The 57,143-nt window shown below is 56.2% G+C and carries 55 protein-coding genes (1 of these 55 cut by a window edge); 17 read left to right on the forward strand and 38 right to left on the reverse strand.

What is annotated here, in order from left to right:
- The 7 genes from murA to mlaF all read right to left on the reverse strand — a co-directional run.
- Positions 1-459, reverse strand: partial view of a UDP-N-acetylglucosamine 1-carboxyvinyltransferase gene (gene murA, locus AAZT04_RS18410; RefSeq protein ID WP_020831849.1) — the beginning only. Its footprint begins 801 nt before the window's first position; 459 of the gene's 1,260 nt are visible here — the first part of the coding sequence; its start codon is at positions 457-459; the stop codon falls past the left edge of the window.
- Positions 460-514: 55 nt separating this feature from the next.
- Entirely contained in the window at positions 515-769 is a 255-nt protein-coding gene (gene ibaG / locus AAZT04_RS18415) for a BolA family iron metabolism protein IbaG (protein ID WP_020831850.1), read from the reverse strand.
- 140 nt (positions 770-909) lie between these two features.
- The gene (mlaB, locus tag AAZT04_RS18420) at positions 910-1,212 is read right to left on the reverse strand and encodes a lipid asymmetry maintenance protein MlaB (protein ID WP_020831851.1); all 303 of its coding nucleotides are present in this window, start codon (positions 1,210-1,212) and stop codon (positions 910-912) included.
- The gene (gene mlaC, locus AAZT04_RS18425) at positions 1,212-1,841 is read right to left on the reverse strand and encodes a phospholipid-binding protein MlaC (protein WP_048759888.1); all 630 of its coding nucleotides are present in this window, start codon (positions 1,839-1,841) and stop codon (positions 1,212-1,214) included. The genes mlaB and mlaC overlap by 1 nt, the downstream gene beginning before the upstream one ends.
- Before the next feature lie 14 nt (positions 1,842-1,855).
- Entirely contained in the window at positions 1,856-2,407 is a 552-nt protein-coding gene (mlaD, locus tag AAZT04_RS18430; RefSeq protein ID WP_041415008.1) for an outer membrane lipid asymmetry maintenance protein MlaD, read from the reverse strand.
- A 4-nt stretch (positions 2,408-2,411) separates the two neighbouring features.
- The gene (gene mlaE, locus AAZT04_RS18435; RefSeq protein WP_020831857.1) at positions 2,412-3,194 is read right to left on the reverse strand and encodes a lipid asymmetry maintenance ABC transporter permease subunit MlaE; all 783 of its coding nucleotides are present in this window, start codon (positions 3,192-3,194) and stop codon (positions 2,412-2,414) included.
- Between the two features lie 4 nt (positions 3,195-3,198).
- Entirely contained in the window at positions 3,199-4,014 is an 816-nt protein-coding gene (gene mlaF / locus AAZT04_RS18440) for a phospholipid ABC transporter ATP-binding protein MlaF (RefSeq protein ID WP_020831858.1), read from the reverse strand.
- Here mlaF and AAZT04_RS18445 point away from each other — a divergent pair.
- The 12 genes from AAZT04_RS18445 to npr all read left to right on the forward strand — a co-directional run bounded on the left by AAZT04_RS18445 (position 4,013) and on the right by npr (position 12,478).
- Entirely contained in the window at positions 4,013-4,297 is a 285-nt protein-coding gene (locus AAZT04_RS18445; protein WP_153263146.1) for a hypothetical protein, read from the forward strand. The two genes, mlaF and AAZT04_RS18445, sit on opposite strands and share 2 nt — an antisense overlap.
- Before the next feature lie 20 nt (positions 4,298-4,317).
- Positions 4,318-5,304, forward strand: coding sequence for a calcium/sodium antiporter (locus AAZT04_RS18450; RefSeq protein ID WP_020831860.1), 987 nt, complete (start codon positions 4,318-4,320; stop codon positions 5,302-5,304).
- 130 nt (positions 5,305-5,434) lie between these two features.
- On the forward strand, positions 5,435-6,421 hold the full coding sequence (gene kdsD, locus AAZT04_RS18455; protein ID WP_020831861.1) for an arabinose-5-phosphate isomerase KdsD: 987 nt from the start codon (positions 5,435-5,437) through the stop codon (positions 6,419-6,421).
- A gap of 17 nt (positions 6,422-6,438) precedes the next feature.
- Positions 6,439-6,993, forward strand: coding sequence for a 3-deoxy-manno-octulosonate-8-phosphatase KdsC (kdsC, locus tag AAZT04_RS18460; protein ID WP_129984015.1), 555 nt, complete (start codon positions 6,439-6,441; stop codon positions 6,991-6,993).
- Complete coding sequence (gene lptC / locus AAZT04_RS18465; protein ID WP_020831863.1) at positions 6,990-7,568, forward strand: LPS export ABC transporter periplasmic protein LptC; 579 nt, start codon at positions 6,990-6,992, stop codon at positions 7,566-7,568. Before kdsC ends, lptC begins: the two co-directional genes overlap by 4 nt.
- Positions 7,537-8,076 (forward strand): lipopolysaccharide ABC transporter substrate-binding protein LptA, encoded by a 540-nt coding sequence (gene lptA / locus AAZT04_RS18470; protein WP_020831865.1) that lies wholly within the window; start codon positions 7,537-7,539, stop codon positions 8,074-8,076. Before lptC ends, lptA begins: the two co-directional genes overlap by 32 nt.
- Positions 8,077-8,082: 6 nt before the next feature.
- Positions 8,083-8,808: an LPS export ABC transporter ATP-binding protein gene (gene lptB / locus AAZT04_RS18475; protein ID WP_020831867.1), complete on the forward strand. Its 726-nt coding sequence runs from the start codon at positions 8,083-8,085 to the stop codon at positions 8,806-8,808.
- A gap of 50 nt (positions 8,809-8,858) precedes the next feature.
- Complete coding sequence (rpoN, locus tag AAZT04_RS18480) at positions 8,859-10,292, forward strand: RNA polymerase factor sigma-54 (protein ID WP_020831868.1); 1,434 nt, start codon at positions 8,859-8,861, stop codon at positions 10,290-10,292.
- 23 nt (positions 10,293-10,315) lie between these two features.
- Entirely contained in the window at positions 10,316-10,603 is a 288-nt protein-coding gene (hpf, locus tag AAZT04_RS18485; RefSeq protein ID WP_004948547.1) for a ribosome hibernation promoting factor, read from the forward strand.
- A gap of 158 nt (positions 10,604-10,761) precedes the next feature.
- Positions 10,762-11,223, forward strand: coding sequence for a PTS IIA-like nitrogen regulatory protein PtsN (gene ptsN, locus AAZT04_RS18490; protein WP_115060613.1), 462 nt, complete (start codon positions 10,762-10,764; stop codon positions 11,221-11,223).
- Positions 11,224-11,354: 131 nt separating this feature from the next.
- Positions 11,355-12,209 carry an RNase adapter RapZ gene (gene rapZ, locus AAZT04_RS18495; RefSeq protein WP_012147065.1) on the forward strand — a complete coding sequence of 285 codons (855 nt, stop codon included), beginning with the start codon at positions 11,355-11,357 and terminating at the stop codon, positions 12,207-12,209.
- Entirely contained in the window at positions 12,206-12,478 is a 273-nt protein-coding gene (gene npr / locus AAZT04_RS18500) for a PTS phosphocarrier protein NPr (RefSeq protein ID WP_020831874.1), read from the forward strand. Before rapZ ends, npr begins: the two co-directional genes overlap by 4 nt.
- A gap of 50 nt (positions 12,479-12,528) precedes the next feature.
- Here npr and AAZT04_RS18505 read toward each other — a convergent pair whose 3' ends face one another.
- The 10 genes from AAZT04_RS18505 to AAZT04_RS18550 all read right to left on the reverse strand — a co-directional run bounded on the left by AAZT04_RS18505 (position 12,529) and on the right by AAZT04_RS18550 (position 21,423).
- Positions 12,529-14,445 carry a BglG family transcription antiterminator gene (locus AAZT04_RS18505; protein ID WP_401527376.1) on the reverse strand — a complete coding sequence of 639 codons (1,917 nt, stop codon included), beginning with the start codon at positions 14,443-14,445 and terminating at the stop codon, positions 12,529-12,531.
- A gap of 51 nt (positions 14,446-14,496) precedes the next feature.
- A complete protein-coding gene (locus AAZT04_RS18510; protein WP_256814144.1) occupies positions 14,497-15,714 on the reverse strand; it encodes a lactonase family protein in 1,218 nt (405 codons plus the stop codon).
- Between the two features lie 151 nt (positions 15,715-15,865).
- Positions 15,866-16,606 carry a 2-dehydro-3-deoxy-phosphogluconate aldolase gene (gene dagF / locus AAZT04_RS18515; RefSeq protein WP_434681264.1) on the reverse strand — a complete coding sequence of 247 codons (741 nt, stop codon included), beginning with the start codon at positions 16,604-16,606 and terminating at the stop codon, positions 15,866-15,868.
- Complete coding sequence (locus tag AAZT04_RS18520) at positions 16,603-17,721, reverse strand: DgaE family pyridoxal phosphate-dependent ammonia lyase (protein ID WP_020831886.1); 1,119 nt, start codon at positions 17,719-17,721, stop codon at positions 16,603-16,605. Before AAZT04_RS18520 ends, dagF begins: the two co-directional genes overlap by 4 nt.
- Positions 17,705-18,844 (reverse strand): amidohydrolase/deacetylase family metallohydrolase, encoded by a 1,140-nt coding sequence (locus AAZT04_RS18525; RefSeq protein ID WP_434681266.1) that lies wholly within the window; start codon positions 18,842-18,844, stop codon positions 17,705-17,707. The genes AAZT04_RS18520 and AAZT04_RS18525 overlap by 17 nt, the downstream gene beginning before the upstream one ends.
- Positions 18,845-18,909: 65 nt before the next feature.
- A complete protein-coding gene (locus tag AAZT04_RS18530) occupies positions 18,910-19,560 on the reverse strand; it encodes a DUF4310 family protein (RefSeq protein ID WP_017894152.1) in 651 nt (216 codons plus the stop codon).
- Positions 19,561-19,571: 11 nt separating this feature from the next.
- A complete protein-coding gene (locus tag AAZT04_RS18535) occupies positions 19,572-20,348 on the reverse strand; it encodes a DUF4311 domain-containing protein (RefSeq protein WP_012147073.1) in 777 nt (258 codons plus the stop codon).
- A gap of 30 nt (positions 20,349-20,378) precedes the next feature.
- Positions 20,379-20,675 carry a DUF4312 family protein gene (locus tag AAZT04_RS18540; protein ID WP_020831890.1) on the reverse strand — a complete coding sequence of 99 codons (297 nt, stop codon included), beginning with the start codon at positions 20,673-20,675 and terminating at the stop codon, positions 20,379-20,381.
- Entirely contained in the window at positions 20,675-21,040 is a 366-nt protein-coding gene (locus tag AAZT04_RS18545) for a glycine-rich SFCGS family protein (protein WP_012147075.1), read from the reverse strand. Before AAZT04_RS18545 ends, AAZT04_RS18540 begins: the two co-directional genes overlap by 1 nt.
- 35 nt (positions 21,041-21,075) lie before the next feature.
- Positions 21,076-21,423, reverse strand: a complete 348-nt coding sequence (locus AAZT04_RS18550) for a glycine dehydrogenase (protein WP_427692789.1) — start codon at positions 21,421-21,423, stop codon at positions 21,076-21,078.
- 425 nt (positions 21,424-21,848) lie between these two features.
- Between AAZT04_RS18550 and rnk the strand changes: the two genes are divergently transcribed.
- On the forward strand, positions 21,849-22,259 hold the full coding sequence (gene rnk / locus AAZT04_RS18555; protein ID WP_020831894.1) for a nucleoside diphosphate kinase regulator: 411 nt from the start codon (positions 21,849-21,851) through the stop codon (positions 22,257-22,259).
- A 39-nt stretch (positions 22,260-22,298) separates the two neighbouring features.
- Here rnk and AAZT04_RS18560 read toward each other — a convergent pair whose 3' ends face one another.
- Positions 22,299-23,087 carry a sulfite exporter TauE/SafE family protein gene (locus AAZT04_RS18560; RefSeq protein ID WP_404780412.1) on the reverse strand — a complete coding sequence of 263 codons (789 nt, stop codon included), beginning with the start codon at positions 23,085-23,087 and terminating at the stop codon, positions 22,299-22,301.
- Between the two features lie 119 nt (positions 23,088-23,206).
- Here AAZT04_RS18560 and AAZT04_RS18565 point away from each other — a divergent pair, with 119 nt between their 5' ends.
- Positions 23,207-23,992, forward strand: a complete 786-nt coding sequence (locus AAZT04_RS18565; protein ID WP_427692800.1) for an AraC family transcriptional regulator — start codon at positions 23,207-23,209, stop codon at positions 23,990-23,992.
- Here AAZT04_RS18565 and cybC read toward each other — a convergent pair.
- Together cybC and pmbA are read right to left on the reverse strand one after the other, a co-directional pair.
- A complete protein-coding gene (gene cybC, locus AAZT04_RS18570) occupies positions 23,989-24,375 on the reverse strand; it encodes a cytochrome b562 (RefSeq protein ID WP_020831899.1) in 387 nt (128 codons plus the stop codon). The genes AAZT04_RS18565 and cybC overlap by 4 nt on opposite strands.
- A 192-nt stretch (positions 24,376-24,567) precedes the next feature.
- Positions 24,568-25,908, reverse strand: coding sequence for a metalloprotease PmbA (gene pmbA, locus AAZT04_RS18575; RefSeq protein WP_020831900.1), 1,341 nt, complete (start codon positions 25,906-25,908; stop codon positions 24,568-24,570).
- A 177-nt stretch (positions 25,909-26,085) separates the two neighbouring features.
- Between pmbA and yjgA the strand changes: the two genes are divergently transcribed.
- Positions 26,086-26,634 (forward strand): ribosome biogenesis factor YjgA, encoded by a 549-nt coding sequence (gene yjgA, locus AAZT04_RS18580; RefSeq protein WP_020831901.1) that lies wholly within the window; start codon positions 26,086-26,088, stop codon positions 26,632-26,634.
- Positions 26,635-26,664: 30 nt separating this feature from the next.
- Here the strand turns inward: yjgA and AAZT04_RS18585 are convergent, their stop codons facing one another.
- The 5 genes from AAZT04_RS18585 to aaeX form a co-directional block, all read right to left on the reverse strand.
- Positions 26,665-26,964 carry a barstar family protein gene (locus tag AAZT04_RS18585; protein ID WP_020831902.1) on the reverse strand — a complete coding sequence of 100 codons (300 nt, stop codon included), beginning with the start codon at positions 26,962-26,964 and terminating at the stop codon, positions 26,665-26,667.
- Positions 26,965-26,969: 5 nt separating this feature from the next.
- Positions 26,970-27,419, reverse strand: a complete 450-nt coding sequence (locus tag AAZT04_RS18590; protein WP_020831903.1) for a ribonuclease — start codon at positions 27,417-27,419, stop codon at positions 26,970-26,972.
- Positions 27,420-27,662: 243 nt separating this feature from the next.
- Positions 27,663-29,630 (reverse strand): p-hydroxybenzoic acid efflux pump subunit AaeB, encoded by a 1,968-nt coding sequence (gene aaeB / locus AAZT04_RS18595; protein ID WP_020831904.1) that lies wholly within the window; start codon positions 29,628-29,630, stop codon positions 27,663-27,665.
- Positions 29,630-30,565, reverse strand: coding sequence for a p-hydroxybenzoic acid efflux pump subunit AaeA (aaeA, locus tag AAZT04_RS18600; protein WP_020831905.1), 936 nt, complete (start codon positions 30,563-30,565; stop codon positions 29,630-29,632). Before aaeA ends, aaeB begins: the two co-directional genes overlap by 1 nt.
- 7 nt (positions 30,566-30,572) lie before the next feature.
- Positions 30,573-30,776, reverse strand: coding sequence for a p-hydroxybenzoic acid efflux pump operon protein AaeX (aaeX, locus tag AAZT04_RS18605; RefSeq protein WP_004936952.1), 204 nt, complete (start codon positions 30,774-30,776; stop codon positions 30,573-30,575).
- Positions 30,777-31,215: 439 nt separating this feature from the next.
- On the opposite strand from aaeX, the gene aaeR reads away from it, so the two are divergent.
- A complete protein-coding gene (gene aaeR, locus AAZT04_RS18610; protein WP_041415021.1) occupies positions 31,216-32,127 on the forward strand; it encodes an HTH-type transcriptional activator AaeR in 912 nt (303 codons plus the stop codon).
- On the opposite strand, the gene AAZT04_RS18615 is transcribed toward aaeR, so the two are convergent.
- Complete coding sequence (locus tag AAZT04_RS18615) at positions 32,090-32,467, reverse strand: hypothetical protein (protein ID WP_020831909.1); 378 nt, start codon at positions 32,465-32,467, stop codon at positions 32,090-32,092. The genes aaeR and AAZT04_RS18615 overlap by 38 nt on opposite strands.
- A complete protein-coding gene (locus AAZT04_RS18620; RefSeq protein ID WP_071844532.1) occupies positions 32,464-32,751 on the reverse strand; it encodes a zinc ribbon domain-containing protein in 288 nt (95 codons plus the stop codon). Before AAZT04_RS18620 ends, AAZT04_RS18615 begins: the two co-directional genes overlap by 4 nt.
- A gap of 208 nt (positions 32,752-32,959) precedes the next feature.
- Between AAZT04_RS18620 and AAZT04_RS18625 the strand changes: the two genes are divergently transcribed.
- Complete coding sequence (locus AAZT04_RS18625; RefSeq protein WP_260629268.1) at positions 32,960-33,904, forward strand: nucleoside hydrolase; 945 nt, start codon at positions 32,960-32,962, stop codon at positions 33,902-33,904.
- Positions 33,905-34,072: 168 nt separating this feature from the next.
- On the opposite strand, the gene AAZT04_RS18630 is transcribed toward AAZT04_RS18625, so the two are convergent.
- The 11 genes from AAZT04_RS18630 to mreB form a co-directional block, all read right to left on the reverse strand.
- Entirely contained in the window at positions 34,073-34,546 is a 474-nt protein-coding gene (locus tag AAZT04_RS18630) for a hypothetical protein (RefSeq protein WP_434681275.1), read from the reverse strand.
- 1 nt (position 34,547) lies between these two features.
- On the reverse strand, positions 34,548-43,937 hold the full coding sequence (locus AAZT04_RS18635; RefSeq protein ID WP_434681277.1) for a hemagglutinin repeat-containing protein: 9,390 nt from the start codon (positions 43,935-43,937) through the stop codon (positions 34,548-34,550).
- Positions 43,938-43,963: 26 nt separating this feature from the next.
- Positions 43,964-45,637 carry a ShlB/FhaC/HecB family hemolysin secretion/activation protein gene (locus AAZT04_RS18640; protein WP_262259221.1) on the reverse strand — a complete coding sequence of 558 codons (1,674 nt, stop codon included), beginning with the start codon at positions 45,635-45,637 and terminating at the stop codon, positions 43,964-43,966.
- Positions 45,638-45,924: 287 nt separating this feature from the next.
- On the reverse strand, positions 45,925-47,370 hold the full coding sequence (tldD, locus tag AAZT04_RS18645; protein ID WP_046372542.1) for a metalloprotease TldD: 1,446 nt from the start codon (positions 47,368-47,370) through the stop codon (positions 45,925-45,927).
- Positions 47,371-47,377: 7 nt separating this feature from the next.
- Positions 47,378-48,238 carry a deaminated glutathione amidase gene (nit1, locus tag AAZT04_RS18650; protein WP_020832065.1) on the reverse strand — a complete coding sequence of 287 codons (861 nt, stop codon included), beginning with the start codon at positions 48,236-48,238 and terminating at the stop codon, positions 47,378-47,380.
- Positions 48,235-52,050, reverse strand: coding sequence for an AsmA2 domain-containing protein YhdP (gene yhdP, locus AAZT04_RS18655; protein WP_434681282.1), 3,816 nt, complete (start codon positions 52,048-52,050; stop codon positions 48,235-48,237). The genes nit1 and yhdP overlap by 4 nt, the downstream gene beginning before the upstream one ends.
- Before the next feature lie 105 nt (positions 52,051-52,155).
- On the reverse strand, positions 52,156-53,625 hold the full coding sequence (gene rng / locus AAZT04_RS18660) for a ribonuclease G (protein ID WP_020832068.1): 1,470 nt from the start codon (positions 53,623-53,625) through the stop codon (positions 52,156-52,158).
- 38 nt (positions 53,626-53,663) lie between these two features.
- The gene (locus AAZT04_RS18665) at positions 53,664-54,248 is read right to left on the reverse strand and encodes a Maf family protein (RefSeq protein ID WP_129941626.1); all 585 of its coding nucleotides are present in this window, start codon (positions 54,246-54,248) and stop codon (positions 53,664-53,666) included.
- A gap of 10 nt (positions 54,249-54,258) precedes the next feature.
- The gene (mreD, locus tag AAZT04_RS18670) at positions 54,259-54,747 is read right to left on the reverse strand and encodes a rod shape-determining protein MreD (protein ID WP_012147104.1); all 489 of its coding nucleotides are present in this window, start codon (positions 54,745-54,747) and stop codon (positions 54,259-54,261) included.
- Complete coding sequence (gene mreC, locus AAZT04_RS18675) at positions 54,744-55,745, reverse strand: rod shape-determining protein MreC (RefSeq protein ID WP_041415027.1); 1,002 nt, start codon at positions 55,743-55,745, stop codon at positions 54,744-54,746. Before mreC ends, mreD begins: the two co-directional genes overlap by 4 nt.
- A gap of 94 nt (positions 55,746-55,839) precedes the next feature.
- Entirely contained in the window at positions 55,840-56,883 is a 1,044-nt protein-coding gene (gene mreB / locus AAZT04_RS18680; RefSeq protein WP_012147106.1) for a rod shape-determining protein MreB, read from the reverse strand.
- Positions 56,884-57,143: the final 260 nt, after the last annotated feature.

Here is a 57,143-nt window from a genome sequence, read left to right on the forward strand (position 1 = left end):
GCCCTTCAGGCGGCCATCGACGGAAGCTTTAACATAGCCTTCTTCCAGTTTGATCTCTGCACCGAGCTGTTCCAGACCGGTAATATGCAGATCGACCGGACGCGCACCGATGGCGCAGCCGCCCGGCAGAGAAACCTGACCACGGCCGAAACGGGCAACCAACGGCCCCAACGCCCAGATAGAGGCGCGCATGGTTTTCACCAGATCGTAGGGCGCACAGAATTCGTTCACGCCGCTGGCGTCAACGAATACGGAACCGTTGCGTTCAATCTTGGTGCCTAATTGGCTGAGTAGCTTAATGGTGGTGTCGATGTCCTTCAGCTTCGGGACATTCTGCAACTCGACCGGCTCTTCCGCTAACAATGCGGCGAACAGGATCGGCAGGGCGGCGTTTTTAGCCCCGGAAATAGCCACTTCACCGCTGAGGCGGGTCCGGCCCTGCACACGAAATTTATCCATTTGACTACTCTCTGTTATCTAAACTGACGCTGCCCGCCCCGCTGGGCAAACAGCCTTAAAATCCGTTGAGTTTGCGATCTCGCTGCCACTCTTCAGGGGTGTACGCCTTAATCGACAAGGCGTGAATACGGTTGTCCGCAATGTATTCCATCAACGGCGCATAGACCGCCTGTTGTTTCTTGACGCGGCTCATGGCGGCAAACAGCTCACCGACCACGATCACCTGAAAATGGCTGCCGTCGCCGGTAACATGTGCTTCTTCCAGTGCCAATGCGCGCATCAGCACATCTTTAATCTCGCTATTTTCCATAGTATCCAGTTCTGTATCAAAAGGATCATAATCAGCCTGATATCTTAGTGGAATACGACGTTTTCTTAAACTAAAGAAAAAGCCCCTGTACAACAGGGGCTTTCTGGGGAGAAAACGTCTTCATCCAGTCGAAAATCGGGCTAACCAGCGGTATCGACAGGCATTATTGCTTGCAGATTGTACAGTGCGATCAGCGTTTTCAAGCGATCGCCGGCGCCAGAAATTTTTAATTCAACGCCATGTTGGCGTTGCTGTTCGCGCAGATGCACCAGCAGTGCCAGCCCGGACGAGTCCACCCGCTGCAGTTGCGCAACGTCGATAGCGGTTTTATCCGCCAGCAACGTTTCCCGCTGTTCCCACAGCGGCAACAGGGTTTCCCGATCCAACGCACCGCGCAGGATCAGGGTCTGTTGCTGCGATTCAAAGCTGAGTGCAGCTGACATCAGTTTTTCTGATCCAGAGTAATCGGCTGAGCCGCCGCCGCCTGCAGCTGCTTGGTCAGGCCGTCGATCCCCTGGGTACGCAGCGTAGAAGCCCACTCGTTCTGCTTGGTGGTGATCATGCTGACGCCTTCGGCGATCATGTCATAAGCCTGCCAGTTACCGGTTTTGGTGTTTTTACGCCACTGGAAGTCCAGACGCACCGGCGGACGACCGCCATTGTCGATGATGGTCACGCGGATAGCTACAATGCTGGCGTCGCCCAGCGGCTTCTCTGGCTCAATCTGATAAGTTTGGCCGTGGTACATCGCCAGCGCCTGGCCGTAAGCCTGTTCCAGGTAGGCCTGGAATGCGGTGAAGTAGGCTTCACGCTGCGCCGGCGTCGCTTCTTTGTAAAAACGACCCAGCACCAGCGCACCGGCGTATTTGACCTGCACAAACGGCATCAGCTCCTGATGCACCACGGAACGCAGGTAGTTAGGGTCCTGCTTGATCTTCGGCTGTTCGGTTTTCAGACGGGTGAAGGTCTTCTCAGCCGCGTCTTGCATCAGGCTGTAAGGATTGGTCTGATCGACCGCATTCGCCAGCGGTGCGACCACCAGCAGGGCAACCATAAGTAAACGTTTAAACATGCAGGTTTCCTCTCTTAATGAATAGGGGCAGCGGCTTGTGGAGCTGCACCGGCAGCCGGCTGAGCAGCCGCGTCTCCCGTTTTGGCAGCATCATCCTGACCGCCGCTCTTATACAGGAACTGGCCGATCAGATCTTCCAGAACCATGGCTGATTTGGTGTCCTGAATCGTGCCGCCATCTTTCAAGATGGCCGTGCCCATATCCGGATCTTCAAAACCGACGTTCAGCGCCAGATATTGCTCCCCCAACAGGCCGGAGGTACGGATCGCCAGTGAGCTGGTGTCCGGGATCTGGTCGTATTTATCCTGGATATCCAGGGCTACGCGCGGCGTATAGGTTTTAGGATCGAGCGTAATATCAGCCACTCGACCAATCATCACACCGCCGATTTTCACCGGAGAACGCGCTTTCAAACCACCGATGTTATCGAAGGTCGCGTAGATGCGGTATGTTGGCTCGTTACCGATCGATTTAATGTTCGCCACTTGCAGGCACAAAAACACGATGGCGCACAGCGCGATCAGCATAAATGCCCCAACCCAGATTTCACTCTTCTTCGTTTGCATCGAATCAATTCCCAAACATCAGTGCTGTCAGCACGAAATCCAATCCCAACACCGCCAGTGACGAATGTACCACGGTACGGGTCGTTGCCCGGCTTATCCCTTCAGAGGTGGGTACGGCATCATACCCGTTGAAGATGGCAATCCAGGTCACGGTGATGGCAAATACCACGCTCTTGATCAGGCAGTTGAGCAAGTCTTTTTTCCACTCAACGGCGCCCTGCATGGCCGACCAGAAGAAGCCACTGTCAATGCCCTTCCAGTCTACGCCCACCACCGAGCCGCCCCAGATGCCGATAGCGACAAAAATCATCGTCAGCAAGGGCATGCTGATCAAACCGGCCCAGAAGCGCGGCGCAACGATACGCCGCAGCGGATCGACGGCCATCATTTCCAGGCTGGAGATTTGTTCCGTTGCCTTCATCAGGCCAATTTCGGCCGTCAATGCAGAGCCGGCACGCCCGGCAAACAGCAACGCGGTGACCACCGGGCCCAGTTCACGCAGTAGCGATAACGCCACCATCATGCCCAGGCTGGCTTCTGCGCTGTAAGTGGTCAGTACCAGATAACCCTGCAGCCCCAGCACCATACCGATAAACAACCCGGAAACCACGATGATCAGCAGCGACTGCACGCCAACGCTGTGCAACTGCTTGAGCAACAGTGGCCACTGCCTGCGCGGCTCAGGCCGCCCGACCAGCGCGTTGAACAGCATCAACCCGGCACGCCCAAAGCTGGCGCTGGTGTTGATGCCACGGCGTCCTAACGACGCTAACGCCTGTAATAACATCAGCTTATTTACTCCCTAAACCTAACAGCTCGGCCTGATAATCGCCGGCCGGATAACGGAAGGGTACCGGCCCATCGGCAATACCATCCAGGAACTGGCGCACGCGTGCATCAGGATTGTTCTGTAATTGCTGCGCCGTGCCTTCGGCTATCACCCGATGATCGGCCACAATGTAAGCGTAGTCGGCGATGCTCAGCACTTCCGGCACGTCGTGCGAAACCACGATGCAGGTAATGCCCAGTGCGTGATTCAGCTCATCGATCAACTTCACCAGCACGCCCATGGTGATGGGATCCTGGCCGACGAAAGGTTCGTCGAACATGATCATCTCCGGATCGAGCGCAATCGCTCGCGCCAGTGCGGCACGGCGCGCCATACCGCCGGACAATTCATTGGGCATCAGATCGGCTGCGCCACGCAGTCCAACCGCTTCCAGCTTCATCATCACCGTGCTGCGCAGAATGGGCTCCGGCAAACGGCTATGTTCGCGCAGCGGGTACGCCACGTTTTCGAACACCGTCAGATCGGTGAACAGCGCACCAGACTGAAACAGCATGCTCATTTTCTTGCGCGCTTCATACAGTTGATGGCGAGACAACGCGGGAATGTTATCGCCATCAAACCAGATTTCACCGCTGTCCGGTGCCAGCTGACCGCCAATCAAACGCAGCAGCGTCGTTTTGCCAATGCCGGACGGCCCCATGATCGCCGTGACCTTGCCACGGGGAACCGTCAGGTTGATATCTTCGAATATCAGTCGATCGCCGCGCGTGAACGTCATGTCGCGAACTTCGACCAGATTCTCTGCCTTCTGGTGCATGTTAATTGATCCTTCACGGGTCATTTTTGCCAAATCTACCCACGATGTTAAAGCAACGGGCGCAATGCGTCTCATCTTTACAAAAACTTACCGCCATTTCGCTACCAATGGTGCCATAGGTTTTACTTTTACGCGTCACCCGGTCAAAATTGGCGCCATAACGAAAAAAAACGAAAGTGTTCATATATTAGCCGGGAAAACCCGTTGCTGCGGCTTTAACCTGCGCAACGGAGGGCAAAGCAAGATAGCCGAATTACGGCTTTTAACCAACGAACCGGGATGATACCCAACAAAGGACCCTGCATGTTTCTCGCGATAGCTTTATTAATCGTTGGTTTATTTTTACTGGTATATGGGGCAGACCGCTTAGTTTACGGTGCTGCGGTAATTTCGCGTTCACTCGGTGTGCCACCGCTGATTATCGGTATGACCATCGTCGGCATAGGCACTTCACTGCCGGAGCTGTTCGTGTCGACCACTGCGGCACTGAACGGGCAAATCGATATGGCCGTGGGGAACGTATTAGGTTCCAACATCACGAATATTTTACTGATCCTCGGCGTTGCCGCGCTGATACACCCGCTGGCGGCGCGATCCGAAGTGTTGCGGCGCGAACTGCCGCTGATGTTGGCGGTCACAGTATTGTGCGGTTTCGTGCTGATGGACGGCACGCTGAGCCGTCTGGATGGCGTGCTGCTGTTGGCCGCCGCCGCGGTATTTATTCTGTTGATGTTGAAAATTGCCCGGTTGGCGCAGCGCGAAGGCAGCGACAGCCTGACCGTGGAGCAAATCGCCGAACTGCCGCAGGACAGCAGCAACACCGTGGCGATACTGTGGCTGGTGCTGGCGTTTATCATTCTGCCGCTGTCTTCCAAAATGGTGGTCGATAACGCCACGGTCATCGCGCACTATTTCGGTATGAGTGAGTTGGTGGTCGGCCTGACCGTCATCGCCATCGGCACCAGCTTGCCAGAGTTGGCTACATCCATCGCCGGGGCACTCAAGGGCGAAGATGATATGGCGATTGGCAATATCATCGGCTCCAACATTTTCAACACGGTGATCGTGCTGGGCGTGCCCGCCCTGCTGTCCCCAGGTACCGTCGATGGCGCCGCCTTCCATCGCGATTACTGGGTGATGCTGGCGGTCAGCATTGTGCTCAGCGCCCTGTGCATCGGGCGGAAACATCGCATCGGCCATCTTGCCGGCGCTCTGTTATTATGTGGTTTTATTGCGTATCTTGCGGTGCTGTTTTTTAACCCTTTCGATTCATTTAGCTATACCCAATAGCCTTCGGGAGGCAGGACAGCGGCAAAAGAATGCATCCCTGCGAGCTTAGTCCGCTAAGTGACCAGACCAAACGAAAGCAGCCAACGCCCAGTATCCTGAAGGATGAAGGGTATAACCGACGGGAATGAGTATGTCGAACATTCAGTTGCAACCAGGCTTTGATTTTCAGCAGGCAGGCAAAGAAGTGCTGCAGATTGAGCGTGACGGGCTGGCCCAACTCGATCAATACATTAATGCAGACTTTACCCGTGCCTGCGAGTTGATTGCCGAGTGCAGTGGCAAAGTGGTGGTGATGGGTATGGGTAAATCCGGGCACATTGGCTGCAAAATTGCCGCCACCTTCGCCAGTACCGGAACGCCTTCGTTCTTTGTTCATCCTGCAGAGGCCAGCCATGGCGACCTCGGCATGGTGACAACTCAGGATATCGTGCTCGCCATCTCCAACTCAGGTGAGTCCAACGAAATACAGGCGCTGATCCCGGTGCTGAAGCGTCAGCAAATCCCGTTGATCTGCATGACCAACAACCCGGAAAGTTCGATGGGCAAAGCGGCGGATATTCATCTGTGCATCAAGGTGCCACAGGAGGCCTGCCCACTCGGTCTGGCACCGACCACCAGTACCACCGCTACGCTGGTGATGGGGGATGCGTTGGCCGTCGCACTGTTAAAGGCGCGCGGTTTCACGCCGGAAGATTTTGCGTTATCGCACCCGGGGGGCGCTCTGGGTCGCCGCCTGCTGCTGCGCGTCTGCGACATCATGCACAGCGGTGACGAAATTCCTCACGTCAGCGCCGATGCATCTCTGCGCGACGCGCTGCTGGAGATCACCCGAAAGAACCTGGGTATGACGGTTATCTGCGACGATTTGATGAAAATCGCCGGTATCTTTACCGACGGTGACCTGCGCCGGATATTCGATATGGGCATTAATCTCAACGAGGCGCGGATCGTCGATGTCATGACGCTCGGCGGTGTACGAGTTCGCCCGAACCTGCTGGCGGTGGACGCGCTGAATCTGATGCAGCAACGCCATATCACCGCGCTGCTGGTTGCCGATGGCGACCAATTGCTGGGTGTGGTACATATGCATGACATGCTGCGCGCCGGCGTCGTTTAACTATGGAAGAGAACTCAATGAGTCTGGTTGAAACCTGCTACGGGCCTGTAGAGCAAGACGTCATGGCGCGTGCCGGCAAAATCCGCCTGCTGATTTGTGATGTTGATGGCGTACTGTCAGACGGCCTGATTTTCATGGGCAACAATGGCGAAGAATTAAAAGCGTTCAACGTGCGTGACGGCTACGGCATCCGTTGCCTGAAAACCTCGGATATCGAAGTGGCGATCATTACCGGTCGCTCCGCCAAGCTATTGGAATACCGGGCTAAAACGCTCGGCATCACCCACCTTTATCAGGGGCAATCCGATAAGCTTTTGGCCTTCCGCGAACTGTTGGATACACTGTCGCTGACGGCGGATCAGGTCGCCTATATCGGCGATGATCTGATCGACTGGCCGGTGATGGCGCAGGTTGGCCTGGCGGTCGCGGTGGCAGATGCGCACCCGCTGCTGACGCCACGGGCCCACTATGTTACCCGCATTGACGGCGGTCGCGGTGCGGTACGTGAGCTGTGCGACATTATTCTTTTGGCTCAAAACAAGCTGGAAGACGCCAAAGGGCTATCGATATGAGTAAAACCAAACTTTGGATCACCCTGTTGCTGGCGGTGATCGCCTTGGCGCTGATTGGCTGGAACATGACGGATTTCAGTGATGATACTACGCCGGGGCCGGTGAACAGCCAGGACCCGACTTATCAGAGCCAGCACACGGTCACCATAGTGTACAATCCGACCGGCAAGCTGAGTTACAAGCTGGTGGCCGAAGACGTAAAATACTACACCGCCGATGAATTAAGCTGGTTCACCCAGCCGGTGATGACGCTGTTTGATGAAAACGCGGTGGCCACCTGGTCAGTTCGCGCCGACCGCGCCAAACTGACTAAAGACCGGATGCTGTATCTTTACGGCCACGTCGAGGTGAACAGCCTGACCACCACGTCGCAGCTGGAAAAAATTAAAACAGACAATGCTCAGGTGAACCTGGTGACCCAGGATGTGTCTTCGGATGACGAAGTGACACTTTACGGGACGAACTTCACCTCTAACGGCATGAAAATGCGTGGGAACCTGCGGGCCAAGACCGCTGAGCTGATTGATAAGGTTAAGACCAACTATGAAATTCAAAACCAACAAACCAAGCCGTAATCTGTTAATCGGCAGCTTGATTTTGGCCGCCAGCGCCCCCGCATGGGCGCTGAAGTCCGACTCCAATCAGCCGGTGAGCATCGACTCGCTGAAACAGTCTCTGGACATGCAGAGCAACGTCAGCACCTTTACCGATAACGTGGTGATCAAGCAAGGCACCATCGATATCAAAGCGGACAAAGTCGTGGTCACCCGCCCGGGCGGCGATCAGAACAAAACCTATATTGAAGCTTTCGGCAACCCGGTAACCTTCTATCAGATGCAAGACAGCGGCAAGCCGGTGAAAGGCCACGCTCAGAAGGTGCGTTACGATGTGGCGTCTCAGTTGGTGACCCTAACCGGGAACGCCTACCTGGAACAGCTCGACAGCAACGTCAAGGGCGATCGCATCACCTACCTGGTGCAACAGCAGCAAATGCAGGCGTTTAGCGATAAAGGCAAGCGCGTGACTACGGTTCTGGTACCGTCGCAGTTGCAAGACAAAAACGGGCAAAACAAGAGTAACTAATCACTTATGGCTACACTCATCGCAGAAAACCTGGCGAAAGCCTACAAGGGCCGCAAAGTCGTTGAAGACGTCAGCCTGAAAGTGAAATCCGGCGAGATCGTCGGCCTGCTGGGGCCAAACGGCGCCGGCAAGACCACCACGTTCTACATGGTGGTCGGTATCGTTCAGCGTGACGCCGGACGTATCGTGATTGACGAAGAAGACATCAGCCTGCTGCCGCTGCACGCCCGTGCGCGTCGTGGCATCGGCTATCTGCCGCAGGAAGCCTCGATCTTCCGCCGCCTGAGCGTTTACGACAACCTGATGGCGGTGCTGGAGATCCGTGACGATCTCAGCAGCGAACAGCGGGCGGACCGTGCGGTGGAGCTGATGGAAGAGTTCCATATCTCCCATCTTCGCGACAACCTGGGCCAGGCGCTGTCCGGTGGCGAACGTCGCCGCGTGGAGATCGCCCGTGCGCTGGCGGCTAACCCGAAATTCATCCTGCTGGATGAACCCTTCGCCGGGGTTGACCCGATTTCCGTTATCGACATTAAAAAAATTATCGAGCACTTGCGTGATAGCGGCCTGGGCGTGCTGATCACCGACCACAACGTGCGCGAAACGCTGGACGTGTGTGAACGCGCCTATATCGTCAGCCAGGGCAAACTGATTGCTCACGGCACGCCGGATGCTATTCTGGCCGATGAGCAGGTAAAACGCGTTTATCTGGGCGAAGAATTCCGCCTCTGAGTACCGGCGCGTCCTGATGGGCGACTGTTAACGGAAGTAGACTGAAGAATATGAAGCAAGGTTTGCAACTCAGGTTTAGCCAACAACTGGCCATGACCCCCCAGCTCCAGCAGGCCATACGCCTGCTGCAGTTGTCCACGCTTGAGCTCCAGCAGGAGATACAGCTGGCGTTAGAGAGCAATCCACTGCTTGAACAAACCGATTTGCACGAAGAAATCGACGCGAAAGAGACGACCGAAACCGAAGGTTTGGATACCCGGGAGGCGCTGGAACAAAAGGACATGCCCGAAGAGCTGCCGCTGGACGCCACCTGGGACGAGATCTATACCGCCGGAACTCCGTCAGGAACTCGCACCGATTACAGTGACGACGAACTGCCGGTGTATCAGGGTGAAACCACCCAAACCCTGCAGGATTACCTGATGTGGCAGGTGGATCTGACGCCGTTTTCCGATACCGATGCTGCCATTGCCACCTCGATCGTCGACGCCGTCGATGACACCGGCTATCTCACCGTGCCGCTGGAAGACATTCTGGAGAGCATGGGTGACGAGAATGTGACAATGGACGAAGTCGAGGCGGTATTGAAACGCGTACAGCGGTTTGATCCGGTTGGCGTCGCGGCGCGCGACCTGCGCGATTGTCTACTGGTTCAGCTATCCCAATACGCCCAAGACACGCCTTACCTGGCGGAAGCGCGCCTGATCATCAGCGAACATCTGGACTTGCTGGCTAACCACGACTTTCGCAGCCTGATGCGAACAACGCGCTCAAAAGAAGATACACTGAAAGAAGCGATGTTGCTGATCCAGTCACTCGATCCGCGTCCAGGCCAGTCGATCAACACCGGCGAATCTGAGTACGTGATCCCGGACGTGCTGGTCCGCAAAGTGCAGGATGTGTGGACGGTCGAGCTCAACAGCGACAGCATCCCAAGGCTGAAGATCAATCAGCAGTATGCTGCGCTGGGCAATAGCGCCCGTAACGACAGCGACGGTCAGTACATCCGCAGCAATTTGCAGGAAGCGAAATGGCTGATCAAGAGCCTGGAAAGCCGCAACGACACCCTGCTGAAAGTTTCGCGCTGCATCGTCGAGCAGCAGCAGGCGTTCTTTGAGCAAGGCGCGGAATTTATGAAGCCCATGGTGCTGGCGGATATCGCTCAGGCCGTGGAGATGCATGAATCGACAATCTCACGCGTGACCACGCAAAAGTTTTTGCACAGTCCGCGCGGCATTTTCGAATTGAAATATTTCTTCTCAAGCCACGTGAATACCGACAGCGGGGGCGAAGCTTCCTCTACGGCGATCCGGGCGGTGGTGAAGAAATTGATTGCGGCGGAAAATCCCGCCAAACCGCTCAGCGACAGCAAGCTGGCTACCCTGCTCTCCGATCAGGGGATCATCGTGGCGCGGCGTACCGTCGCCAAGTACCGAGAGTCTTTGTCCATCCCGCCGTCCAACCAACGTAAACAGTTGGTTTGACCTCTATTGAGAAGGAAGACACTATGCAGCTCAACATTACCGGACACCACATCGAAATCACCGAACCCTTGCGTGAGTTCGTGAACACCAAGTTCGCCAAACTCGAACAGTATTTTGACCGCATAAATCAGGTGTATGTCGTGCTTAGTGTGGAAAAAGTGCAGCAGATCGCGGAAGCGACGGTGCACGTGAATGGAGGCGAGTTGCACGCCACCTCGGAAGACGAGAACATGTATGCGGCAATTGATACCCTGATCGACAAACTGGCGCGTCAATTGAACAAACATAAAGACAAACTGAAACAACACTGACATTCTGGGCCGTTTCCGTCAGCGGGTACGGCTCAAACGTAGCCTCGGCCATCGGCGCGTTACCTGTTTGGGTACGCGCCGATAAGCCATCAGGGTTAAACAAGGCGAAAAATCACCTCACAAGCCTGCTTGCTGGTGTGGTTTTAAGTGAAGATGAGATGAACAACGAAACAATGCAGTTAAGCTCGGTATTAAATATCGAGTGCACCAGAAGCTCCGTACATTGCACCAGCAAGAAACGGGCTTTGGAAATTATCAGCGAACTGGCCGCCAAACAGCTCAATCTGCCACCTCAGGTGGTATTTGACGCGGTTCTCACCCGCGAGCGCATGGGCAGCACCGGTATCGGCAACGGTATCGCCATCCCCCATGGCAAACTGGAAGAGGACACACTGCGGGCCGTTGGCGTGTTTATTCGTCTCGACCAACCTATCGCCTTCGACGCCATTGATAACCAGCCGGTCGATCTGCTGTTCGCCCTGCTGGTGCCGGCCGACCAATGTAAAACCCATCTGCATACCCTGTCTCTGGTCGCCAAGCGTCTGGCCGACAAAACAGTATGCCGCCGCCTGCGCGCGGCGCAAAGTGACGAAGAGCTTTACCAAATCATCACCGAGTAACGCCCGGCTGGCGTGACTTCCAGCCCGGATAACGATACTGTTTAGCCATGATGGATTCCGGTTCAGGCCGGAATAATAAAGTTTCTAACGGTGGCGATAAACGCCACTGAGATGCCAGGGGGAGTTGCCACATGGTGCTGATGATTGTCAGCGGCCGTTCCGGTTCAGGGAAATCCGTCGCCTTACGGGCGCTGGAAGACATGGGTTTTTACTGCGTTGATAACCTGCCCGTGGTACTGCTGCCGCAGCTTGCCAATACGCTGGCGGAACGCAACAGCTCCGCGGCGGTAAGCATCGACGTGCGTAACATGCCGGAATCGCCGGAAGTGTTTGAATATGCGATGACCCAACTGCCGGACAGCTTTTCGCCGCAGTTGCTGTTCCTTGATGCCGACCGTAACACACTGATTCGTCGTTACAGTGATACTCGTCGCTTACACCCGCTGTCCAGCAAGAATCTGTCGCTGGAAAGCGCCATCGATGAAGAAAGCGATCTGCTGGAACCACTGCGTTCACGAGCCGATCTGATCATCGACACCTCGGAAATGTCGGTGCATGAACTGGCCGAAATGCTGCGTACCCGTTTACTGGGCAAACGCGAGCGCGAGCTGACCATGGTGTTTGAATCCTTCGGCTTTAAGCACGGTATCCCGATCGACGCCGATTACGTGTTCGACGTACGTTTCCTGCCGAACCCACACTGGGATCCTAAACTTCGCCCGATGACCGGCCTGGATAAACCCGTCGCCTCATTCCTCGATCGCCACACTGAGGTGCACAACTTTATCTACCAGACCCGCAGCTATCTGGAACAGTGGTTGCCGATGCTGGAAACCAACAACCGCAGCTATCTGACGGTGGCCATTGGTTGTACCGGCGGTAAACACCGTTCAGTCTACGTAGCGGAACAGTTGGCCGATTACTTCCGCTCTCGCGGCAAGAACGTGCAGTCACGCCACCGCACGCTGGAAAAACGCAAACAATGACGGTCAAGCAAACGGTTGAAATCAAAAATAAACTGGGTATGCACGCCCGCCCGGCGATGAAGCTGTTCGAGCTGGTGCAGAGTTTTGACGCCGAAGTGATGCTGCGTAACGACAGCGGCACCGAGGCCGAGGCCAGCAGCGTGATTGCGCTGCTGATGCTGGACTCTGCGCAGGGGCGCCATATCGAGGTGGAAGCCACCGGCCCGGATGAGGTGAAAGCGCTGGCCGCGGTGATTGAACTGATTAATTCCGGTTTTGACGAAGACTAAAATACTGGGGCGCTATTGCGCCCTTTTCATTAGACCTAACCCCTCCAGTCCTAGATCCGGCTCAAACAGTCCAGCGCCACCGCCTTGAAGCTATCGAAGTTGTTGCTGCCCAACAGGCGGCTCATTGACCGCTCGCGTACAAAGGTGACAAACAGCTCATAAATAGCCATCGCTTCTTCGTAATCGCTTTTGCTGATCGCCAACAGGAAGATCACGTGGGCGATTTCGCCCTCTCCCCAGACCACACCCTGCGGCGCCAGCAACGTCACCACCACGGTTTTTTTCGCCAACAGGCCCAGCGAGTGCGGCAGTGCGATCCCCTCGCCCAGCAGCGTGGAAACTATCGCCTCGCGCTCTACGACCGACAGATAAAAGTCATCACCCACGTAGCCTTCGCGCTCAAGTTGGCTGCACACTTTCTGGAACAATTGCGCCTGAGTCAGCGGCTCGTTCACCACCATAAAATGGTCGGCGTCGAAAAACTTCTCCAGCATATAGGGCTTGGTGCGATCCACCAGCACCAGCTTACCCAACTGTTCTAGCTGGTATTCGGTCGGGAACGGTGACATCACCACCACCGGTTTGTTCTTTTCACTGACCCGCGCGTTGGAAATGACAAAGTCTTCGTCGATATAATTGAGCACCTCGTAATCGCGTAGCGAAACGATGCGCGTCATCACCAACTGCGGGTATTTGCGTGCGATTTGCGCCTGGATCATCCGGACCGTCGAGTTGCCGGTATCGCAGACCAACATCACCTGCGGATGGCGCTCATAACCGATGTTGTAATGCCGCTCCAGGCCAACGCCAATGTGCAGTACCAAATAGCCGATCTCGTTTTCACTCAGGGTGTAAGGCGTGTATTTTCCCCAGCTCGATACGGCCGCCAGCGTCACGTCGTAGGCCATCGGGTAGTGCTGCTTGATGTTCGCCAACAGCGGGTTGGGGATATTAATCTGGTATTTCACCCGGGTGATCATGGTTTTGATGTGGGTGAGCAGATCGGCCCGCAGCTGTTTGTCCCCCTGCAGGTTGTAGTTATAGTGCGAATTGATATACGACAGGATGTAATCCACCAGCGCTTCTTCATCGTCGGCGTTGATCTCGGTCGGCTGCACCTCCTGCACACGACGCGCGGCGATGTTGACCCGTAGATAAGCCTCCTCCGCCATCGAGACCTCTTTGCCACTGGCTTTGCGTAACTCCCCGGCTAGCCAGGTAGAAGCCTTACGCACCGCGTCATCACCGTCCTCAACGTCAAAATCCGGCAACGGATAGCCGTCGGTAATGCGCCGTAATGCCACCGCACAGTAGAAAATCAGGTACTGTTCACCTTCGTCGGTCAGACGAATAGCATATTGAGACAACAGCGGATGCAGCAGCCCGGCAAAGGTCGCCACCTGCGGTTGCTGCAGGATTTCATTGTTAAGCAATGGGTTTTCGGCATCGGCCAAATGCAGTTGGAATAACAAGTCGGTCAGGCAGGCGCGGATCGCCATCTCCGAGCCGAACAGCTTCATGCCGTAGCGCGGCTTGGTCTCGATGGTCAACTGATAGTGCGCCAGGCGCTCCCTCACCTCAGCCATGTCGTTTTGCAGCGTGCCGCGGCTGACAAACCATTCGTCGGCTAAATCTTCCAGCTTCAGAGAAAAGGCTGAGGTCAAAAAACGAACCAGCAGATAGTGTACCCGCTCCTGTGCGCTGCGTGGTGTGGCGTTTTTTTTACGCTCCTGATGCTGCAGGGCGCTGAACAACCTGGCGTCATCCACCTGCAGGCGATAGCCCGCACCGCGGCTATGCACAAAGTGCGCACCATATTTTTCCAAAATATCGTTCAGCGCGGTGATATCAGCCCGCACGGTTCGGGTGGACACGGCAAAACGCTTCGCCAACTCGTCCTGCGGCAAGGTTTCAGACTGCAAAGCATCGAACAGATAGGCCAAACGCGGGTAGGGAAATCGCACCATTCTCTTTCCGTCAATTAGAGTGCCCGCCAGGAGGATCCGGCGGGCAACAAGTTATTTGGCTAGCGGCAAGAACACCATTTGCGAGGGACTACCGACCGGCGTATAGCCTTCAACAAAGCTGAGTTTGCCACTGGCCTTATCCACGCTGAAACGGGTGACGTTATCGCTGCGTTGATTCATCGCATACAGATAGCGCCCGTCCGGACTCAGCGTTAACGAGCGCGGATAATCCCCGCGCGTCCAGGTTTCCGCCACCGAATGCAGCTCGCCGCCACTGCCAACGCTGAACTGCGCGATGCTGTTATGCAGCCGATTGGCCACGTACAGATTTTTGCCATCCTCGCTCAGCACCAGGCCGGCGGCGAAGTTGGTGCCCTTATAATCGGCTGGCAGCGAAGAGACCACGTGCAACTGTTTCAGAGTACCTTTTTGGTTATCAAAACGGTAGCTGGTCAGCGTGGAAGCCTCTTCGTTCACCAGCAGCAAGGTTTTCCCGTCCGGATGGAACACGAAATGACGCGGCCCGGCGCCGGCGGAGGATGCCGCGATCCACGGCGGATCGTTCGGCGTTAACTGGCCGCTGGCATCGTCAAAGCGCCATTGATAAATACGATCCAGCCCCAGATCGGTGGAGAATACAAACTTGCCGCTCGGATCGCTGGCGATCATATGTGCATGCGGGCCGTTGTGATCGCTGATGGCAAAGCTGCCCTCCACCGCCGCCTCCGGCTTGCCGGCCCCTGCCGGTCCTTGCTGTTGCTGCACCGAACTGGCCGTGCCCAGCTTGCCGTCGCTTTCAACCGGGAAAGCCGCTACGGTGCCGCTGACGTAGTTTGCCACCAACAGATGACGACCGTTTGGCGTCAGGAAGAGATAAACCGGCCCCGCCCCCTGCGCATCAACCTGATTGAGCTGGGTCAGGCTGCCGTCCGTCGGATTGATACGGTAAGCAATAATGCCGCCATGTTGAGTCCCGTTAAAGTCCGCCACTTCGCTGGCGACATACAGCGTCTGGCCTTTGGCATCCACGGTAAGCTGTGCTGGGTTCGGCTGGCTGCTGGCCAGGGTTCTGGCGCTCAGTGCGCCGCTGACCGGATCGACCTGCACCCGGTAAACGCCTTCGCCGTTAGGGTTGTAAGTACCGATATAAGCAAAATGAGATGACGTAGATTTCATTGCATCCTCAGCATGAAGCGCCGGGCTAGCCATCGCCAGCAGCGCCAGAGTGACTGCAGTTCGCAGGGTGGAAGATGTTTGCCAGTTTCGCATAGTTATCCTGATGGTATACCCGTCGTCTTTCAAGCCACAGCGTAGTTAGCTGCAACTTGAAAGCCAGAGGGGAAAGATAGCGGCGCGGTGTGCCCGCGCCTGGGGATACAGAGCCTGCGCCTCCCTGCCTTACGTCATCCGATAATGTGCTTTAACCCACCAGCTTTTTGGTGGTCACCAGCAGGGTTTTCACGTCCTGTGGGCGGGTGTTACCGGTGCTGGAGTCGATGATTGAGCTATAGATGTGCGGGATCACGCGCTTCACGCCGGCAGCCAATGCGATCTCGACGATCGGCTCGAAGTTTTCCAGATCGATACCGCCGGTCGGTTCCAACATAAAGTCATGATCGGCACAGGCTTTGGCGACATACTCGTACTCCTCTCTGCATGCCAGGCCGCCCATCGGGAAATATTTGATTGAGCTACCGCCCATGTCTTTCAACAAGGCGATGGCGGTTTCCACCGGCACAATGCCGTCCGGCGCGGCAGCGCTCAGCGGCCCCGTCGAAATTTTTACCCAGCCAACGCGGCCGGTTGGCGACACCAGACCGTTCACCACGCTGTCATTCTGCCCCAGCAGCGCACGGCTAGCGCCCACGCCGGTAAACACCTGATTGACGTGCTGCGGCTGTACCCGCTGGGAAATCAGGCTGACCATTGCCGATTGTTTAGGATCGCCTGCGCCCAAGCCTACCGACAGCGCATTTTCTATCAGACGCGCATAACGCTGCATGTCCGCAACTGCACTGTCGACGTCCGGGTAGTTCTTGGAAAGCACCCCTACCAGCACATGCCCTTCTGCCGCCGCATAAATCTCCTGCGCGTTGTCTTTCGAACCGGCCAACACGTTGAGGCACACGCGATCGCGATAGTAGTTAGGTTGCAGCTTCATGCTTGTTTCTCCGTGAACAGATTTTTAATACAGGTGAAAACGGTCATCAGCTGTTGCTGATCAACGCTGCGCACGTCCACTTCAATCTTGCCTTCGTTAGCTTTATAGCCACGGAAGTAGATAGCGATCTCGCCGGTTTTCAGCGCCTGCACAATGTCGTAGGTCGACCATCCCAGCACCGCTTCGTCGAACGTGATTTCTGCCCGTGCGATATCACGCCCGGCGCTGTCCCAGACGGTTTTGGCGCTGATACCGGTCAGGGTATTCAGACTGTCGATAAACGGCGTCATTCTTTCCACCATCTGCTGCCCGGTGGTTTTCTCCAGCCGCAGGTAGCTTTCGATCGCCTGCGTCAAGCCGAGGATGCCCTCTTTGCCGACCTTCATCGCCCGGCCGATACCGCCGGTTTGCAGCTTCACCCATTCGACGTACTGTTTCTTGCCAATCACCAGACCGCTGGTCGGGCCTTCGATGGCCTTGGCGCCGCTGTAAACCACCAGGTCGGCTCCCATCTGGTAGTAGCACAGCAGATCTTCTTCCGCCGCGGCATCGACGATCAGCGGCAGGTTATGTTTGCGCGCCACCACCACCGCCTGCTCAACGGAAAGAATGCTTTTCTGCACGCAGTGGTGTGACTTGATATAGAGGATCGCCGCCGTTTGCGGCGTAATGCAGGCCTCGAGCTGCTCGGCGGAACACTCGTTGGCGTAACCGGCTTCAACCACCTTGCCGCCACCCAGCGCCACCATGGTATCGACCGGCGCACCAAAGTTGACGTTATGACCGCGCGGCAACACGATTTCGCGCGGAACGGTAATAGGTGCGGAGTGCAGGTTCACCAACAGGTTGGCGTTGTCTTTGACGATCAGCGCCGCCACTGACTGGGCAATGCCCGCCGAGGCGCAGGAAACCACCACCGCGCTTTCGACATTCAGCAAATTGGCGATGTAAGCGCCGGTTTTGTCGACCAGATCCTTGATTTCGAAGTAGTGGTTCATGCCGTAATCCACGGCATCAATGACGTCCTGGCGCGGCGTAGACACACCGAGTGCAGTCATGCGACCTGAAGTGTTGATCACCTGTTTTAAATTATATTTTTCATAAATCGAAGACATGAGCGGCTTTCCCTTCATCGGTTAATAGGATTTCCCCGGCCACCACGGCGGCCAGCGGAACCAGCAATTGTTGCCCCTCGGCCGACTGCCCTTCTGAATCGGCGAACACCTGTGGCCCCTGGCGGAGCTCGAACAGTGTGAAATCGGCATCGCAGCCCGGTTCTAGTCGCCCCTTATGGGACAGGTGCAGCGCCGAGGCGGCATTTTCCGTAACGCAGGCAATCACCTGCGGCAGCGATAGCCCAACGCTGAAGAATTTGGACATCACCGTCGCCAAGCTGTGTACCGGCCCGGCCATCCGGTTGCGGCAGTAGATATCGGAACTGATGGTATGCGGCAAAATGCCGAGCGCTATCGCCTGACGCGCCACCTCGAAGCTGAAGCTGGCGGTGCCGTGGCCAACATCCAGCAGGACGCCGCGCTTTAGCGCACGCTGGATAGACTCACGCAGCGTGCCCGCCGGCGTCAGAATGCGATTCGGTTTGCCGTTGTAGCAGTGAGTGATAATGTCGCCACGGGTTAGCAGATCGGCTATTTCATCCAGATCCGGCGGGTTATTGCCGATATGAACCATCAACGGCAACAGGTTATTTTCTTGCTGGATCTCTTTGGCCAGCACCAGCGGCCGGATGCCGTTCTGGCCAACGACGCTGCTGCTCATGCGCGCCTTGATGCCGATGACAAAACCGGCGTGTTTGTCGATCGCCCGGCTGACTTTCTGTTTGTCGATGTCTGCCAAATCAGCCAGTTCGTTCTGACGCAGCAGGCCGATGCGCGAAATGTTCAGGAAGGCGAAAACGTTGGTTTTGCTGCTGCGCGTCAGCGTATAAAACGCATCCACGTCGTCGGTGCCGGTGCTGCCGGCATCCACCACCGTGGTGACGCCACAGGCCGTCCCGACCAAGTCCGGTTGGTCATGGTAAATCGGCGAAGAGGGGTAGCAGTGCACGTGGGAGTCGATCCAGCCGGCGCTCAGGCGGCAGTTACCCGCCAGATCCAGTCTTCGATGGGCGTCGACGTCGTCGGCCAATTGACCCACTTCGGCAATCTTGCCGTCTTTGACCGCCAGATCCACCAGCCGATCATCCGCCAGTCTGGCGCCTGTGATTACTAAGTCATACATACCGCATTACTCCTTTTACAGCCTGGGGACGGCACCCGGTACCGCCCCAGCAATCACGTTCGTGATTAGGCGATAGCTACCGGGAAAATGGCCCCTAACAGCATCGCACCGAGGATCGCCCCACCGGTGATCGGCTTATTCCAGATATAGAACAGCAAGGCGCCAAGCAGCGAGCCGATACCGATCGGAATGGAAGCGGTCATCGCCGACAAGATGATCAACGGCCCCAGGAAACGCCCCGAGGAGTTACCGGCGCCCATCATCACGTCTGCCCCGTAGGTGGAGTTGCTCTGATTGATGGTAAATTTACGCGCCAAAATGATCAGGTAGCCAATCGCCAGGCCAATCACCAGGCCGGTCACCAGCGAGGCGGCAAAGTTAGCGACCGGGAAAATGATCCCCGCCCCCAGCAGCAGCGCCGGAACCCCCAGCCCCACGCCGGTCTGGATCGCACCGCCGATGTCCAGGATCCCCACCAGCGAACCTTCAATGATGCGCGCAAACAGGAAGCTGGCCCCGAAGGCCGCCACGGCACCGTAAACGCCAGTGTCCATTCCCGCACGCAGCATGGAAACAAAGGCCACTTCGTTAAACGCGCCGATGCCGTACAGGTAGTACATATGTGTTCCGGCGAACACGCCTGAGGAAAGCAGACCGACAAAAATCGGGAATGACCAGTCGGCATACCAGAAGCCTTTTTGGGTTTGTTCTTCCATTATCCAGCTCCTTATTTACCGCTCAGGGTGTTGTGAATGGCGTCCAACCAACCCGGCACGCCAAGGCTGAAGGACTCGAGGACTTTCATGTCGAAGCCGCGGAAGAACCCGCTCAGCACGAACAGCAGCACGATCACCGCCATCATGATCTTGGTGATTTTGTTCCAGCCGCTCTCTTCCACGCCTTTACCGATCAGGATGCCCAGCACCAGCCCCGGTACGGCGTTGCCCATAATCAGCTGCGCCAGGCCGCCGAAGATGGTGCCCCAGAAGCCGGAACGGCGTCCGGCGTCGATCGCCGCCAGCCAGAAGATCACCGGCATCACGGTATTCACCAGCAGGTTTGCTGCCGGCACCAGCACCTTGATCGCCGTCACCTGCAATGCGGCAGGCACGGCGGAAGCGGTGGTATTCAGGAATGCCACAACCAGCATGCCGATGATGCCGCAGGCGATAGCCATTTTTTTCGGATCGTGCAGCGTTTGCGCCAGGTTGCGGTTTTTGACCATCAACGCAGCCGCGCCCCAGTGTGGAATAATGCGGTGGTCAACGTCCTGCGTGAAGGCCCCTGCTGCCACGGAAGACGCCCAGGCGTTGAAGAAGAAGCCCAGACCGAATGAGAAGTGGGAAGCCGGGTCACCCTCGCAGGAGTTCAACTCGCCCAAGGTGCGGAAAGCTCCCATGCCCTGTGTCGTCGGAGCATGGAACATACGTGCGGCGCCGGCCCCTACGCCAACCCCCACCAGTCCGCCGATAATAAGCGACTTAAATAAGATGATTAAAAACATCAGTATACCCTTTGATTTATGCTAACGTTTTTATTTCGCGACGAAGACAACTTTTTCTGTATTGATCATTGTCACGTTCACGGTTATTTCCAGAGCCACGAAGTAGCTTTTTCTTTCGCGCGGCAGAAAGAAAAACAGAAACTTTTCTTTTGTTATTTTCTCTTCTGCTTTTAATACGCTGACATCCTGCGGTTCAATACGCAGCAGAATATTACCGGTAGATTTTAATACCGCGCCCTGCACATTGGCCAAGGCGGAAGCAAAAGCTTTCGCTTTGCTATCGCCCTTACCCTCCACCTTTACCGACGTTGTATATTGTTCTTTCATTACGGGTTGCCGTGTTTTTTGACGTAGGCTTCAACCAGTCTTTGACCCAGTTCTTCTTTATCCATAAAGCCAAAACCCAATACGGTGCAGCCTTCGTTTATTGCCGTCACGCCCTCATCAATGGAACGCATGCCGTATTTGGCTTTGTATCCGTATTTAGTCTGGGCGGTAATGGCACCAGCGCCGCCGCTGCCGCAGAAAGAAATGCCCAGCTGCGCGCCTTCCGCTTTCATCACGTCACCCAGCTTCATGTCGGCCGCCACACCCGGGATAACGATGGCTTTTCCGCCTGCATTTTCAATGCCCTGACCCACTTTCTGACCTTTACCCAAACGATCGCCAATCACTACGGTAATCTGACCCATGGTATTTTCTCCTGATTAATTTAATTCGGTAACTGCTATTGGTTATTATCTTTTGCCACTTCAAAATGGACGGAAAGCAAATAAGCCTCTTCAATCGGAAGAGTGGTGAATTGGTCGACTACCCGCTCCGCCATTTGCATGGATTCCGCCGAAATCTCGTCAAACAGTGATTTATCGACTTCCGGTAATGGCTCGCCGGTTATTGAGCGCAACACCATGGCGCGAATATGCGACTCCAGCATCTGTTGCTGCACCGCATTGGTATAAATATCTTCGGCGTTTAGCATGGCGGTAATATCAGCCAGCACCCGTGAGGTTATCGCCCCGGCCGTGCTGACATCAGGTTGTACACTATTTTCTCTCGCAGCAGATCCATCATTCACTTTTCAGCACCCCTAGATCCAAACATGATTCCGTAAGTCGCACAGCACATCACCTGAATAAGCCGCCTTCTCTGATGCCTTTACCCTAACCCCGGAGAGATATTCTGTGTACTCTGTTTTTTTCCAGTTGAAAGTGGAAATTCAATGACCGTCAGGGATCCATTTCGCAAAATAAGCATCTGCCAGATAATTCAATTAGATTACAAAAAGATATCGCCACAAAAGGTTTCCAGTTGAGCCAAGGGAGGTGAAAAGCTTCGTGATCGGGATCTCTTTCTTTTCCCGGCTTAACCGCCTACTATCGGTAAGACAATTCGACATCAACAACACCCCCGTACCTCTGGCGCGGGGGTTTTGCTTTTGTGCTGTTTTTCCGAATTTATGGGCGCGTTACCCGACGCCTTTTGATTTGACTGGAGAGTGGAATGACCAAGCCAACCATTACTATTAATGAGCTGGATGCGGAACGCCTGGATGCGCTATTGGAACAACCGGCCTTTGCCAACACCGATGTCGCGGCTGCGCTGAACATCGAGCTGGATCGCGCCGAAATTCTGCCGCCGTCCCAGATCCCGGCCAACGTAGTGACCATGAACAGCCGCGTACGTTTCCGCGATCTGCACACGGCAGAAGAACACGTGCGTACGCTGGTTTACCCGGCTTCGCTGAAGGATAGCCACGAACAGCTGTCGGTGATGGCGCCGCTGGGCGCAGCGCTGCTGGGCATGCACATCGGCAACCAGATTACCTGGCAGTTGCCGAACGGTGAAGAAGCGCGTATCGAAGTGCTGGAACTGTTGTACCAGCCGGAAGCGGCGGGTGAATACCACCGCTAAGCGGTTTTCAGGGCGGTGACCAGCCGCCCTTTCTGTCTCTTACACACCGATGGCGATCAAAACCAGGATCAGCAACAGCACGTAAATTCTGGCATGCAGCCGATCATTGACCTTCGGCAGCCACTTCCTGGCAACCACCGTCCCCACGACACCGCTCGTCACCAACTGCCCGAGCAGGGCCAGATTGACGTAACCCAGATAGTGCGGCCCTGTCATTTCCCTCCAGCCCAAACCGACGTACATCAATGCCCCCACGACGGCGACAGGGATCGACAACGCATTGGCCGAACTGACACAATGCCGCATCTCGAACCCATGGCGACGCAACAGAGGCACCGTCATCACGCTCCCCCCTACGCCGAGCAGGGTCGCGATGACACCAATCAGCGGGCCGCCGATCAACAGAGTCGATGGTGAAAGTGCAGCGCGTACCGGCTTAACCAAAAACCCCGGCCTGAACAGACAATCCGCAATCGTCACCAGGATGTAAATCACAAACAACAAGCGCACCGTGCCGTCCGCCAACAGGCTGGAAGCAAAAGCCCCCAGCACCGCTCCCATCCCGATATAAAAAATGAGCGGAACCAGAGTTTCACGCAGCAGGTTGCCGCTGCGCCATTGAGCAAAAGTGGCGTAACCTGCCGTGAAAATCATCACCGCCGTCGAGGTGGCCACTGCGATATGCATCGCCTGACCAGGCTGTTCCCCCGAGGCGCTCACCAGATGGTAAACCAGTGGCACCACCACAAAACCACCGCCAAAACCGAACACGATGGTCGTCATACCGGTAACAAAGCCGGTCAACAGCACGAAAATAATATCCGCCATAGCCGCAGGCACTCCTGAGTAAAGATGTCGAGCGGCAGCATAAAACACCGGCTTTTGGCTTGCTTCATATCAAAGGCCAACTATCATTGCGTTTCGGCCAACTGTTCAGCGAAGGCTTTATGCGCAATCGACATATTGACGATCTCGACTCGGTGCAAAGGCCCGTGATTGCTATTGGCACCGACTACCCAAGGGGTTACCTGCTGCCTATGCACCAGCATCGGCGCGCTCAATTGCTTTACGGCGCCACCGGGGTAATGCACGTGTTCACCCGTCAGGGGAACTGGATTGTGCCGCCTCAGCATGCGGTGTGGCTGCCCCCACAGATGGCGCATGAAGTAAGAATGGTCGGCGTCACGACCCGCAGCCTGTACATTGAACCTGCCGCGTTGTTGGTTGACCCACCACAGGATTGCCAGGTGGTCAGCGTAACGCCGCTGATGCGCCAACTGTTGATGGCCGCCGTCGATATGCCGCTGAATTACGATGAGCAAGGCCGGGATGGCGCGCTGGTTAGCCTGCTGCTGCATGAGCTGGCCAATCTACCGCCTCTGCCACTGCATATCCCTCTGCCGGCGGACCGGCGGCTGAGTGAACTCTGCCAGCAATTCCTGCAACACCCTGATGCGCACGATTCACCTCAGGCATGGGCTTCGCGGCTGTATATGAGCATCCGCAGTTTCAGCCGCCTGTTTCGCGCTCAGACAGGAATGTCCTTCTCACAATGGCGTCAGCGTGCCTGCGTGGTGTTGGCGCTGGCCCAATTGGCCGAAGGCAGCAGCGTGACGCAGGTGGCTCTGGAACTAGGGTATGAAAGCAGCGCGGCGTTTGCCACCATGTTTCGCCGCGTGCTGGGGCAAGCGCCGTCCTGCTATCTGGCTTCAGAACGGCGCGAAAGAGGTTAGCGGAACTTCTTGTGGTTAGCGTCGCGGGTTTGTTTGAAGCCCTGCGCGACCTGCTTGGCTTCGGCCAGCTTGCCTTGATTGGCCAGCGCCAGCGATTGGTCGATCTGACCGATCAGCGTGTCCAGCCCGTGGTGGAAATCTTTTATCTCCGGGCTATCGGGCGCTTTGTCCTCCAGCTTGGGCGGCGTGCTTTGCTTTGCATCCACTGCGGCGGCGCGCATGTTCTGCAAACTTTGCTTCAAGGTATCCGTGGAGTCAGTGCTCAGCACCGTTTTGTAATTGCCTGCGATGGTATCCATATCGTCGGCCAGATCGGCCGCGACCGCCAGTGAACTGGCGCCCAGCAGCGCCAGCGCCATCAGCGCTTTCAGTTTGTTCGACATGCTTGCTCACCTTCCAGTTATTGTTTTAGTGGTCCCCTTTTAGGGCCGTGCGCCGCCATTGACCACGCCATGACGCAGCACAGCCTAAACATAGGCAAGGGAGCAGAAAACCGAAACCGGAGATTTGTAAGCAAGGTTAAAACAGAGGAAGGGGAAACGGCTGGCAACGGGAGCGGCCAGCCGTGGCGAACATTATTGACCGGCGATTTTCATGTCCGGCAGTAAAACGGAGCCGCACTGAATATTGCTGCGGGTTTCGATGTCGCTGCCCACGCTGACAATATTGCGCAGCATATCCTTGAGGTTGCCGGCGATGGTGATCTCGCTGACCGGATACTGGATCTCGCCGTTTTCCACCCAGAAACCGGCGGCGCCACGCGAGTAGTCACCGGTGATACCGCTAACGCCCTGGCCCATCAGTTCGGTCACCACCAGGCCCGTGCCCAGTTGCTTCAGCATGCCGGCAAAGTCATTACCCTGCCCGGCAATGCGCCAGTTGTGAATACCGCCTGCGTGTCCGGTGCTGTGCATACCGAGCTTGCGGGCTGCATAGCTGGTCAGCAGCCAGGTTTGCAGTACGCCATCTTTAACGATGTCGCGCCGTTGGGTGCGTACACCTTCGCTGTCGAACGGCGTGGAAGCCAGGCCTTTCAGCAGGTGCGGGTGTTCTTCAATGGTCAGCCAGTCCGGCAGGATCTGCTTGCCCAAAGAATCCAACAGGAAGGTGGATTTACGGTAAACGCTGCTGCCGCTGATGGCGCCAACCAAATGCCCGAACAGGCCGGTCGCCACTTCGGAAGCGAACAGCACCGGGGCGGTCATGGTAGACAGCTTGCGCGGTGCCAGACGCGACAGCGTGCGGCGGGCACATTCCTGACCCACCCATTCAGGGCTTTCCAGATCGCCCATCGCACGGCCGATGGTATAGGCGTAGTCGCGCTCCATATCGCCATCCTGCTCGGCAATCACGCAGCTCGACAGCGAGTGCCGGCTGGAACAGTAGCTTTGCAGCATGCCATGACTGTTGCCGAACACCTTGATGCCGTAGTGGCTGTTAAAACTGCCGCCTTCGGTATTGGTGATGCGCTTGTCAGCCGCCAGCGAAGCCTGCTCTGCGCGAGCAGCCAATTCGATACCGCGTTCGGCGTCCAGTTCTGCCGGGTGGAACAGATCCAAGTCCGGTGCATCAAACGCCAACAGGTCCTTTTCCGCCGGGCCGGCGTTCGGATCTACCGAGGTGTAACGGGCAATATCCAGCGCCGCCTGCACGGTGCGGGCAATGGCATCCGGGCTGAGATCGGTGGAAGAAGCGCTGCCTTTGCGTTGCTGGTGATAGACGGTAATGCCCAACGCGCCATCGCTGTTGAACTCAACGTTCTCCACTTCGCCAAAGCGAGTGCTGACGCTGATACCGGTAGATTTGGTCACGGCAACTTCTGCCGCATCAGAACCGGCGCGCGCCAGTTCCAAAGCCTGTGAAACGGCCTGTTCCAGCGCCTTGCGCTGTTCTGCAACTTGAGTGACTACTTTCATCAATCTGCCATACTTAATCAGAAAATCGTTGAGAAAAGTGCCGTGGCGGCGTGGTTGCGCGCGGAGTCACGCGCAAAAATCATGTGATTTATACTTTTGAGTCTAACAGGAACCGCGTGGAATTTCGCATAAAGCCGGCAACCTGTTAGGATTAGCCTCTTTTTAACGGAGCCTACCATGAACAAACAGCCTGAAGACTGGCTCGACGATGTCCCGGAGAACACGGACGAGGACGATGACGAGATTATCTGGGTCAGTAAAAGTGAAATTAAACGTGATGCCGAAGCCCTGAAAGACCTGGGGACCGAACTGGTCGAACTGGGTAAAAACGCGCTGGAACGCATCCCGCTGGACGAAGATTTGCGCGCCGCAGTTGAGCTGGCGCAGAAGATCAAGAAAGAAGGCCGCCGCCGTCAGCTGCAGCTGATTGGCAAAATGCTGCGCGCCCGCGATGTAGAGCCGATCCAAACCGCGCTCGACAAACTGAAGAACCGCCATAACCAACAGGTTTCGCTGTTCCACAAGCTGGAAGCGCTGCGTGACCGTCTGGTAGAAGAAGGTGATGACGCGATCCCGTCGATTCTGGCGCTGTATCCGGAAGCCGACCGCCAGCAGCTGCGCTCACTGGTGCGTAACGCACAGAAAGAGAAAGCCGCTAACAAGCCGCCGAAAGCTTACCGTCAAATTTTCCAATACCTGCGCGATCTGGCCGAAACCGCCGAATAATCGCCGCCGTCACCACGGGATGAACCCGATTCATCCCCGGTGATGTGCAGGTTCACCGCTGCTTTCACGGATATTGAAACGCAGGCTGCCTTCCAGTTCTTCTTCCGCCTCTTCAAACAACAGGATAATCGCACCAAAGCGACGTTTGCTGCGGGCATTGAGATGGGTAAACTCAATCTCGACCGGCAGGCCGATATCCGCCGTCACCACGTCCCACAGCGCGTCAAGATTGGCACCAAAAGCCTCATCCAGTGCAAACTTATGCGCAAAATCGCGGTAAAACGCCGGCAGATCGCTAATCTGATTAAAATCGAACTCTACTTTTGCCATCAAGCTCACTCCACCCGAATGAAGTTTTTATAATGGTCACGCGTGACAAAAATCAGGCCATCACTGGAATACAGCAGGCGATCGGCACCACGCCGGCCGCATTGGTAATTGATATCCGCCTCGCGCCATACCCGGCTGCGGGCCGCAGGCAGTTGTCCTTCACGGTTTGAGAAACGGTCGCCACCAATTGCCTTGCCCGGCAGCACCGAACACAGGTTGCCGTTACGTGCATCCCATCCCTGCTCGCGCGCCTGTTTTTTGGTGATGTAATAGTCCGGCAGCCGCTGATGCTGCTGCAGGTAGCTCACCACCCTTTTCTGCTGCGTCAGTTGGTCAATACTCTGGCCTTCGGCCACCGCCGGTACGTTGGTAATCGCCCGATCGTTACCACGCAGTGCGCTAAAACCGGCTATCACAATGGCGATAACTACCGCCACGAGGATCCGCTTATTCATTGCTGTCCCTGAATTATGGCCGACAAGGGTGCACCGGCACCCATGCTAGTTGGATTTATAGATGAAGAGGATGAAGCAGAGATGACTGGTATGTAACGTTTTCACTTCAGGGAAACCACGCCCCACAACCTGCAACACCCATTCAAGCTAATCATGCCATTGTGCAGCGCGTCTGGCACTCAGTGCAACTCTGAAACAGGCCTCTATCAGGCAAGTATAGCCCCGGCAGGGGCGTTTGGCGTATCAGTCGATCAACGCGTGGCGGTAGCGATGCAGCATGCCGGCCAGGCGTTTTACCGGATCGGTAACGCTGAGCGGTGCGTGATAATCCACCAGCTTTTGCTGATAGTCATTCATTTCGTCCAGCAGCCGATCGTAATAGTAAGCGCGCTTCACGTCGTTCTTGGCCGAAACCACATGATCGGCAGTGTTGCGAATCTGCTTGTGGAACGCCGAAAGTTCTTCGCTAACCGGGATCTCCGCCCGCTGCATGCGCTGATGAGCAATGATCAGGTTCAACGCCAGCCGGTATTTGGCAATGTCGTTCGGGAACATCATCAGCAGTTGGTTAAGCTGCTGATACAGCGCCGGCAGATGGTTTTGCCGACGGCGCGACGCCTTGGTGGTCAGTGCCGATACTGCGCTGCTGACAAACTGGTTCAGTAGCGTGCGGCCGGTGCGCTCACGTGAATTATCGCGGATCAGCAACAGCACCATCAACCCCACGCAGCTACCGAGGAACTGGCCAAGCGCACCGTCGAGAAACTGAGTGACGTTGAACTCCATCGGGTTACTCAACACCAAAATGTTGATGGTCCCCGCCAGCAGGCCAAGCGAACCCAGCCGCCTTTTCTGCACTTCGATACCGATGAAAAACGCCAGCAGCCCGAGGCTGAGGCACAGCAGCAAAATACTTTGCTGAGTCGCCGGCAGGATCACCATAAAGAACAGCGAACCGACCGGGATTGCCGCCAGCATGCCCAGCACAAAATCCATTGCGACCATACGCGGCGCGGGGGTACGCATCGCCAGCGAGGTGATCACCGCAATGATCACCATAAAACCGCTGCCGGAGGTCCAACCGGTCCACAGCCACAACAGGCTGCCGAAGGTCGTCGCCACAAAGGTACGCAGACCGTTGATCATCGCGTGATGGCCTTCCGCCGACGTCGGTTTGATCACCACCTCACTGCTCAGCACACTTTCTTCCACCGCACTGATGCTGCTGTTGGTGTGCACGCCTTTAGCCAATAACAGATAACGCGTGGCCGCCCCGACCCAACTGCTGATGGTCAGCAAGGTTTCGTCGGTGCGGTTGGTGGTCAGCACCTGGCGCAACAGCTTCATGCGCTTGTGAATTTCCTGCGGGGTATCCGCCGGCACCATCAGCAGTTCGCGAATATTCTCTTTCACCGCATCCGGATGATTCAGCAGGATTAAATACGTCTCGCAGGCCTGGGTAATCAGCGTCAGCGACAGCGTATGCAACGCCTGAACACGGCGGTTCACCTTTTGCCAGCGTGAAGACTCCATCATCAGATTGCTGCGCATGCCGTTCAGCGCAGTGGTGCTTTTCACCAGGTTGCTCCAGGCGCGGTCAATGTCTTCTTTCTCGGCATCGCTGATGCACATCTGCATCAAGCGGTACTGATCCACCAACAGTTGATCCACCGCGCGATCGATATCCTGCTTGATCGATCGCGGCGAGAACAACAGATCCGCCAGCACTGCGCTGACGATCCCCAGCACGATCTCGCTGCAGCGCTCAATGGCGAACTGCGGCGCTTCCAGCAGGTGGGATTCGCTGGTGGCGACCGTCACGATAATGATCAGCGCGGTATAACCGGCCAACCCCCAGGCGTAAGAATTCTCGACTTTAATCAGCGAGGACAACCAGGTACAAAAACCGGCCCAGATACAGCACAACAACAGCATCACAACGGGCGCACGCGCCGTAGTGACGATAATCGCCAGGCCGACGAAACACCCGATAAAGGTACCGATGATACGCAGCCAGCCGCGGTGGCGGATAGCGCCGGAGAAGGGTTCGCCACCGGCGGCAAAGGCCGGGCCGGCGGCCACGATGGCGGCGGTCATCGCCGACCAGCGTGGCGTTTCCAGATTGAGGTGGAAGCCGACAAACAGGGCAAACACAATGGCAAAGCTGAGCTTGAAGGCAAATCTCAGCCTGATAAAGGTTGGGTTATTCATTAACCGAACTCACGCAGCCGATGCATCAAACGCACAAAAGGCGAGCCGCTGTCGGTAGCGCGATCGTTCTTGCCGGTGATCACCACGGTAGCCGTGGTACCTGCCGGGTACGGATGCAATTGGTCTTTGTCATCCAGCAGAATTTTCACCGGCACGCGCTGTGCCAGGCGCACCCACTCCAGGTTGCTGTCGATCGACGCCAGCCCTTTGCTGTTCACGGTGCTGCTGCTGTTATTGACGGCGGCGGCCACGCTGTCGACGGTGCCATGCATGATACGGTTACTGCCCAACGGGGTAATTTCCGCACGATCGCCTTTGTTCAGACCATGCAGCTTGGTTTCTTCCAGATAGGCCAAAATATAGAAACTGTTTTTCTTCACCAGCGCCACAGCGACTGAACCGCGGGTAATGTACTCACCGGCATGCACGTTCAGGTTTGTGATCCAGCCATCGGCCGGTGCGCGCACTGTGGTACGTTCCAGGTCCAGCTTCGCCAGTTCACGCGTCGCTACAGCCTTCGCCAACTGATGTTCTACGGTTTGCAGAACGTTATTCGCCTGGTCTATTTCTTCCTGCGACATCGCCTGCACGCCCAAGCGAACACGACGGCCCGCCTCCCTTCTTTTTTCCGCTGCCAAGGTCTGGTAGTAGGCCACGTCGGCGTTAGCTTCCGCCAGAGCCTGCTGGTAGCGCGGCTGGTCGATCACCAACAGCACCTGCCCTTTCTTGACCAACTGGTTATCTACCAGCGGCACGTCGGTCAGCAGCCCGGTAACGTCCGGCGCTATTGCCACCACGTCGGCAGTAAACTTGGCATCACGCGTCCAGGGGGACTCGGTGTAAAACACCCAGGCTTTGAATACGGCGACGATCCCCAGCAGGACCAGAATCAGAGTGATCGCGATTCGGGTTATTTTTATTGAAAAATTTTTCACAGCGACCTCAAACGAAAAGACATGAAATCAGATAGAACAAACAGCAGTACAGCGCGGTATTGAACAGCGCTGGATGCCAGACAAAATCGTAGATCCCGGTAGGCTGCAGCAGGCGGCGCAGCAAGAAAAACAGCGCCAGCGAGACCAGCAATTCAAAAAATACCGGGGGGAACGACAGTCCGAAAATGACCATAACCGGAAGCAAACTCATCAATTTTTCCTTATTACTCACTGCACCGGGCGTAACCCTTTATACCCGTCATCTTTCAAGTTGCAGCGCTGTTATCTGCACTCGCTCACCCCAGTTACTACTAAAGTAAGCGCCTGGGGTAAGCGAGCTGGTCGCCTAGCTGCAACTTGAAAGCTATAGGGTATATTTCATTCACATTCTCTTTACATTTTAGCCGACACGCACCACAAATTCCGCCCCAGACAGGTTGTCCAGGCCACGAACCTGAAAAAAAGGTAAACTCTGGAACGTACATCCGCGATAGGGAATGCGAGGATACCGGAGGGATCGGCCACGGCGTCGGCGCCGATCGCACTCGCGCGTTGATAAGGTCTTTCCACCCGACCCCGTTATATTAGCGTGCTTACTATCAACTCATCAACAATCTGTGATCTAAATCACTTTTAAGCCAGAGTGAATAATGGAACGATTAAAACGGATGTCGGTATTCGCCAAAGTGGTTGAATGCGGGTCATTTACTGCGGCGGCGCGCCAACTCGATATGAGCGTTTCGTCTATCAGCCAGACCGTCTCCAAACTGGAGAATGAGCTGCAGGTTAAACTGCTTAACCGCAGCACCCGCAGCATTGGCCTGACGGAAGCCGGAAAAATCTATTACCAGGGTTGTCGTCGCATGTTGTTGGAAGTGAGCGAGGTGCACGAACAGCTGTACGCGTTTAACAATACGCCGACCGGCACGCTGCGCATTGGCAGCTCGTCCACCATGGCGCAAAACGTGCTGGCGACCATGACTGCCGATATGTTGAAGGAATATCCTGGCCTGACGGTGAACCTGGTGACCGGTATTCCGGCGCCGGACCTGATTGCTGACGGGCTGGACGTGGTGATCCGTACCGGTGCGCTTCAGGACTCCAGCCTGTTCTCCAAACGTCTGGGATCCATGCCGATGGTGGTCTGCGCCGCCAAAAGCTATCTCAGCCAGCACGGTACGCCGCAGAAGCCCAGCGACATGGTCAACTTTTCCTGGCTGGAATACAGCGTGCGGCCGGATAGCGAATTCGAACTGATCGCCCCTGAAGGCATAAGCACGCGTATTGCGCCGCAGGGACGTTTTATCACCAATGATTCACAGACCATGATCCGCTGGCTGAAAGCCGGGGCCGGTATCGCCTATGCGCCGCTGATGTGGGTGATCGAAGAGATCAAACGTGGTGAAATCGAGATCCTGTTTAAAAGCTATCATGCGGATCCTCGCCCGGTGTACGCGGTGTACACCGAGAAAGATAAGCTGCCGCTCAAGGTGCAGGTGTGCATCAACTACCTGAGCGATTACTTCAAGCGCGTGGCGGAAGTTTATCAGGAGTATCGCTGAGCAAAATACGGCGTGCCAACGCGCCAAGCAGCAGCAAGGCCAGCATGCCCAGCCCCCAAACCAGCCAGACAAGGTACCCAGCCCAGGTGATCAACTGCGGGAAATAACTTGCCAGCCAATCCCCCAGTTGCTGCAACAACGGTAACCAGCTTTCCAACAGCGCCTGCGGCACCAGGCTAAGCAACCCCGCCAACGGGGGCGCCAGCTCCGCAGAACCCCTTTGTGCCAGCCCCGTCAACGACGGTAGCCAGGCCAACACGCCAGAAGCTCCCCAGGCCAGCAGCGTCCATAACGTCATGGCCGCCAACAGGACGACCAGACTCCATCCTGATTTGGTCATGGTTGCCCTCCGCTGACCGCCGTACCACATTGCTGGCAGAAACGGCTCCCCGGCGGCAGCGGCGCCGAACACCCGCGGCAGGACGCTGACTCCGTTTCGAAAGGTTGGCCGCAGCGGTGGCAGTAACGGGCACCGGGCCGGTTAGGCGCCTGACATTGCAGGCACTGCGGGCCCTGATCGCCATGCTGGTTATAACGGTTACCATGGTGTCCGCCCCCGTGCCGCGAACGTGAGTGGCCACCACCAAAGCCACCTTGTCCCAAAAGCTTTTTCAACATGCTCATCGCACTTCACCTCTCTGCTGTACGCCAGGACTCAATGTAAACCCTGGAGTAAACTCCAGGGTAAAGCGCTGCGAGAGGGATTTACGTTTAATTACATCCTAAGATCAGCAACGCTTTGATGTGGCTAGCAAAAAGCATCATCTGTCATTACCTGGCCTGCTGCCGGTGCGCTATGCTGCGGAGACCTCTCCCTGCATCAGGAATAAAAATGAAAAAAATCATACTGGACTGCGATCCGGGGCATGACGATGCTATCGCCATGCTGCTGGCCTGGGGCAATCCGCAGATCGAGCTGCTGGCCGTCACCACTGTGGTGGGCAACCAAACGCTGGATAAGGTGACCCGCAACGCGCTGGCTGTTGCACGTATCGCCAATATTACCGGCGTGCCCTTCGCCGCCGGCTGCACACGGCCGCTGGTGCGGCAAATCGAGGTTGCGCCCGATATTCACGGCGAGTCCGGCCTGGACGGCCCGGTTTTACCTGAGCCAACGCTGACGCTGGAAACGCGACACGCGGTAGATTTGATTATCGACACCATCATGGCCCATCCGCCAGGCAGCGTGACGCTGGTCCCCACCGGCGGCCTGACCAATATCGCCATGGCAGTTCGTAAAGAACCACGGATTGCCGAACGGGTGAAGGAAGTGGTGCTGATGGGGGGTGGCTACCACGTGGGGAACTGGAGCGCGGTAGCGGAATTCAATATCAAGATTGATCCGGAAGCCGCGCACATCGTTTTTAATGAGAAATGGCCGCTGACCATGGTCGGGCTGGATCTGACCCATCAGGCGCTCGCCACCCCAGAGGTGTGTGCACGCATTGCCGCCATCCAAACCGGACCAGCCAGGTTTGTCGGCGAATTGCTCGAGTTCTTTGGCAAAATGTACCAGCAGGCGCAGGGGTTCAGTGTACCGCCGGTGCACGATCCCTGTGCGGTGGCCTACGTTATTGCCCCCGATGTGATGACGGTGCGAAAAGTCCCGGTAGATATCGAACTCACCGGCACCCTGACACTGGGCATGACGGTAGCCGATTTCCGCACAGCACCACCGCCCGACTGCCATACGCAGGTAGCAGTAACGCTGGATCAGGATAAATTCTGGGGTTTGGTGGTGGATGCTCTAGAGAGGATTGGGGACGTGAAGATTTAATGAACGGTTAACAAGCCGGGCATTACCGATGCCGAACAGCTGGAGCTCACCGCCGCACCGGGGATGATCCGGTTGCGGCGGCGGGAAGTTGATGTTTTTAGGGCATAAAAGCAATAACCCCGGCCAGTTTAAGTTGGCCGGGATACCTTAATCAGTAGATTTAATAATTTATAGTTTATTCTTATTAATTTCATTCACAGTTACTAAAACAGCTTGAATACTTGAGTCAAGATTATCCTCATCCAACCATGAGACACCCTTTCTTCTTAAATGGAACTTTATTGTTGGAAATAACGTTTCATCATCTAACGATATAATAACATTCAAACAGTCAACATAATTTTCACTCCACTTCTTGATTATTGAATTACAAAAAATAATTGAATATTGCAAATACTTCTCACTTACATAATCCTCTATATGGATAGAATTTACAAAACATTCGAAGGCAATTTCATCCTCGAAAACATCAGGGGTAACAGAGTTACAATAAGAAAGTAGTTTTTTAGATAAAAAACAACCATGTAACTCAACAAAACCTTGTTCAACAATATCATTCAACTCATAAGGAAGATTGAGTTTCTCTATATCTTCCCAACAAATAGATTCAAGTTGATGGAGCATTAAATAGTTAACTAACATCTTATTTCTCTCCCAGGTATTTAGTCATACCTTTGTCTACAGCGCTCTTGAAAGCAGGATCTTTCAACTTATCATTCACACTTTTAGGTGCATCAGGGAATGTTTGCGTAATAGGATCATAATAGTACTTGTTATTACTATTATCTTGGTAATGTATTTGGCCTGCTCTCTTTCCTGGCGCAGGGTTCTCAACATCAATTCTCTCTTTCCCTTTACCCATCCACAATGTTTTACTTGGAACAGTTGGGCCATTTATGCCGAGCATAGCGCCATCTTTATTTAGGGTATAATTAGGCTTACCAGCCTTACTAATTCCTCCAAATGCCGAAGCCGCTGCACTCGCAACAATACCTGCCTGAACCTCATCCAGACCATATTCTTTCTGGAGTGCCTCAGAGACTTTATTTGTAGCAACAACACCTTCCGCCTGCATCTGATGCGCAAAGGTCGCCGTCAGATCGTAGACCATCTTGATCGGGATATCTTCACCCAGGGCACGGTCTATCGACTGCTTCACCGCCAGGCTGTCAGCTAGCACATTACCGTATTTCTGCTGGCAGGTTGTCGGACTAGTTGCACAGTCGCTGATAAGCTGTTTCTGCTGCGCGGTACTCAGTTCCTCATACTTCTTAATCACGCCGCCGCAGTCACCGCCGGAAGCCTGACAGGACTTCATTTCAGCCGACCAAGCGTCTACCTGCTTACTGCTCAGATAGTTATTCTCCGTCGCATTCTTACCGGCCTGCGAAGCCGCTACCGCCCCTGCCGTACTGTCTGAAGCTATCCCCCCTGCCAGTCCTGCGGCCAGTTGGCTCAAAGCACTCACCTCCTGCTTCTCACCTTCTGTCAGGCTGTTTATGTCACGGCCCGGGAACCTTATCTCAACTATCACCCGCGCAGCCAGCTCGCCACCGCCCGCACCCACCGCACCGGCTACCGCAGACTGGTTGTTCAGTTGCGCAGTTATCGCCCCCAGTAACGCATGCGCCATTGCGTTCGCTGCCACGTTATTTTCACCGACCCGCGCCTTGATTTCTCTCGCCAGATACGGTGCCGCTCCGCTCGCCAAAGCGCCGGCCAGATTGTTCCCCGCCAACGCCTGCAGCGCGCCCGTTACCGCCTGCGCGGCCCGTTGCATATCGCTGCCGGTGCCGTATTTCTGCATCTCGGCCTGATATTCCGGCGTTTTACGCAACGCTGTCGCATCCAGCCCCGGATGCTTGTCCTTTGCCTTCTGCAAGCCATTGATATCACCCTGGGTGCGGACAATATCCATCGTCTGCCCGGCGATTTCGCCGATCAGCTGCGCCTGCTTCAGCCGGTTCTGCTCTTTCTCCTTGTCGAAGATCGGCCCGATACTGCCATTGGCGTTATCCGTATCCCGGCTCAACGCATTCACATCTTGCTGCTGGTTGGCCCCATCGCGAATAACCACGCTACCGCCCGACACCGCAGCCTTGGTCGTGCCTTCTGCATGCCCTTTATTGCCCGCACCGGAAAGGGCCGCGCCCGCCAGATTGGTCAGCAGATCTGACCCCACCGGGCCGCCGCTGCTGATGCTGCCCCCTTGATGCTCGGCCTTGAAATCCGCCTGATTATGGATATCACTGAAGCCCAGGGTGCCGGTATCAAGACGGTTTTTCTCTGGCGTGGCAGTACTGGCGATGACCGCGCCGTCCAACTGCGTATGCTGGTTAACCTTAATATCATAGCCGCCCTTGCCGGCAAATATACCGGTTTGCTCCTGCACGCTGTCATAATTGCTGTGCAATTTGTCACGGCTCATACTCAGACTCGCCGAGCCGCCAGCACCGAAGATAGCCACACTGACACCACCACTGACGCTGCTTTGTTTGGCGTCATAGTTGTCGCTATCCTGCTGGCTTTGCATTATCAGGTTACCGCCGGTATCCACCTCCACCCTTTCGCCACTGATTTGTGCCCCTGACAAAAGGGTATCCCGGGTACTGCGCATTGACATCACGCCACCGGTGTCTATCGTCGTCTCAGTCCAAAACGTTCCATCACCATGCTCACTGCCCTGGCTTTTGTTGGCATTGGCGAAGACGCTCAATCCCGTCTGTTTTCCCACGCCAATGCTGACGCCGATATTGCCGCCGCTGCTCTTGTTACTTCCTTCGGTCTTCTGAGTATTGGCTGCGCCCAACAGCAATATGTCACGCTCGGCGGCCAGGGTGGTGTTGCCCGCCACTTTAAACTGACTGCCGACAACGACAATGTCACCGCTGTCAGCAGTATTGCCCTTGCCGGTTGCAGTCACTTGCATATTATTACCGGCACTGAATGTTGAACCGGCGATGCTAGTTTGTTCCTGATGCTGTTTCGACGACGATTTCTGGCCGCCAAGAGAAATACTGATCCCCACCATGCTGCCTTCTTCAGTATCGGTATCGCCGACTTTTGCCAGTCGGCCCGCCTGAGCGGCCTGCACGCCGGATAATGCCGCTTTAGCCCCCTGCAATGCAGCCAGTCGACCGTCGGTCTCCTGCTTTGCCTGTTGAGCCGTTGTCACCGCACTATTAATCGCACTGCCCACCGTACCGGACAGCGCCAGACTCAGGCCACTCTGTTTCTGTTCGAAGGCTTCGTCACGACGACGAATATCCTTACCCGGGTCGATATGGACGCTATCCCCCGTCACCGACAGGTTCTTATCCGCAATCACATCTGCGCCACTGATATGCACCTTGCCGCGCGCTTCGATATCCACGCTGCCGCCGGTCGAACCTATGGTGCTGACGCTCTGGCTTTGGGTAGTGCCATCTTCGTTCAATTGATGACGAGAAGATTTACTGCCGATGGTCACGCCGATGCCGCCGCCGCTGAACACGCCGCTGGTTTTTTTCTCGTTCAGCCGGTAAAGGGATTGCTCCTCGGTGGCGGCAAAAATATCGATGTTATTATCGGCCTTTACTGTGACCTGGCCGTCCCCCACTACCGTCGAGCCCCGTACTGTCAGGTCGTTACCGGCGTTGAGTAAAACGTTGTCGCCACTCAGTACCGCTCCTTTCTCATGGGTCGCGTAGTCCTCCTCCACCGTATGGGTGGTGGTTTTGGACATAAATCCTTTTTTGACCTTAGTCTCTTCGAAGAAGCTGTAGTCACTTTCAGCTACGCTGTCCACCACGATATTACGGTCGGCGTTAACCATCAAATCTCCACTTACCTGTGCCTGCGTACCCTCGAAGATGGCATCCTGGCCAGCATCAACGCGCAAACTGCCGCCAGCGATTTCGGTGACCTGTTGGCGTATGGACTCCTTCACCCGCTGCTGGCCGCCGCCGTGGCTTGCCTGATACTCCCGGTTTTCCACGCTGTTAAGATTTACGTCTCGCTTGCCACTCAGAAGGATGTCGCCGTCGCCCACCAACACCGCCCCCTGCGAGTTCAAATCACGCTCGGCATGTAGCGTCATATTCCCACTACTGGTGATGATGCTGCGATCGGCACCGCTGCTGATGCGCTCGCTATTACTGGTTTTATCAATGGATTCCGTGCGATTGACAAGCAGGTTGATATCACCCGTCGCCTGCAGATTCATCGTGCCATCAGAGGCGATCCTCGCGCCGATAACATCGATATTTTTGTCGGCACGCATGATCAACGCATCTTCTGCGCTGATGACAGCAGTATCGCCAACTTCTGTACGCGACAGGGACAACGTCTGGCCGCCCAGAGTCCCTGTGGCATCCCACTGGCGAGCCTGAGTTTTATTGATAATGCTGCCATCCAGACTTTCAATCGCGACCCGCTTGCCGCTGATGGTCGAGCCGATATTGCTGATATCGCCAATGGCGCTGAGCTGCAAATTGCCGTCGGCGTCGAACAGCCCCTGGTTAAGGTTGCTGATAACCGTTTTACTATTAACGTTGAGCCGTTCACCACCTTGTAGCGAGCTGCCGTCATTACGAATACTGCCGCCGTTCAGGTTAACGATATTGCCGGTGATCACGCTGCCGTTGAGCTGGGCTGCGTCACCTTTGGCCAAATAGAGTTTTGGCGCCAACACCGTCTGGCCGTTAATCGTTACCTTCTCCCACCAGACGATGCTTTTATCCAACTGCGCAACCTGGCCCGGCGTCAGGCTAACGCCAAACTGCAAGTTCAGGCCGCTCTGCGCTTGTGCGGCGTTGTCGATCAACTGCTGCATCTGCGCCAAATCGGAGCCGATACCGTCGAGATAGCGCTTGCCGGTCTGGCTGAGCATGGCGTTGCTGATATAGCGGGTATCGAACGCCGCATCCCCCAGGAACCGATAGTCGTAGTCCGGATTAAGTCGCAGCCGATCGAGGAAGTAGGCCGAACCGATAAACTGTTTTTCATTGGTAAAACGGCGGTCGTTTTCACGCGGAGCGGCACCCGGCTGTTGGCCCAGCATGGCGTAGAGATCGTTGAACAGGCTGTTATCCAACTGCCCCAGGCCGTCCAGTTTCGGGTTTGTGGTGATCAGGTATGGGCTATTGGGATCCGCGCTGACGACAAAACGGCCGCTATCCCCGCCCGGCAGTGGGTAGTCCGCCAAGGCTACGGCGTTATTACCCAGCGAGCCCAGGGCAGCCTGCAGGTTGTCTTTCCACTCCGCTGAACCGAAGGCAACGCTCTGATCCGCCGCAAGATCCTGCTGTTGAACACCGCTGATAGCCTCCGGCTGCTGCAGGCTGTCCAACGTTGGTCGTGCCAGGGTATGGCTCAGGCTGCCGGCGTTCGGTGTCACCATGCTGTTGCTGATATCGTCGGTAAAGCGGACGTTAACGGCACCACCGGCCTGGATCACGCTGCGATAAACAGCGGTGTTTTCGTTCTGGTACTCTGGCTGTCCGGTTAAGCGGTACTGAATGGGGGTATTGACGTTATCACGGATGTAATTGCCGCTCTTTTTGAAGTCAGCCAACGAGCGGTGCTTGTCGAAATCATACTGTGCGATTTCGCCGTCATAACGGTAATTCAGGTATTTATTCTGGCTTCCTGCCTGGGTGCTCTCATTATTCAGCGAGCCACCACTCAGCGAAATATCACCATTGGCCAGCATGTCGCTGGCAATATTGTCAAAACGCGTAATGGTGCCGACAATGTCCTTTCCTGCGGCAATTCGCCCAGCGCCCCCGTTCGCAGTGACGGTTACGCTGGAGGATTCAACCAGGATCTTTTTATCAACGGCAGGCGCTTTAGGCGCTAAATAATAGTAATCATCAACGGAACCGTTGCCATGCCCCATGCTGCCGCCGGTGCGCACCGTTTTGATGTAATAACCGAGCTCGCTTTCAGCCAAATCCCCCAGTTTCATATTGACCAGCGTCTGGCCATTCCACAGCGGATCTTTCGCCGTCGTCTGCTTTTCGGTGCTCACCGACCAGCCATCACGCTGATTGAGCAAATGCGCGGTGTTGATCTGAATATTGCCATTTTCGGTCTCGATGGTGCCGGAGGTGTTGACGATCTCACTGTTGGCATTGCCGGCCGCGTCTTTTTGCATCCACAGGTTGTTGCCCGCCAGGACGTCGCCACGCTGGTTAGTGATACGTTCCGCCAACAGTTGCACATCGCCACCGCCGTACAACATGCCGATGTTGAGCAGATGGTTAGCCGCGCTCAGCAGCAAATTGCCAGCGGTACCGATAAACCCGTTATTATTGATGTCGCCACGGCTCAGCAACTGTACCCAGCCCCCCGACTGCAGACTGGCGGTGCTGTTTTGCGTGATGCCGGCGGCTTCGATCCGCACGTCGCCGCTTCCGCCGCGCAAGGTACCGGCATGGGTCAGTTGGCCAGCGCTACGCACATCGATGCTCTGGCCCTGGAGGGTACCCAGCAGCACAACATCGCCGTCGCTGCTCAGGGTCAGCTTTTTACCTGCCGCCAAAGTGCCATTCTGGGTGAAGGCTTCCTTTAACGTCAGCGTAATATTGCCCAGCGCCACCTGTTGACCGTACTGATTCAGCAGGCTGCTCACCAATGTCGCATCGCCACCGCTGAACAGCTTTCCGTTCTGGTGGTTATCAATCTGCCGCGCGTTAACGCTCATCTGGCTTGTCGCCAATAGCGTGCCGGTATTATCCAGGCTGCCTGTCTGCAGCGTTAAATTGCCGCCCTGCAGGGTTCCCATATTATTCAGAACATCGAGCGTAAACCGGGTATCTCCGATACCGCTCAATGTGCCGCTGTTATCCAACCGGGTGCCCCTGAACGTCAGGCTATTGGCCTGCAGCCAGCCGAGGTTATTCAGCGAAGGCGCTTGAAGATCCAGTGCGCCGCCGACGATCATTTTGCCTGAGTTGATCAACTGGCGATCCAACCGCAATACGCTGCCGCCATCTCCCTGCAGATCCCCAGCGTTGTTTAGCTCTGCCGCCTCTACCCGCAGGGTTTCCAGGCTGCGTACCGTGCCACCAGCCAGGTTATGGAATATGCCACTCAGCTTGGCCTCCAGATTTTTCTGCCCCTGCAGCCTGCCGGTGTTGGTCAGTTCAGCGGCTTTTAACGTCAACTCGCCCGCCTGTACATGGCCCTGATTGTTCAAGGTCTGCGCCGTCAGATCCGTTTTCCCACTGGAGAAGATCTTGCTGCTGGTTTCCGTCTTGAGGCTGTCACTGAGATCCAAATGGATCCCTCCCGTGCCCGCCTGCAACACGCCTTTATGATCCAACTGCTGAGCCGCCAGCCTGATGCTGCCGCCCTGCCATACTCCGTCGTTTTCGACTGTCGCCGCCCCTACCGTCAGTTCCCCTTCGCTGAGCAGCTTGCCGCTTACTGTGTTGTTCAGATCCTTTTGCAACTGCAACGCCAACTGCCGTAGACCAATCAGATTGCCGCTGTTGTTCACCGTGTTGGCCGTGACGGTGGTCGCCGCACCCTGCGCTTCCCCCTGATTGCTGATGCTGTCGGCCGAAAGCTGTAATGCGCCTTCGCTCAATACCTTGCCGTCGTTATTCAGCGTAGCAGCCGTCAGTTTCAGTGGCCCCTGGCTCAGCACTTGCCCACTGTTGTGCAACGTCTGTTCAACCGTTGCCGTCAACCCATTTTCCCCCAGGGTGCTGCCAGTGTTGGCCCAACCTCGTACGCCGATATCAATGTTCTGTCCCTGTAGCTTACCGGCGTTATTCAACCGTTCCCCCTGCAGCGCCAACGCCCCCCCGGCCAGCACTCGCCCTGCCACGCGGTTTTGCAGATCTTTCGCTGTAATCTCCGCCAGCCCCTTGGCCTGTATCAGCCCACTGTTCTCCACGTCTTGCGCCGTGAGCTTCATGCTGTTTGCCGCGAGGGTGCCGGTATTGTTCAACGTTGGAGCCTTTAACGTCAGCGTATTGTCCGCCACCAGCTTGCCCTGGTTGTCCACCTTTTCACTAAAGTTCAGCTCCACCCCGGAGGCGCCGATCTGCCCGCTGTTGACCAGGGTAGTGCCATTCACCGTCAGCCGTTTGCCGGCCAGCAGTTCGCCTTGTTGATCGAGCCGATTTACCTTCAGCGTGAAGCCATTATCGGCCTGCAGATGCCCTCGCTGGCGCAGTGAACCACCGCGCCAGTCAATGTTAAGTGCGTTGATTTGGCCGCTGTTATCGGCCGTCGCAGCGGAAAAGTTCAAATTCCCCAAGGTGTTAAACACACCCGCCAACTGCGCATCCTGCGTAATTTTTAACGCCATGCCCTGTTTGGCCTGGGTGCGGGCGCCTGTGGTGGTCGACAAGTTCTGGCTGTCCATCGTCAGGGCGAGTTCGCTGGAAAGCAGCCCACCCAACCGCACGTCATTAGCCTGAATGACAATATCGCTATCACTCAGCAGCGATGAGCCTGCAACTGTGCTCAGTATGCCGCCGTTGAGGGTGATGCCCTGTTTGCCGCTGGCGCTGCCCGCCAGCAAGAATTCCCCGGCCTGTACGGTTAAGGGGCCATCTGCAGACAGGGAACCTGCCACGTTAAGCTTGTCGCGCACGCGCAGCTCAAGGTGCTGCCTGGCCCCGATGGCCCCCTGGTTATCGACGCTTTTGGCCGTAATCCGCTGAACACCGCCCGCTTGCAACTGCCCCCGGTTATCAAGCCGTTCGCCTATCAGCGTCTGCATGCCCTGTGCCTGTATCCGCCCGCTGTTGTTCAGGCTCTGTGTCTGAATGTGGCTGTCGCGGTTGGCGGCCAGCTGGCCGCTGCTGCTGAGGTTATTGGCTTGCAGGTGCAGATCGCGCCCGGCGGTCAGAACGCCCTGCCAGTCGCCGTCACCGTTAAGCGTCATATTGATGTCACCTTCGGCAGTCAGGCTGCTGTCTTTAACGCTGCTCAGGCTGCCTGCGGTCAACTGCAGTTTGCCATCAGTACTGGCTTTGCCTGCCTGCAATTTGCCTGCGGCGCTAAGCTGCATATCGCCTTTGGCGTTCAACATGGCCTTGTCCAGGGCCAGTTCACCCCGGCTGTTCAGGCTCATTGCCTGGCCGGCCTTATGGTTGCCGCTCAGCGTCATTCCTGCAGCCGTAGCATTCAGGCTCCCGTCTGCCAGCGTATTATTCAGCCGCAGTTGCCCATTGGCATCCAATTGAATATCGCCCTCACGCGCGTTGAGGTTGCCGAGGTTGACCCCAACGCCTTTTTCACTGGAGATCAGGTGGATACGGTTGGCGTACATGCCACCAAGCGCACCAGTATCAATCGCCACCTTGGGCGCGTCGCTACTGCCTGCAATCGCCGTGGCCTTGCCGGTAGCATCTACCCGGTTGGCCCCGAGCGTGATGCTGAGGTCCTTGGCGTGCAGTTGCGCGTTAATCTCGGTTGCGCGGGCGATCAAGGCAAATTTTTCGCTCTTGCCGGCGTCCAGCCCGTTACCCTGAATGGTGATTGCCCCCTGGGTGACTTCCAACGCCTGCAGCTTGCCGTCAGCACCCAGCACCGGCTTGCCGGTCGTCAGCGTCGCGTTGGGGGTATTGATAAAGCCGCAGCCGTCGCAGGTGATGCCATCGGGGTTGGCTACCATCACGCTGGCCTGCTTGCCCGCGACCTCCAGGTAACCGCGCAGCTGTGAGGGGTTCGGTGCCACCACCTCATTGATGATGCCCTGCGCTTCCCCGCCGGCCTGCAGGTTGGGGTTGTTCTGGATCAGCCCGCCAAGCTGGCTCTGATTGAGCTGGCCAGTGGCGTTGTTGAGGATCGTCCCCTCTTTGCCAATGTTGAAATCGTTGTATTTGTTATGCGAAATACCAGCCTGGTTCGGCGTGGCAATATTGATCACCGGCACACCATTGGCGGCCTGATCCACTCGGGTATTGCCTTCGGCTACGTTAATGCCCTCGGCCAGTACAGGCAGCAACGGTTGCCCCGCCAGCAATGTGCACAGGGTATAGCTCAGCAGGCGCTGCGTGGTATTAAGGTTTTGATTATCAATATGTTTCATCCTTGAAACCTTCCTGTGCGTTAGCGTTAAATAACGATATTGACCCGGTAATAGACCGAAACACGATCCGGTTTCATTCCATCCGGGTAAGCCAGTGGCCAGCCGACGGTCAGTTGACTGCTGAAATAGCGGCTACGGCTCCCCAGGCCCAGGGCGCCGCCCCACAGCGTCCCCGAGGCATTGGCATCCAGCGCGTCACGGTGCAGATAGCCGCCGTCCACCGCCACCAGGGCGTTAATACTGCCGACATACGGCAAGGTCACCAGCGCCCGGTTAACTTCATTACGCCAGTAGCCGCCCTTGTCACCGGAAAGATACTGCTCCTTGAAACCACGTACAGAGCTCTCACCACCGATGGTCAGACGTTCGCTGCCGTATAAGCGGTGATTGCTCCACTGGCTGTACAGGCTGGTGAGGTAAGTCCAATCTTGCGCCAGCGGCAGGTAGTAGCTGCCGGAAAGCGAAAGTTTATGAAATTCGGCGCGAGGGGCTTCCTTGATTTTGCCGCTGTCGTTCTCTGCCCCGAGCCACGGCACCCCGCGGCTGTAAGCCGGGTTCAGGGTGGCGAAACCGCCCAACAGCTTTTGGCTGTGGCTAACACCCAGCGTCACGCTGGTCAGTTTGCGGCTGCTGCTTTCCAGCCGGGTGTCATTGAGATAATTGCGATTGATGCGGTGCGTGACCCCCAGCGACAGGCCGGTTTTCATTTCGCCGTCACGGAACAACACCCGCGAAACGCCCAACCGATGGGTCTGGCTGTCACCGCTGGAACGCCAGTCAAAGCCCTGGTTGTTGAGGGTAGCCAGGTAGTCGCTGTAGGAATAGTTGTAATCCAACGTCCAGTAGCCGTAAGGCAAGCTGAGGCCGGCCTGCACGCTGCGCGCATTGTGATCGTTGGCAAAATCGCTGCTACGGGCACCGGCGACAAACCATTGATCCGCCAGCCCCAGCAGGTTATTGCCGGTCAGCGATCCGTTGATCTGACCGGCACCGGTACTTTTTTGCCCGCTGTTGTCGAACCCTGCCCCCAGCGTCAGAGGAAACTCAGGTTTGGCGCTCAGATTGACCACCGAGTAACCCGGCCGGCTACCCGGCAGAATTTCTATCTGTACCGGCTGCTGACGCAGTCGGTTGATCTGTTCCATGCCTTGTTCGATATCACGCAGATTAAGAATATTGCCCTGCAGGCCCGGGAAGGCCATTTTCAGCATGCGATCGTCTCGTTGCTCAAGCAGAACGTTCTCCAGCTTGCCCTCCAGCACCAGCAACCGCAGCTCGCCGCGCGACAGATCCTGTTCGGTCAGGAATGCGCGGCTGGTGATATAGCCACGGTTGATATACCAATCGGAGATCTGCTGCACCAGCGTCTGGACTTGGCCCAGATTCAGACATTGCTGCAGATAAGGCTGCGTGAGTTTACGTTGTGCACTGGCGGGCAGATGAGCCGCGCCTTCCAGCCGGATATGGGTGATGCTAAAACAAGGTCCGCCAGCGTTGGCGTTGGGTGTTGCAGGGGTCGGCAAGGCCGGCGTCAGGCTACGTTGCAGCTCCTGCCGCTGCTGCTGGTTTTGCTCCAGCAATTCGCGCTGCTGTTGTTGAATGGTGTCACGATCTGCCGGGCTAAGCAGGTTAGCGCCCGCCGCGGAGGAAAAGAAAATGCACAGCAAAGCTGTCGAAAGCCGTTGAGTCACTGAATCCATTCAGAAGATCATCCGTGTGTTTTTTCAGCATTTTAACGACGGAAGGAAGAATGTAACAAGCTGTGAATCATTAGCTGGAGAGGCAATTAGGGCAATCGATACAGAAAGCTCTTAGGGAAAACCGCAGAAAATAGCTTCAAATAGTTAAATCTAATTTATTGATTTACTGAGGCTGGGAAAAACAGTGGATCGCTCTTAATTTAAGCAAAGCCAACTCATTGCCGTTAATGCGATGCAGGCCGCAAAATGGCGTTTGATAGGGGCCGGGATCCGGCCCCAGGAGACGGTTACGCGGTACCGCCAACGGTCAGGGTGTCCAGCTTCAGGGTCGGTTGGCCGACGCCCACCGGCAGGCTTTGCCCCTCTTTGCCACATACACCAACGCCTTTATCCAGCGCCAGATCGTTGCCGACCATTGAAATCTGCTGCATCGCCTCGATACCGGAGCCAATCAGCGTAGCGCCTTTCACCGGTTTGGTGATGCGGCCATTTTCAATCAAATAGGCTTCGGTGGTGGAGAACACGAACTTGCCCGAAGTGATGTCCACCTGACCGCCGCCGAAGTTAGGCGCATACAGCCCGTACTCGACGCTGGCGATGATCTCTTCCGGCGTCGACTTACCCGCCAGCATGTAGGTATTGGTCATGCGCGGCATTGGCAGGTGCGCATAAGACTCGCGGCGGCCGTTACCGGTCGGTGCAACGCCCATCAGGCGCGCATTTAGCTTATCCTGCATGTAGCCTTTCAGGATGCCGTTCTCAATCAGCACGTTGTACTGACCCGGTACGCCTTCGTCATCGATAGCCAGTGACCCACGACGCCCTTGCAGAGTACCGTCATCCACTACGGTGCAAAGCTCGGAAGCCACCAGTTGGCCCATCTGACCACTGAACACCGACGTACCGCGACGGTTGAAGTCACCTTCCAGGCCGTGGCCTACCGCCTCATGCAGCAGTACGCCTGGCCAGCCTGCGCCCAACACCACCGGCATATTGCCCGCCGGCGCCGCAACGGCAGACAGGTTGATCAACGCCATGCGCACCGCCTCTTTGGCGTAGGCATCGGCGCGAACGTCACCCTCGACGATTTCCAGGAAATAATCATAGCCAAAACGACCGCCGCCGCCGCTGGAGCCGCGCTCACGCTTGCCGTCTTGTTCCACCAGCACGCTGACGGACAAACGCACCAAGGGGCGCACGTCCGCCGCCAGGGTGCCGTCAGTAGCAGCGACCAGGATCTGCTCATATACGCCGGTGATACTGGCGCTGACTTCCTGTACGCGCTTATCGGTAGCGCGGGCCACCTTATCAACGCGATGCAGCAAGGCGATTTTTTCTTCACGCGGCAGGCTTTGCAGCGGATCAAGCAGCGGGTACAGCGCCTTATGGCTGATTTCGCCCAGGGTATGTACCTGGCCGTTGCCCTTGTCACGTACGATGCTGCGCGCCGCCTGAGCGCTCTGCTGCAAAGCGTTCAGGGTGATCTGATCGGCATAGGCGAAGCCGGTTTTTTCGCCGCTGACGGCGCGCACCCCGACCCCTTGATCGATATTGTAAGAACCATCCTTGATAATGCCGTCTTCAATCACCCATGCTTCATGGTAGCTCGACTGGAAATAGAGATCGGCATAATCGAGGCGGCGTTCTGCCAGTTGCCCCAGGACGGAAAACAGGTCTTGGTGGCTCAACTTATTCGCAGCAAGTAACTGCTCACTGACAAACGTCAGGCTCATAATTTTTTCACTCTTTAATGGAGGAGTTTTTTTCAAACGGCGCCGTCAGCGACATCTGGAATCTGTTGTGTTGCAACACCGGCATCTGCTCACGAATCGTTTTGAGGCCGGTAGTGTCAACCCGCACTTTCAACGCCGAGACCGCATCCGCGTTTTCGGCCAGCACCTTGCCCCAACCGTCTACCGCCAGCGAGTGACCCCAGGTGCGGCGAGTCGGGCCATGGCTGCCGACCTGCGCCGGCGCCAGGATCACACACTGGTTTTCAATCGCCCTTGCGCGCAGCAGTATTTCCCAGTGCGCTTCGCCGGTCACGCGAGTAAAGGCTGCAGGCACGGAAATCAGTTCAGCGCCCTGCGCTCGCAACGCCTGGAACAGCGCCGGGAAGCGCAAATCGTAGCAGATGGTCATGCCAAGCCGACCGACAGGGGTATCCACTACCGTGAGCTGTTGGCCATGTTGATAGGTGTCCGACTCACGATAATGGCCGTGGGAGTCGTTAATGTCCACGTCGAACATGTGCAGTTTGTCGTAACGCGCCCGGATCTCGCCCTGATCGTCAAACAGCAGGCTGCTGGTAGTGATAAGCGCAGGATTTTCGCGGCTGACCAGCGGCATGGAACCGACCAGCAACCACACGCCATAGCGTCGCGCCATTTCACGCACCGCGTTTTGCAACGGCCCGTCGCCCTGTTGCTCCGCATGCTCACGATAGGCCGCAGAGTTGGCGAACAGCAGCGCATTCTCCGGCGTCATTACCAGTTTTACCCCGGCATTGAGCTGCTTAATCTGCTGTTCAATCTGGGCCAGGTTATCACGCACCCGATCGCCACTGCACAACTGTAACAACGCAACGTTAGCATTTCTCATGACGCCTTATCCTCCTTTGGCTTACGCAACACCTCATTGATCTTCGGCTGATCCAGGCTGCCGCCGATATGGTAACGAATCAGCGAAATCTTGTTCCACAGCGGCCCCAGCACTTTGGACGCGGCAAACACCGCAGCACCGACAATCGGGTTAATCACGAATGCCGTCGCCACGCCGACGGTGGCTGAAATTTCCGGCGCCACCACCGCTTCCATATCAATCTGCCGACGCGCCAGGTCAATTTGCCCGCTCATGGCAATATCCGCTGCCAGCCCGTCAACCAAAAGGTTATCGGTATGCATTATGCCATCTTTCAACCACGAGGTGCTGCGGATGGAGTCAAAGTAGAAGCCTTTGCCGAAGGTATCGCTGAAATCGAACTGCAGCTTGCGTAACAGGGCATCGAAGCTCACCAGACGCAACAGCTGGCCGGCACGACCGCCGCCCATGCTGTCGATTTCGCCCTTGCCCATATTGATTTTCAGCGCGCCACTCAAGGTGTTCAACTGCGGTTTCCACGGCTGGCCGCGCCAGTAGAGATCGAAATCGACGTCATAAGGTGCGCCTTTCAGCGGCGTGGTGATGCCGAAGAAAGCCGCAGTTTCATCAATTTTGGCACCCAGCAGTTTACCTTTCAGCGAGCTGCGCTCTTCCTGGGCATTCTGTTTCCACAAACCGCTGGCGGTCATTCGCCCTTTGCCGGTATCGACTAACCCGTGCGTCAGCAGGAGGGTATCCCCCTGATTGGTCAAATCCGCCTCAACCTTGCCGAGGTTCTGCCCCATCACCCAGCACGACTTACAGCGCAGCATCAGCGACGGCCAGTCGCGGAAGGAAACCTTGTCTGCGGCCACCTGCGCAGCTGCGGTCGCCGTCGGAGTGCTCTTAGCCGCGTCAAACTGCGGGTTGTAATAGAGATAATTGATATCGGCGCGCCACGGCCCCCGGTCCGCCACCCGCAAACTGCCGTCAACCTCATCGCCCTTCGCGCTGACCAGCGTGGCCCCCAGCTGCTTCTCTGCCGACAGCGTCAGCTTATGCCACGCCTGACCGCCTAGCAGCAGCTGTGGCGTTTTTAGTGCGACGGTGGTCGGGAAGTTAAATCCGCCCACCTTGCCCATACCGCCACTTTGTTTCAGCGCCGGTGCCATCAGGCCCAGCCATTTCTCACCGTCCAGCGGCGGCAGGTTAAGCGTCAGCGATTTTCTGTTCGGTAACGGTGGGGTTCCACTACCAGCGGTTTGCCAGGCCGCCCGTGCCAGCGTGACCTGCTGTTTGGCGAAGGTCCATTCGCTGTTGAATTTGTTTTGTTTGCCAGCACTGCCGGTCAGCATGAATCCATTCAGGCCACCTTTCACTTTTACGCTCAGCGGCAATGGCTCACCCGCCGGTTTATCTAATGGCGAAGGTAAGTGACTACTTACTTTCTTAAGGTCCGCATCAACGCCAATGTCATAGCTGGCCGCGCCCTGATGAGGCAAGACAATAGCCACTTGGCCTTGCCAAGGGGCGCTGCCGCTCAGTGCATCGCTCACTTCCTGCGGGATGCCAGGGAATTTGCCCGGTTGCCAGTCAGCTTTCAGGCCAACGTTGACCTTGTAATCGTTTTTCCCTTCCTGAGTGTTGAAATCCACCGCCACCGGCTGTCCAAACCAATTGGCAGACAGGGTATCGCTGCTCAGGTTGCCGTTATCAAAACGGAACTTGCCGCTGACCTTTTGCAGCTCACTGTCGATAGGCTTCACCAACAGTGAGTTATTGTTCAGCGCGACTTCACCGGTGGCACGCACCAGCTCGCCGTTCAAGGGAATATCGAGGTGTAAGCGCCCACTGACATTACCACCAATCTGCAGTTCGTCCAGGGCCGAGCCCAATGAATCGTGCAGCGGAGTCTGTTTGAAATAGTCATGGATCTCTCCCCCCTGGCCCGCGACCTCGGCATCCACCAACAAACGCTCTTTCAGGTAGTCCGGAATGACGGCACTGACATTTTTGCCATCGACTTTACCCAATTTGGTTTGCGGAGCATTCATCCACAGCCCCTCATTGGCGAAGTCGAGATCGATAGCCAGATCGGTCAACGCCGGCCAATCCGGTTGGAACTGGAAGGTGGAATGACGCAGCGGGACAAACACCTCAAACTGACCTTCGTTTTTGCGGTACGGGAAATGCTGCGGATCGCCGTTGTAGATCAGCGTGGCGTTATCCACCTGCCCACCCTGGATGGCGCCGCTGAGGTAATCCACCAGATGCTTGCCCATCAGGGGCTCAGGGAAGTAGCGCCAGGCGTCCGCGCCGTCGTACAGACGGATACCTGCCAGAATATTCAGCCACGGGTCGCCTTTGGCCGGCTGCTGATAGCGGAAGTCACCGTTAACCCACAGCGATTTGGCTTTCACATCCAGGTTTTGGCTCGCCAGTTCCCAGCCCTGGTCATTGTTCTGCCAGGTCAGAGCCCCCCGCGCGCTGCTGATTTCCAGAGGTGCCCGGAACATATCGCCGTACGGCAGGGTGCTGTTATTGAGATCAAGCTGCAGACGACCATTTTCCACACCGCCACTCAGTGCGCCGGAGAAGTGATTCACGCCGGGCAACAGTTTCCAGTGCTGCCAGCTAACGTCCTGCCAGAGGGCCTGGAAACGCGTTTTTTCCGGTTGTTTCAGCGGGATATCCAACGCCAGCGCGTTGACCTTGCCTTGCGGCTGCAGATCGTTCCAGCGATCCAACACGTCCGGGCTGAGGAAAGAGAAGGTCGGCAGTAGCGCGGCCAGGCGCTCAAGCTGAATGTCAGTGGCGCGCACGCGCAGCTCTTCGGTTTGCCCTGGCCCCAGGAATTCGGTGTTTTCCGGCAACCACAGCGCAGACAGTTTACCCTGCGGCCAGGCCTGACCGTCGGTGGCCAGGTTCAACTGCGGAACGTCCACCTGCCAGCCGGTACCCTGACGGCTGAGCGTCAGCGCCAGGTTGTCCACGTCGAGCCGGTGAGCTTGAGTCCCCACGTTCCAGTTGGCCGCCCCCTGTTTCAGTAATGCACTGCCGGTGGCGATTTCACCATTTTGGATCTGCAGCCAGGCCGCCAGACTGAAGTCTGCGCTTTCCAGCCCGGTATTGGCACGCAGCCAACGGGTGAACCAGGGCTTCATATCGATATTGTCGGCCTGCATATAGACAGTGCCGGTATTCAATAGCCCTTGGTTATCACGCAGATCCATGCGCAGTTGCACCACACCATGCTGACCGTTCAGCGTCGACAGGCTGATCTGCCCTTCTGCCCGGTGACGATCGCGGCCGTTCAGCCAGGTCAACTGCGGGATTTCGAATTCGGCACGCGCGCCGGCGGGCGTCAGGAATGAGATGCGGCTGTCGCGCAGGTCGAAATGATCCAGCTGATGCAGCAGCAAATCGGTGATTTTACCCGGTTCGATGGTGCTACCCTGGTGCTCATCGCCGCCCAGCGTGGTGTTAAGATCGAACTGGAGTTGGTGAAAGGTAAGATCGCGGAACTGCCAGCGCAAATGCAGCAGCGATTGCCACACGTCCAGCGCCAAGGTCACGCGTTCAATCTTCAGATTGCTTTTGGGCAGCGTGGCGCGCACGTTGCGCATTTCAAGCTGTGGGCCAAAAGTTTCCCAACTGCCCTGGATGAAATCGACCTGTACGGGCACGCCGGAGAGGCTTTCAACCTTTGCCAGCAATTGAGGGCGATAGTTGTTCAGTTCAGGCAGCGCCAGACGCAGCCCGCTGATCAGCAACGCCACGATGACAATCAGAGTGGCGCCTGTAGCTAACAAAATCCCAGGCAGTCGCCTCACGCAGTTCTCCTTGCTTCCGCTGCCTGGCAACGGGAATATCTATGCACGATGGGGCTCAGTATGCTGAGCCCCACTCATGTCTGACTTTAGCCACCAACGGGCGAACTACATCATGACAACGTCAAATTGTTCCTGGCTGTATAAAGGTTCGATTTGTACCTTCACCTGCTTGCCCACAAAGATTTCCACTTCGGCCAGCGCATGGGACTCTTCGCTTTTCAGCGCCTCCCCCACCGCCGCAGAGGCGTAAACCAGGAAACGATCTGAATCATAAGCATGGTGCACGCGCACAATTTCACGCAAAATTTCGTAGCACACGGTTTCCACTGTTTTCACCGTGCCGCGTCCCTGACAGGTAGGACAATCGTTACACAGCACATGTTCAATGCTTTCCCGCGTACGTTTACGCGTCATTTCCACTAAGCCTAGCTGAGAGAAGCCGTTGATCGTGGTTTTTACCCGATCTTTACTCAGCGCCAGCTCCAGCGAATGCAACACCCGGCGACGGTGCTCCTCATTGTTCATGTCAATGAAGTCAATGATGATAATGCCGCCCAAGTTGCGCAGCCGCAGTTGGCGGGCAATGGCCTGGGTCGCTTCGATATTGGTGTTGAAGATGGTTTCGTCGAGATTGCGGTGGCCGACAAAGGCGCCGGTATTGATATCCACGGTCGTCATCGCCTCGGTCTGATCGATGATCAGATAACCGCCGGACTTCAGCTCGACCTTGCGCTCCAGCGCACGCTGTATCTCGTTTTCGACGTCGTACAGATCGAAGATTGGCTGGCTGCCGGTGTACAGCTCCAGCTTGGCGGTGATATCCGGGATGTACTCACCGGTAAACTCCACCAGCAGATCGTGGGTCAGGCGGGAATCCACGCGGATCCGGTCCAGCGCCGCGCCGGCGAAGTCACGCAAAATGCGCTGCGCCAACGCCAACTCACCGTATAATTTGTATTTGGTCTGGTTGCGTTTTTTACGCTCCATCACCTTGGTCCACAGGCGTTTGAGGAAAGCGGCGTCCTGCGCCAACTCTTCTTCGCCAATGCCTTCAGCCGCGGTGCGGATGATAAAGCCGCCCAGCTCATCACAGTAACCGGCCACCGCTTTTTTCAGGCGATCGCGCTCGGCTTCACTTTCTATACGTTGCGAAACGCCAACGTGCGCCGCCCCCGGCATAAACACCAGGTAACGCGAAGGCAAAGTAATGTCGGTGGTCAGGCGTGCACCCTTGGTGCCGAGCGGATCTTTCACCACCTGGACCATCAGATCCTGTCCCTGGCGCACCAGTTCGGCAATGTCACGCACGTGGAAATTTTTCTGCTCATCGCCGGCGACACATTCCGTGTGCGGCATGATATCGGAAGCGTGCAGGAAGGCCGCTTTATCCAGGCCGATATCGACGAATGCCGCCTGCATGCCCGGCAACACGCGGCTTACGCGCCCTTTATAAATATTGCCGACGATGCCGCGCTTGGATTCGCGTTCGATATGGATCTCTTGCAGGATGCCGCCATCAATATAGGCAACCCGCGTTTCAGACGGTGTGATATTAACCAGTAGCTCAGCTGTCATGCCTTCTCCTCAGAGCCGGTCGATAATGGCAGCGCCCATCAACCGGTTCTTACATCACGTAATGCGACAAAATTACTGAGCAGCTCATGTGTTTCGACTAACGGCAGGCCCATCACCGCATGATAACTCCCGGTTATCGTTCTGACGAAACAACCACCCTTTCCTTGAATTCCGTAGGCGCCCGCTTTATCCATCGGCTCGCCCGTAGCAATATAGTCGCAGATATCCTGCTGTGACAGGTTGCGGAATGTCACGTCCGTCACCACCAGTTGGCACAGAACGTCATGGCGATCGGCGATCGCCACCGCAGTCATCACTTGATGCTGTTTACCCGACAGCGCCGCCAGCATTTGTGCCGCGTGCGTCTCGTCCTGAGGTTTTTCCAACACCCGGCCATTGAGCACCACAATGGTATCGGCACCCAGCACCGGCCACGCCTGCGGTGCCAGCGCCACGCCGGCTTTGGCCTTATCCTGCGCCAAACGGCGCACATAGGCTTCCGCGGATTCCCCTTCCTGCCGCTGCTCTTCGGTATCCGTCAGGATAACTTCAAAGGGGACGTCCAACAGGGTCAGTAATTCATGTCGACGGGGAGAGCCGGAGGCCAGATAAAGCGAAGTCATTGTTATACCCTTACTGTACGGCGAACTGACGGCGAATTTTTCGCATCAACAGGAACAACCAAGGCCACAGGATGCCGTTTACCACACTACTCCAGAACACCTCTGGGCGGAAAGAAACGTTGATCACTAAAAACTCGGCCCAGAACACCACAACGTCCATCGCCAGTGACAGCAGCACGACGATCAGCGCCTGTTGCCAGAGCGCCATATTGCGGAACAGTTGGAATTTGAACGCCACAAGATAGGCAATAATACCTAACGCCAGCGCGCGTACGCCCAGCGTGGAACCGAGGATCAGATCCATAATCAGCCCCAGCACGAAGCCGGTGCCGACGTTAACCCGATGAGGCAACGCCATCACCCAGTAGATCAGGATCAAAGCCAGCCAGGAGGGACGGAACATGTAGATCTGTTCCGGCCACGGCATGATTTGCAGCACCAGCGCCACCAGGAATGACAGCCAGATTATCCAGCGCCCGTTGCTGCGGTAACGATTCATTGCGTGACTCCCGCAGCAGGAGCAGCGGTTTGTACCGCGGCCCCGGTTGCCGGAGCAGGCAGAGGCAGTTGCGGCCCCACCGCATCAGCCGGCGGCAGAACCTGCGGCATCATCTGCATCAGACGCTCATTGGCGACGCGATGAACTTCATCGGGCGGCAACGGCATGTCGCCGTTACGATCGGCCCCCCACAGCAGCAGCAGATAGCGCAAGCGCTGTAACCCTGCGGTTGGTCGAGCCTGAATCACGGTATAGGCGCGCTGATTATCCACTTTGACCGAGGACACCACCGCCACCGGATAGCCTTCAGGGAAGCGACCACCAAGGCCGGATGTGACCAGCACATCACCCACGCGGATATCGGTATTGTTCGGCAGATGTTCAAGCTGTAAATCGTCGGCACAGCCGCTGCCTGCGGCGATCACGCGGATATCGTTGCGCAGCACCTGAATTGGCAGCGCATGTGAAGCATCGCAGATCAGCAACACGCGGCTGGTGACTTTAGCCACCGCCACCACCTGGCCCACTACGCCTTTATCACTGATGACCGGCTGGCCTTCATAAACGCCGTTATCCGATCCTTTGTCGATCACTACCTGATCGCTGTAAGGATCCGAGCCGGTCGAGATCACCTGGGTGACCATTTTGTGTTCGTCCTGGCGCAGCGGCGAGCCTAACAGCTCACGCAAGCGGGCGTTTTCCTGCTTGAATTGGCCAAGAAGAAGAATATCGCTGTTTTTCAGCAGCAGTTCCTGCCGCAGAGCCCGGTTTTCCAGCTCCAGCTGTTGGCGGGTAGCCAGCGTTTCTGAAACGCTGTCCAAAACTTTACGTGGCCCATTGGCCAAAAAATAGAAAGGGCTGACGGCCGTGTCCATGTAGTTACGTATTTTCACGAACGTACCGAGACGGCTATCGGCAACGATCAGGCCAATGGCCACGATCACCGCCAAAAAAAGTCGTAGTTGCAGGGAAGGCCCCCTGCTAAAAATCGGCTTCATAAATTATGCGTGTTCCTCGACAACAGAAAGAGGAACCGTACCTGATTTTCGCTTTGCGCATTCACCCGATACGATTCCTCCTTCTTGGGGCTGACTATTCTTCGCTGAACAAATCGCCGCCATGCATGTCGATCATTTCCAACGCCTTGCCACCGCCGCGGGCTACGCAGGTCAGCGGATCTTCTGCCACGACCACCGGAATGCCGGTTTCTTCCATCAGCAGGCGATCCAGGTTGCGCAGCAATGCGCCACCGCCGGTCAACACCATGCCGCGTTCGGAAATGTCGGAAGCCAGCTCTGGTGGACACTGCTCCAGCGCCACCATCACCGCACTGACGATGCCGGTCAACGGCTCCTGCAGCGCTTCAAGGATTTCATTGGAATTCAGGGTAAAGCCACGTGGCACGCCCTCAGCCAGGTTACGGCCGCGAACTTCGATTTCATGCACTTCATCGCCCGGATAAGCGGAACCGATGCCATGCTTGATACGTTCGGCAGTTGCTTCACCGATCAGTGAGCCGTAGTTACGACGCACGTAATTAATGATAGCTTCGTCGAAACGGTCACCACCGATACGTACAGAAGAAGAGTAGACCACACCGTTCAGTGAGATCACGGCCACTTCAGTGGTACCGCCACCGATATCCACCACCATGGAACCTGTCGCTTCAGAAACCGGCAGGCCGGCACCGATTGCGGCAGCCATAGGTTCTTCAATCAGAAACACCTCACGCGCACCGGCCCCTTGGGCAGATTCGCGGATGGCGCGGCGCTCAACTTGAGTTGCGCCAACCGGCACACACACCAGCACGCGCGGGCTTGGCCGCATGAAGCTGTTGCTGTGAACCTGTTTAATAAAGTGCTGCAGCATTTTTTCGGTCACGAAGAAATCGGCGATCACGCCGTCTTTCATCGGACGAATAGCCGCGATGTTGCCGGGCGTACGCCCCAGCATTTGTTTAGCCTCATGACCCACGGCCGCAACGCTCTTGGGTGAACCGGCACGATCCTGGCGAATGGCAACCACCGACGGTTCGTTCAGTACAATGCCTTGCCCTTTAACATAAATCAGGGTATTGGCGGTACCCAAGTCGATGGACAAGTCATTGGAAAACATGCCACGAAATTTCTTAAACATAACTAAAGGATAATCCTGCAAGCTGGGGGCGGAAAATAAAATCCGCCTACTTTACCAACCACACGAAGCAGCGACAAGGCGCAAAAACGTTCTACTTCGGTGAAAAATAGTCTGTATTGTTTCTGCTCGAATGCACGGAAATTGGATGAGGCCTGAATTCCCTGAACAAAGGCTCAGTTTACCACCCTGTCAGCGCACGAAACGGCGTAACACAGCTCATAAAATCTAACATATTCCCTGATTGCCGCTGGTGGTAAGCA

The organism is Serratia sp. Je.1.23.a (assembly GCF_051129805.1).
GTDB classification, from domain to species: Bacteria; Pseudomonadota; Gammaproteobacteria; order Enterobacterales; family Enterobacteriaceae; genus Serratia; species Serratia liquefaciens.

Coding starts and splice junctions, on each gene's coding strand:
- ibaG (WP_020831850.1), bottom strand. CDS start 769: ATGGAAAATAGCGAGATTAAAGATGTGCTGATGCGCGCATTGGCACTG.
- mlaB (WP_020831851.1), bottom strand. CDS start 1,212: ATGTCAGCTGCACTCAGCTTTGAATCGCAGCAACAGACCCTGATCCTG.
- mlaC (WP_048759888.1), bottom strand. CDS start 1,841: ATGTTTAAACGTTTACTTATGGTTGCCCTGCTGGTGGTCGCACCGCTG.
- mlaD (WP_041415008.1), bottom strand. CDS start 2,407: ATGCAAACGAAGAAGAGTGAAATCTGGGTTGGGGCATTTATGCTGATC.
- mlaE (WP_020831857.1), bottom strand. CDS start 3,194: ATGTTATTACAGGCGTTAGCGTCGTTAGGACGCCGTGGCATCAACACC.
- AAZT04_RS18445 (WP_153263146.1), top strand. CDS start 4,013: ATGTTAATTGATCCTTCACGGGTCATTTTTGCCAAATCTACCCACGAT.
- mlaF (WP_020831858.1), bottom strand. CDS start 4,014: ATGCACCAGAAGGCAGAGAATCTGGTCGAAGTTCGCGACATGACGTTC.
- AAZT04_RS18450 (WP_020831860.1), top strand. CDS start 4,318: ATGTTTCTCGCGATAGCTTTATTAATCGTTGGTTTATTTTTACTGGTA.
- kdsD (WP_020831861.1), top strand. CDS start 5,435: ATGTCGAACATTCAGTTGCAACCAGGCTTTGATTTTCAGCAGGCAGGC.
- kdsC (WP_129984015.1), top strand. CDS start 6,439: ATGAGTCTGGTTGAAACCTGCTACGGGCCTGTAGAGCAAGACGTCATG.
- lptC (WP_020831863.1), top strand. CDS start 6,990: ATGAGTAAAACCAAACTTTGGATCACCCTGTTGCTGGCGGTGATCGCC.
- lptA (WP_020831865.1), top strand. CDS start 7,537: ATGAAATTCAAAACCAACAAACCAAGCCGTAATCTGTTAATCGGCAGC.
- lptB (WP_020831867.1), top strand. CDS start 8,083: ATGGCTACACTCATCGCAGAAAACCTGGCGAAAGCCTACAAGGGCCGC.
- rpoN (WP_020831868.1), top strand. CDS start 8,859: ATGAAGCAAGGTTTGCAACTCAGGTTTAGCCAACAACTGGCCATGACC.
- hpf (WP_004948547.1), top strand. CDS start 10,316: ATGCAGCTCAACATTACCGGACACCACATCGAAATCACCGAACCCTTG.
- ptsN (WP_115060613.1), top strand. CDS start 10,762: ATGAACAACGAAACAATGCAGTTAAGCTCGGTATTAAATATCGAGTGC.
- rapZ (WP_012147065.1), top strand. CDS start 11,355: ATGGTGCTGATGATTGTCAGCGGCCGTTCCGGTTCAGGGAAATCCGTC.
- npr (WP_020831874.1), top strand. CDS start 12,206: ATGACGGTCAAGCAAACGGTTGAAATCAAAAATAAACTGGGTATGCAC.
- AAZT04_RS18505 (WP_401527376.1), bottom strand. CDS start 14,445: ATGGTGCGATTTCCCTACCCGCGTTTGGCCTATCTGTTCGATGCTTTG.
- AAZT04_RS18510 (WP_256814144.1), bottom strand. CDS start 15,714: ATGCGAAACTGGCAAACATCTTCCACCCTGCGAACTGCAGTCACTCTG.
- dagF (WP_434681264.1), bottom strand. CDS start 16,606: ATGAAGCTGCAACCTAACTACTATCGCGATCGCGTGTGCCTCAACGTG.
- AAZT04_RS18520 (WP_020831886.1), bottom strand. CDS start 17,721: ATGTCTTCGATTTATGAAAAATATAATTTAAAACAGGTGATCAACACT.
- AAZT04_RS18525 (WP_434681266.1), bottom strand. CDS start 18,844: ATGTATGACTTAGTAATCACAGGCGCCAGACTGGCGGATGATCGGCTG.
- AAZT04_RS18530 (WP_017894152.1), bottom strand. CDS start 19,560: ATGGAAGAACAAACCCAAAAAGGCTTCTGGTATGCCGACTGGTCATTC.
- AAZT04_RS18535 (WP_012147073.1), bottom strand. CDS start 20,348: ATGTTTTTAATCATCTTATTTAAGTCGCTTATTATCGGCGGACTGGTG.
- AAZT04_RS18540 (WP_020831890.1), bottom strand. CDS start 20,675: ATGAAAGAACAATATACAACGTCGGTAAAGGTGGAGGGTAAGGGCGAT.
- AAZT04_RS18545 (WP_012147075.1), bottom strand. CDS start 21,040: ATGGGTCAGATTACCGTAGTGATTGGCGATCGTTTGGGTAAAGGTCAG.
- rnk (WP_020831894.1), top strand. CDS start 21,849: ATGACCAAGCCAACCATTACTATTAATGAGCTGGATGCGGAACGCCTG.
- AAZT04_RS18560 (WP_404780412.1), bottom strand. CDS start 23,087: ATGGCGGATATTATTTTCGTGCTGTTGACCGGCTTTGTTACCGGTATG.
- AAZT04_RS18565 (WP_427692800.1), top strand. CDS start 23,207: ATGCGCAATCGACATATTGACGATCTCGACTCGGTGCAAAGGCCCGTG.
- cybC (WP_020831899.1), bottom strand. CDS start 24,375: ATGTCGAACAAACTGAAAGCGCTGATGGCGCTGGCGCTGCTGGGCGCC.
- pmbA (WP_020831900.1), bottom strand. CDS start 25,908: ATGAAAGTAGTCACTCAAGTTGCAGAACAGCGCAAGGCGCTGGAACAG.
- yjgA (WP_020831901.1), top strand. CDS start 26,086: ATGAACAAACAGCCTGAAGACTGGCTCGACGATGTCCCGGAGAACACG.
- AAZT04_RS18585 (WP_020831902.1), bottom strand. CDS start 26,964: ATGGCAAAAGTAGAGTTCGATTTTAATCAGATTAGCGATCTGCCGGCG.
- AAZT04_RS18590 (WP_020831903.1), bottom strand. CDS start 27,419: ATGAATAAGCGGATCCTCGTGGCGGTAGTTATCGCCATTGTGATAGCC.
- aaeB (WP_020831904.1), bottom strand. CDS start 29,630: ATGAATAACCCAACCTTTATCAGGCTGAGATTTGCCTTCAAGCTCAGC.
- aaeX (WP_004936952.1), bottom strand. CDS start 30,776: ATGAGTTTGCTTCCGGTTATGGTCATTTTCGGACTGTCGTTCCCCCCG.
- aaeR (WP_041415021.1), top strand. CDS start 31,216: ATGGAACGATTAAAACGGATGTCGGTATTCGCCAAAGTGGTTGAATGC.
- AAZT04_RS18615 (WP_020831909.1), bottom strand. CDS start 32,467: ATGACCAAATCAGGATGGAGTCTGGTCGTCCTGTTGGCGGCCATGACG.
- AAZT04_RS18620 (WP_071844532.1), bottom strand. CDS start 32,751: ATGAGCATGTTGAAAAAGCTTTTGGGACAAGGTGGCTTTGGTGGTGGC.
- AAZT04_RS18625 (WP_260629268.1), top strand. CDS start 32,960: ATGAAAAAAATCATACTGGACTGCGATCCGGGGCATGACGATGCTATC.
- AAZT04_RS18630 (WP_434681275.1), bottom strand. CDS start 34,546: ATGTTAGTTAACTATTTAATGCTCCATCAACTTGAATCTATTTGTTGG.
- AAZT04_RS18635 (WP_434681277.1), bottom strand. CDS start 43,937: ATGAAACATATTGATAATCAAAACCTTAATACCACGCAGCGCCTGCTG.
- AAZT04_RS18640 (WP_262259221.1), bottom strand. CDS start 45,637: ATGGATTCAGTGACTCAACGGCTTTCGACAGCTTTGCTGTGCATTTTC.
- tldD (WP_046372542.1), bottom strand. CDS start 47,370: ATGAGCCTGACGTTTGTCAGTGAGCAGTTACTTGCTGCGAATAAGTTG.
- nit1 (WP_020832065.1), bottom strand. CDS start 48,238: ATGAGAAATGCTAACGTTGCGTTGTTACAGTTGTGCAGTGGCGATCGG.
- rng (WP_020832068.1), bottom strand. CDS start 53,625: ATGACAGCTGAGCTACTGGTTAATATCACACCGTCTGAAACGCGGGTT.
- AAZT04_RS18665 (WP_129941626.1), bottom strand. CDS start 54,248: ATGACTTCGCTTTATCTGGCCTCCGGCTCTCCCCGTCGACATGAATTA.
- mreD (WP_012147104.1), bottom strand. CDS start 54,747: ATGAATCGTTACCGCAGCAACGGGCGCTGGATAATCTGGCTGTCATTC.
- mreC (WP_041415027.1), bottom strand. CDS start 55,745: ATGAAGCCGATTTTTAGCAGGGGGCCTTCCCTGCAACTACGACTTTTT.
- mreB (WP_012147106.1), bottom strand. CDS start 56,883: ATGTTTAAGAAATTTCGTGGCATGTTTTCCAATGACTTGTCCATCGAC.